We start from the raw sequence: 51,637 nt of genomic DNA, 5'->3' as shown, positions 1-51,637 counted from the left end.
AGTTACAAAGGTACGATAGAAAGTATTTTGCTCCCTTGATAGAAAGACAGACAAAAAGGGTTGATGAAAAGTCGATGGATATAAAACAGCGTCAAAATAATTTTAAAGAAGTAGAACTTTCTCTTTCCCAAAAGGAAGCAGTGGATGAAGCATTGCGATGTATGCGTTGTGATGTAAAACAATGAAAGGGGTGAAACAGCATGATAGAAAATATCACTTTACAGATAGATGGTGAAAGCATAACTGTGCCGGAACAAAGTACTGTATTGGAAGCTGCAAAAAAGGTGGGAAATAACATACCCACATTATGTCATATGGAAGAAACTGGGGGTATAGGAGCTTGTCGTATTTGTGTTGTAGAGATAGAAGGCGCCAAAACTTTAATGCCCGCTTGTATTACTAATGTATGTGAAGGAATGAAGGTAAAAACCGGAACTGCCAGAGTAAGAAATGCTAGGAGGACAATACTTGAGTTGATGCTTTCAAATCATGAAGGTGACTGTCTTACCTGTTCCAAGAGCGGAAAGTGTGAGCTGCAAAAATTGTGTGAAGAGATGGGTGTAGATAGGGACCGGTACAAGGGTGAAAAAAGCAAAAAAGTGTATGATGATAGCAGTCCTGCTATTATAAGGGATTCCGGGAAATGTATTTTATGCAGGAGATGTATAACCCAATGCAGCCAGGTACAGGGGGTGCATTCCATTACAATTCTCAAAAGGGGTTTTGATACAGTAGTTGCACCGGAAGGATTGCATAGCTTGATGGATGTATCATGTGTCCAGTGCGGACAGTGTACGCTGGCGTGTCCTACAGGAGCGATCACCGAAAAAAGTTATATAGACCAAGTCTGGGCAAATTTAGAGGATGCTGATAAACATGTGGTTGTGCAGATTGCTCCCGCTGTGCGAGTGGCATTGGGAGAGGAGTTTGGCATGCTGCCAGGCTCTATAGTGACCGGTAAAACTGTTTCTGCCCTTAAGAGGATGGGGTTTGATAGAGTATTCGATACCAACTTCAGCGCTGACTTGACTATAATGGAAGAAGGTCACGAGCTGATAGAAAGGATGGAGACAGATCAGCCTTTGCCCCTGATTACTTCCTGTAGCCCGGGCTGGATAAAGTATTTAGAACATTTCTATCCTCAAATGACATCCCATCTTTCAACATGTAAATCTCCACAGCAGATGTTCGGAACGATAATAAAGACTTATTATGCTCAAAAGTTCAACATCCCTCCTAAAGATATTTATACTGTTTCAATAATGCCATGTACTGCAAAGAAATATGAGTGTGAACGTCCGGAGATGAATTCCAGCGGGCATAAGGATGTAGATGCAGTGCTTACAACAAGGGAATTGGCCAAAATGATAAAAGAAGCCGGAATAGACTTCAGTAAGTTACAAGACCATTCTTTTGACCTTCCCTTCAGTCAAGGCACAGGCGCAGGTGCAATATTTGGAAGTTCGGGGGGTGTCATGGAGGCTGCTGTTAGAACTGCCTATGAATTGCTGACCGGGGAAAAGTTAAACAAACTAGATTTTGATCAAATAAGGGGCATGGAGGGGATAAAGCAAAGTACTATAAATATAGGTGAAAGGCAATTAAAGGTTGCGGTAATAAACGGACTGAGTAATGCAAAGAAGATATTGGAAGCGGTAAGCAAAGGAGAACAGTATCATTTTGTAGAGATAATGTGTTGTCCTGGAGGATGTTTAGGGGGCGGAGGGCAGCCTATCTCAAATGATAAAAATATAAAAGAAAAGAGAATGAGGGCAATTTATCAGATTGATAAAACATTGCCTATAAGGAAATCTCACGAAAATCCTGCCATAAAGGAGCTGTACAGCAACTATCTGGGCAGACCCCTGGGTGTAATGTCCCATAAGCTGCTGCATACCACTTACTGTCAAAGGAGCAGGTTTTAGAGAGGCTATAGCCTCTTTTTTTTAGAAATTTTTACAACTAGAAAATGAATATAATTTCAGCTATAATATATTATGTAAACCTATGGGATGGTGTAATGCTTTTTGACGTCGTAGAGAGGAGGTATTTGCTAAATGAATAAAAAAAAGAAGATTTTGCTCATGGTGGTGTTGGTTGTAGTAGTGGCGAGTATTATGTTTGTTTATAATATATATAATAATCAACATGAATATATAACATATAATGAATTTATCAGCCAGTTGGGCAAGCAAAAAATAGATAAAGTATATCTTTCAGAGGGCGATAAGATAAAGGTGCTAGATAAAGATGGGACTCTATTTATCACTGACAATCCTAGAAAGCAAGACTTTAAAGAAATGCTGCTTTTGAAAGGAGTGGCAGTACAGGAGAAGGGTTATGAGTTCCAAATTCAATCTATATTAGGAACTGTGTTTTTTATCGGTACGATTGTTTTTTTGATGTATTATCTTTCCAAAAGGTCAGGCGGGATGGCTTCTAACAATATTTTAAAGATGTCATCGGCAGAAAAGACAGTTCAGGACAATGTTCAGATAAAGTTTGAGGATGTTGCAGGAAATTATGAGGCAAAACAGAGCATCAGAGAGTTGATAGATTTTATCAAAAATCCTGATAAATATTCAGTGTATGGCGCCAGACTACCCAGAGGCATAATACTTTACGGGCCACCGGGCAATGGAAAGACTTTACTTGCCAAGGCCTTGGCCGGGGAAGCGGGAGTTCCCTTTTATGCAGTGTCGGGTTCTGATTTTGTGCAGGTATATGTAGGGGTAGGAGCAGCCAGAATAAGAAATCTTTTCAAAAAAGCGCGACAGGCTGGCAAATGTGTTATTTTCATAGACGAAATAGATGCATTAGGCAAAAAGAGGGGCAGCGGTACAGATGGTGCCGGTGACGAAAAGGACCAGACATTGAATGCATTGCTCACAGAAATGTCCGGTTTTAATGAAAACGAAGGAATAGTGGTTGTCGCCGCTACAAACCGTCTCGATACTTTGGATGAGGCTCTTTTAAGACCGGGAAGATTCGATAGGCATGTGGAAATAAGGCTACCTGATGTAAATGAGCGTCTTGAGGTGCTCAAACTACATTCAGCAAACAAGCCGTTATCGGATAAAGTGGATTTAAAGGAAATCGCCAAACAGACTGTGTATTTTAGCGGTGCACAACTGGAAAATATGTTGAATGAGGCTGCAATCGTAGCTGCTGAAAGAGAAAGCCATGAAATAGATATGGTTGATTTGGATAAGGCCTTTTATAAAGTGGTAGCGGGAGATGAAAAAAAGGACAGGAGTACGATAGATATGCAGGATAGAAAGATCACTGCTTATCACGAGGCCGGACATGCCCTTGTTACAAAGATTATTGCTCCTGACAATACAGTCTCTAAGATAACGATAATTCCCAGTACAAAAGGTGCAGGAGGATTCAGCATGAACATACCCCCGGACAGAATGTACAGCACTAAATCTGAGATGGAAAACAATATTAAAATATCTATCGCTGGAAGGGCTGCCGAAGAGATTGTATTTGGCGAGCAAAACATCACATCAGGGGCATACAATGATATTGAAAAAGCTACCGATATATTGATGAATATGGTGAAAAGATTTGGGATGTATCGGGATACAGGTCTTTTGAATTATGATATTATGTATAAGAATAGTCTGCATGTTAATATAGATGGGGATATAGTTAAATATTGTAAGGAAAGGATGCAAAGTTTTTATACTCAGGTAAAAGCCCTTTTGAATAAAAACATCCATGTTCTTGATAAAATCGCCGAAAAGCTATTGGCGAAGGAAACGATAAACGAAAAAGAATTAAATGAGATCTTAAGCCAAACAAAAAAGAGTGCTTGAGGAATATATACTATCTATTGTAGAACACAAGTCAAAGAAATTCATGCTGAAATATAAAAGTATATTTGACAATAAATTTTTTAAAAGTTATAATTTATAATACACAGATCCACAGAGTTATCTATATTATAATTAAGAGGATTGATAGGTGGAAAAATATACTTCTTTTCAAGGAAAGTATACTGTTATATAATAATAAATAAAAGATGAGTTTATCCTGGGATGTGCGAAATTCCTGCAAATTTCAACCGACATTGATAATATGGGAGCTCGGGTTTGTCTATGGATGTCCTGCCTTGAGAGAGGACGACAGAAGTAGGGAGCAGAGCACCCACCTGCGAGAGAAGCGGGTATGAAATATGCAGGATTCGGCATCGCGGGACAATTAAAAACCCTCATATTTAAATATGAGGGTTTTTATAATTCACTAAACTGTTATTTCAAGTTATAATATTATTGGATAGAATATTTTTGATTAAATAATGAAAATACGGGTGCTACTTATGGGTGAAATAAATATTAAATTGAATCAGTTGGTATCAGCGCTTTCTTTGTCATTAGACCTTGCTGAAAATAGGGTATATGAACATGGCAGAAGAACTGCTTACATTGTTTTAAATATTTTACAAGCTTTGGACTTAAAAGACAGTCTGAAAGCCAAGATATATTATTCTGCATTACTACATGATATTGGGATGGCAGGTGCTTTGTCCTATGTGCATATAAATAATTTCCATGACAACCCCAAGTTTTTAGAACTCCATTGTGAATTAGGTTATGAGATTGCAAAACAACTTCCATTTGACGAGGAATTTGGTCAGTATATTCTTTATCACCATGAAAGATGGGATGGAAAGGGAGCAGATAGGTTGCAAGGAGACCAAATCCCTATAGGATCCCAGCTGATATTTATTGCAGATAGATTTGACATTGCCTTTTGTACTGTTAAACAAATGAGTTTATTCCAAAAAAAGTTAAAACTAAAGGAGTGGCTGGACAGTAACAGGTCAAAGCTGTTCAATCCGGAATATGTTGATATTTTATTATACATAATGGAAAAGGATAGTTTTTGGTTGGATTTAAATTCACATGAGTTAAAGCATATACTTTACAATATAGAACCTGAACAGAATGCCATAATAAATATAGAGCAGTTAGAAAAGATTTCTAATGCCTTTGGTGTCATCGTTGACAATAAGAGCAATTTTACATTTCAGCATTCAGCAGAATTATCCCATATAAGTGGTAGAATAGCAAAACATATGGGATATAGCGATTTTACTGCTAAAAAGATAAAGATAGCTGCTAATTTACATGATTTAGGCAAATTGGCAATTCCAAATGATATACTGGATAAGAAGGGCAAATTGAACCAGGAGGAGTTTACCATCATAAAGTCTCATCCATACTATACAAAGCTTATATTGGATGAAATTGAGGGTATTGAAGATATATCGGAATGGGCTGCAAATCACCATGAAAAACTGAATGGCCAAGGCTATCCAAGAAGGTTGAACAATGAGAATTTAACGGATATGGATCAGATAATTGCGGTATCAGATATTTATCAAGCTCTTATTCAGAGAAGACCCTATAGAGACTCTTTTGACAAAGCAGAAGCATTAGATATAATTGAACATATGGTAAAAGATGGTCTTTTGAGTTCTAAAATATATAATGCTTTGAGAGAAGTTGTTTAAAATATATATAATGAGCACACACTAATTAAAAACTGGAGATGTGCTATGGAAAAGATATGTCCTATATGTAATGGTCTTTATGAGTTAGAAGAATACTGTCCTAAATGTGGAAATAAGATGAAGACTGCAGGTGCAATTCAAGATTTTTACGGACCATACAGCCCTTATATGGGAAAAGAGTTTTATCAGGATTTGCCCGATTATAGATGTATTCATTTGATACATTGTTCAAACTGTGGCTATGACAAGAGGATAGAAGTCAGCATGGTTGAAATGTAAATAAATTAAATATAGATAAGGGGGAACGTTATAATGGATTTTAAAAACTTTAATGAGTTAGAGGCTTTAAAGCTTGCAATAAATACTGAAAGGGGAGGAATTAAATTTTATCAGCAAGCTTTGGACAAAGTAAATGATGATAAAGCAAAGGAACTCCTAGAAAAGTTGATAGAAGAGGAGAAAAATCATGTTAGGATCTTTACAGATCTATATGAAAAGTTTTCAAATTTTGATGATAATTATTTATTTGATCCTGAATATGCTCCTTATTTTGAATCCCTTGCAAAAACTAATATATTTTTTGGACAAGGCTCTTTAGAGGATAAGCTCAAGAGCATAAATAATGTTATGGATGTATTTGCTATTTCGATACGGGCAGAAAAAGATTCCATATCCTTTTATGAGGAGATGGCTCATTATACTAAAGACAAAGATGCCAGACAAGCCTTTGAAGCCTTGGTAGCAGAAGAGAAAACACATATAAAAGATATAAAGAAGCTGATGGCTGATATAATAACCGGTTGACTAGTTCTTCCGGTTATTATGCTTTATCCAGGAGTATTGATATTATTTATAAATATGGATGAACAGATTTTATTATAGTTCCCAAATTTGATATAATATACCTATAAAGCAAATATATAGATAAAAACCCTGATTATGAATATTTTTACAAGTGGTGTGTAATGTAGTACTTTGCGTTGATGTTTGGTGTAAACGGAAAAATATGCGAAGGGATGAGAGGAGAATGAAGACGACAAAACAAGGGGTAGTAGAAATATTAACCTTTGGAGGCTTTGATATCCGATATAATGGCAGTTCTCTATTGGATGACATGGGCCGCTCATACAGGATTCTAGATTTATTGAAATATTTTGTTTCTTTTAAAGGTAGAAAATTATTGCCCGATACTATTATGAATGACCTTTGGGAGCAAGAAGATTTTAATGATCCTAAAAATGTTCTTAGGACGCATATTTTTAGACTTAGAAAAATGTTAGAGCATCTCCAACGCAAAACTGGAATATCGGAGGTTTTATTCGATATTTATTTTTCCAATGGATATTATATATTTAATGTAGGGAAAAAGTGCATAATAGACTATGAAATATTTGAAATGATTATTGATAAAGCGGATAAAAACCGTGAATCAGGTTATTTGGACGCAAAAGGATATAGACAGGCTATATTCTTGTATAGAGGAGAATATATGGAGGGGCGTAATTGTGGTGACTGGATTATACCTATAAGAAATCGATATAATTGAATATATATTAAGTCTATAATAAAATTTATAGAAAATTTAAAATCTTATAATAGAGATAATGATATTATAGAAATTTGCGAAGAAGTTCTGATGATTGAACCGTATGAGGAAGTATTGAATATTTTTTATATGGAAGCTCTATTGAAAACAGGTCAAACCAAACAAGCAATGAGCCATTATGAATATATTACATATAAGTTGTATAAAGAACTAGATATAAAACCTTCTCATTCCATGGAAAGGATATATAAAAAGATACAAACAGAAAATGAGGAAAAAGAAATCAGCGATTTGTTTTTTATTGAAAAAAGACTGGTGGAACAGCTGGAAGAATGGGAAGGAGCATTGTTTTGCGACATAGATTACTTTAAATTTCTGTATAATCTAGAAAGAAGAAGAGGCATACGGTACGGAGCCAATTCCTGTTTATGCTTAATAACAATTTCTTGTTCGGATAATATAGATCCACCCTCTGACAAGCTAAATTGGGCGATGGATAAATTAAAACAGGTATTGCTCTTTCGATTGAGAAAAGGAGATGTTTTTTCTTTTTGGAACCAAAGCCAAGTGATCGCTATTCTATCAGAGATTGAACGAGATAATTTAACCATGATAAGCAAAAGAATTGAGAAGAGCTTTAAAGATAAGGTAAAAGATCATTTGTTTGTTTTACAATTTAAATTTCGATCGATAATATCCACAAAAAAGTTTGCTTAAAATCCCGGTTTTACCGGGATTTTTTCTGTAATCAATTTGTAATTGGTTTAAAATTACAAATTGATTTTTTTTTAATTAGGTTGAAGTCTATTTGAGCGAGACTTGAAACGACAGAATGTTATCATCTAATCAAGCATGGCATATAGGGTAGAACGAGCAATTGACTGCATTTTTCAGGGCTTAAAAACACTAAATTTGAGGATGAATGGAGGTGATACCGTTTATGAGGAAAATAAAAGTATCGTTGGTCTATTTAATATTAACAGTTTTGATCGGATCGATAGGGTTTCCCATAGTTTCTTATGGTAGCGAATCAAGTCCGGAGTTATCATCAGAACAATTGTTGAGCCTAGAAACAACAGAACCGGATGGGCAGTTATCTCAAACGGAAGAGTTAGCTCAAAAGGACGATGATAAGCAGGAACAGCAATGTGAACAAGAACAAGAGCCCGAGCAACCAAATCCTTCTTTTAAGATAAATATTGTTGCAAAACAGGATTTATACCGTGCAGGGGATACAGCAAAATATTCAATAAAGATTATAAACGATGGGAATGTCGATCTAGAGGATGTAGTAATAAAGGACACGCTTATAGGCATGGAAAAGAAAATTGAGACATTGACTGTAGAAGCAGAGCACAAGTTTGAGATAGCATATAGCATACCGTCAATTTATCGAGGAAAATCTATTTCAAATAGAGTTTTAGCCAGTGGACGATATTTAGGACGAAGAGTAGATGGAAAAGACGAGGTTATAACCAAAGTATGTCCTAACTGGTTTATTGAAGAAGATGAATCAACAATTAACAGCAAAGGCCCGATAGCTACTGATAGCACGGAAGCAAATTCGGTTAAGACTAAAAGCGTTCAATTAGACAGTGTTCAATATCCAGATACAATCCAAGTGGACAAAGAAGCCCATGCTATACCGGGATGCAGAACCTATGAGGTAAATCTGAACATAACAGGGACCCCTCCTCCCAAACCTATTGATGTAATACTGGTTTTAGACAGATCAGGAAGCATGAATTCAGGCAGCCCTTCAGCCATGTATTATGCTAAACAGGCTGCCAGAAGTTTTGTACAAAAGGTGTTGGAAAATCCTAATAACAGGGTGGCGGTGGTGAGTTATGCTTATGAGGGGAAGTGGGCGTGGTGGCCTCCAGGTTTTGTAGGAGATTTAGGTAAAGATACTACAATTAATTGTGGTTTTGAAAACAATATAAATGATGTGGAGAATGCTATAGACAATATAGTCCCGGATGGCGGAACGAATACAGAGGCAGGTTTTGTACGGGCAAGGAATCTAATGACTGCTGATGGAAGGTCAGATGCAAATAAAGTTATAGTGATGTTGACTGACGGCGTTCCCACTTCAAGTATAGGCAATTACTATGGGCCTAATGAACCTGCCCAGCATAATGATCATACCGAGGCTGCTTATAAAGCAGGGCAGAGCTGTTTTGATATAGCTAGGGTGTTTACGGTAGGACTTTTAAACGAGGTTCCTCAGGTGAGTTTGGCAGTTGCTAGAGATACCCTTCGACGGGCACAAAACGCTGGTTATTATGAGACATTTTCTGCCGCCGACCTTTCTGATATATACGATGATATATCGGAACAGCTTGGTCATTCTGCTAAAGATGCAGTTGTGACAGATGTCATAAGTGAACATTTTGATTTAGTGCAGGACAGTTTTCAAACTGATCCGCAATCTGCAGTAGAGTATGACGAAAGCACACGCACCATTACATGGGCTCCGGGGACTATAATCAATGAGGCTAATTTAACTTATAGTATAAAGGCTAAAAGGACTTTTCCAGGTGGAGAAGATGTGCCTACCAATGATTGGGCAAGACTGAATTATACTGATGTGAATGACAACCAAGGGCAGACTAAGGATTTCCCAATACCTAAAGTGGATGTTCAGTCTCCTCTCAATGTAGATGCTGGGCCGGACAGAGAGATAATATGGGGAGATACTATCGGAATAGGAGATAACCTCCAGGTAACATGGGGATATCCTCCATACAATTACAAATGGACCTGTGATACCGACCCGGAATGGGAATCCACAGGACAAAATCCCTCAGTAAACCCGGATAAAGATACAACTTATACAATAACAGTTACAGATCAATACGGATGCACAAAGCAGGATACAGTTCTTGTTAAAGTGAAAAAAGGTAGCTTGACCATAACCAAAACTGTCCAAAATGAGAACACTGACAGGAAGTTTTCCATTTGGATTTACGGTCCTCAAGATAGAAAGTGGGCAGTGCTATTGCAAAATGGAGAAACGGCTACAATAAATAACCTGAAACCCGGCAGCTATACAATAAAAGAGGTTGTGCCTATGAATTTCCAAAAACTAGGTGAAGATCAGGATATAGTTGTTATAACCAGGGAGAATTTGGATGTAAGTATGACTATAACGAATAAGAAAGTCAATGATAAATGGTTCTATGACGAAGATGAAGTAATTAATAGATTCAATGTAAGGCTTTTAAATTGAGACACGGGGCGATGAAATGCTTGATAGATGCAAAAACAGAATATTTCCAGTAGTGAGTAAATTGGCGTTTCTAGCGCTTATAATTATTGGCTTGATAGTTGGTTTCTATCTGATAAAGGAATTTGATCCGAATAAAATCCTATCGTTAAATGACTATAGAATGTATGTGGTGAAAAGCGGGAGCATGAGCCCTACTATAAGGGTTGGAAGTCTTATCTTGGTTAAAGGCGTACACTATAACAACATTAAAGAGGGAGACATAATAACATATTCCGGAAAAAGTTCAGAGGCTGTAACTCACAGAGTGGTAGGGATTGAAAATCACACTGGGATAAGCTTTACAACAAAAGGAGATGCCAATGATACACCAGACCCTTTACAGGTAGAATCCAACCGATTGTTGGGTAAGGTAGTATTTTGTATACCCTACATAGGTAGAATTTTTGATTTTTTAAAAACCAAGATAGGTTTTGTCGCACTAACCATCATCATGCTTGCGATAATTGTATTGCCAGATTTATTTATAAAGTTTAGGAATATAAAAAAATAAGATTAAAGGAGATGTTTATATGAAAAAGAGAATAGTTTTGATAATTTCATTGGTTGCATTGGCATCCTTGTTGGTGATAGGAGGTACCATGGCGTGGTTCACCAATATCCCTGATCCAGTATTTAATAAATTTACCGCAGGTAGTGTCAAGGTGGAAGTAAATGAACACGATTTCCAGGATATAGAAAACTGGAATCCCGGTGATGTGACCGATAAAGAGGTGAGCGTTATAAGCAATGGTTCAAAAGCTACATATGTTAGGGTCGCCCTTACACCTACTTGGAGCAATGATGAATCAGTAGACAATGTTAAATTATACCTTAACACACAAGACTGGTTATTCTTTGATGAAGACCAAGATGGATTGCCTGACGATGGATATTACTATTATAAAGATATCTTAAATCAAGGTGATGAGACAAATAATCTTTTGACTAAGGTTGAGCTCATAGGGGATGCTACAGGCAATGATTATCAAGATGCTACCTTGACAATTAAGGTGGATGCCCAAGCTGTACAGGCGTCTAACGATGCATATAAGGATGTATGGGATTTAGAAGTTTTACCGACAGGTGTGGAACAATTTGGTACAGCCCATTAAACTCTGGATGTTACCCCTTTAATAAAGGAGGGGAAATATTATGATAAAAAGGGGTTTATGTTTAGGAGCAACTATATTTATATTGTCTTTTTTAATTGTACTGCTACCCATCAACTTTCAGAAAGCAAATGCATCAGATTTAGAGATTATAGGTAGTCAAGACGGTATTGCAGTAAAACCGCAAGGTGAGAAATTTTTCGATTTAAACAATTTAAATCCCGGGGACACCAAGACAGCTATGTTAAGCATAAAAAGTGTATATCGAGATCCATTTGATTTATATATGAGGGCAGAAAGAGTAGGGGAAGAACAGGAATATGATCTTTTTAATCAACTTAAACTTAAAGTGAATTATGATGGAACCTTAATTTTTGATGGCTCCATGACAGATTTTGCACGATCTAATATAAGTTTAGGTAGAATAAACAAAAATGACCACAAGCATCTTTTAGCTGAAGTATATCTGCCAGGCCGTGAAACAGGGAATGAGTTCCAAGGGAAAACCGTTGATGTAAGGTGGATATTCACCGCTCAATCCCTCACTTCTCCAGATGAAATAGTGGATATTGAAGATGAAGAAGTGCCTATTGGAGGAATAAAGTTTCCCGAAAGCCAGGAAGGAGCAGATAAAAAAGGTATCCCCAAAACAGGTGATAAAACATCTATATTAATATATGCAATGGGATTTATATTGGCTTTGATAGGAACCAAGATGGCAGTTAAAAGTAAAAACTAGCTGAGAGAGATATCCTCTCAGCTTTTTTATGTCTGTTCAATCTCCGATCAGGATCGGTTCATTGTCTGATGATGCTATATATGTTATAATGTCTCCGTGCTGGGAGGTGTTTGTGGTGGAATTTTCTAGATTTTTAAGACAAATAGAGTTTATAGCGGAAATCGATAAATTAAAAGAGATATACAGACAGAATGTTAAAATCAACAGTCTGGAGAGAGAAAATGATGCGGAGCATTCATGGCATATGGCGGTTATGGTTGTCCTGCTTAAGGAATATTTCATAGATCAGGATGTAGATATTTTAAAGGTTATAAAAATGGTATTGGTACATGATTTAGTAGAAATAGATGCAGGGGATACATTTTGTTATGACGAGAAAGGAAATCAGGACAAAGCTGAAAGAGAAAATAAAGCAGCACAAAGGATATTTAATATATTGCCTGAAGACCAAGCCGATGAGTTATGGAAGCTTTGGAGAGAATTTGAAGAGATGAAGACCCCTGAAGCACGTTTTGCAGCTTGTATGGATAGATTCCAGCCATTTATATTGAATTCCAGAACAGAAGGACATACTTGGCAAAAACCCGGGGTGAACAGTCGAAAGCTTTTGAAAAGAGTAGGGGTCTTGGAGCAAAATGCACCTGTGCTCTGGGAATATGTAAATTCAAGAATAGAAGAATTTATCGATAAAGGATATCTGAAAAGGTAGATATCCTTTATTTTGGTTTAGCGTTCTCTAAATAACTGTCAAGGTCAAGTTGATCATGCTCATTGAAGAATATCTTATAGCTCATATTTAAAAATATAATCACTGTGAGGGATACGCTGCCTAGTATGGTGAGCATAATGGCTATCTGGTATTTTATTGCGATTAGCGGAGATATCCCTGATAGAATTTGGCCTGTCATCATTCCCGGTAAGAATACTATTCCCATGCCCACCATTGAATTGATGGTGGGTAAAATGGCAGAATCGAATGAATTATTTATTATGTGTTTGGAAGCTGTTTTTGGGGTTGCACCCAGCATGAGTGCTGATTCTATCATATCTTTTTGATTTACCATCCCATCTATCAGTTTGTTTACTCCTAAGGATATTCCTGTCATGGAATTTCCAATCAACATCCCGGCTATTGGGATAAAGTACCTAGGCTCATACCAAGGGAGCAGGTTGATTACAACCAAAATAAAGTATATAAGGCTGATGAGTGTTCCTGAGACCATGGATAGGGCAATTATTTTTTTTATCTTTATAGACAGATTCAATTTTACTCTTTTGAATATGTTATATACTGCGAATGTTTCCATTACAGTTAGTAATAAGAGGGTGTATATGGGATGGCTATTTTGGAAAAAGTATGTAAGTATATAACCTGTCATGATCAATTGTAAAGTCATTCTAACCGATGAAATCAGGATTTCTTTTTCCCTAGGTATATGTCTTAACTTTACTATAATTATCAATAATATTAAAAATATATACGCGGCCATCATTTGCCAAAACGAAAGGTCGATAACATTATCCATTAGCAAGTTCTCCTTTACTCTGAAATTTTTCCTTTTTCAATGGGAATAGTGATATCTGCGTAAGCTTGTGATATATCGTTTGAATGTGTGACCATCACCAGAGTTTTATTATTTCTCTTTATAAAATCGATCATGTTGCCTATAACCATATGTTCTGTATTTTGATCCAGTGCTGACGAGGGCTCATCTAACAAAACCACATCAGGTTTCATCAATATGATTCTTCCAAGTGCTAGCCTTTGACTTTCCCCTCCTGATAATTTGTCTGCATCTTCATCTAAAGGTTTGTCCAACTCAACTGTTTTTAAGGCATAAAACAGTTGAGAATCATCCACCAGTGGTTTTTCAGAGAATTTTAATCCTATCATCAAATTATCTTTAATTGTGCCTGGAAAAATAATAGGGTTTTGTGGAAGCATAACTATTTGGCGTCTTAATTCTACGGAATTTATTTTGCTGATAGGACGATTTTTATAGTATATTTCCCCTTCTGTATAACTTATCATTTTATTGAGCAGCTTTAAAAGAGTGGTTTTCCCGCTTCCGCTTTTGCCTACTATGCATGTTATTTTGTTGGAAGGGATTGTCAACTGCTTGATGTCTAAAATTTCTTTGTATTTAACATTTTCTAATCTAAACAAAGAGTTTTCCCCTTTCAAATTACTTTTATTTATAAATTTGATCATCTATCAATCCAAATAAAAAATTCTAGTACAGCGTTTAGATAATATTTTCCCACCAATACTAGCTATTGTCAATCATATAAACAGTGATTTTTATAGGCAATTGATTTAGTTGACAATGATTGAGTATATTGACATAATCAATATATGTCAATATTAGCGACGTATATTAAGGAGGAGAAGCTGTATGTTAATTAGATTTATAAAGGATTTATGGGAAACTGCTAGAAATGTCGTTCCAATAATAGTAGTGCTTATAACTCTGCAGACTGTAGTGATGAGAAAGGAAATAAGTGATATAAAAGTATTCATTTTAGGTTGTATATTCAGTATTTTGGGCCTCCATTTATTTTTAAAAGGAGTAACAACAGCTCTCATTCCATTGGGAGAAGGAGTAGGAAGAGGTCTTATCCAACTGGAAAGAAAATATTTGATCGTTGTCTTTGCTTTTATGCTGGGATATGCATCTACACTTGTTGAACCTGCGTTAAAAGCGCTTGCGTTGGAAGTAGAAGAGATATCGATAGGTGCTATCCCTGAAAAAGTGCTTATCAACACAGTTGCTGTAGGATTTGGTATTGGATTATCCATAGGTATTGCTAAAATATTGAACAATATACCTACCAAGAAAATTTTAATTCCTCTTTTAGTCATAACTTTAATACTCACATATTTTGCGCCGGATGAATTTGTAGGAATAGCGTTTGATTCAGCCAGTGCTACCACAGGTCCTGTAAATATTCCTATAAACATGGCTCTTGCCATGGGGCTGGCAAAGATACTAGGGGAGGTAGATCCGCTGCTGAATGGGTTTGGCATTATAGGACTTACTTCCATGGGAACTGTTTTGACAGTACTTTCACTTGGGATATTTATGAGATAGGAGGGATTTTGTATGGATGTAAAAGCAATTTTTGTAATAGTAGAACGTGGAAAGGCAGATTTTATTGTTCAAAAAGCAAAAAAGGCAGGAGCTGATGGAGCCACAATAATGTATGGAAGAGGGACTGGGCATAAAGAATTCAAGAAATTTTTTGATTTACATATAGAGTCTTCAAAAGAGATAATACTCATATTAACGGAGGAGGAAAAACTTAAATCAATAGTTGATGCCATAATAAAAGCGGGGAGATTGGATAAGCCTGGAGCAGGCATAATTTTTACAATAGATATTGATAATTTATTTGGTCTTTACCATATCAAAGAGAACAAAAAGATATTTGATTTTTAAAAAGGTATAGCATCCTATATTTCTAATCCTAAATGAATAAAGGAATAAAATTTTATAAATTAAAATATAAGTTAAATAGACTAAAACATTTAATTAGATTGGAAAGATAAAGGAAGGACTGGAGATTATGGATGCTGTACCATATATATTGTTTTTGGCAGGATTGGTATTTATTATAAAGGGGGGAGACCTATTTGTAGATGCTGCTACATGGGTGGCACAGACTACCGGATTGCCTGAAGTATTTATCGGGGCAACAATTGTCAGTTTAGCTACCACCATCCCTGAAACAACAGTATCTATACTCTCTTCTATCAACAATCAGCCGTCAATGGCTATAGGAAATGCTATTGGCTCAATTATATGTAATACCGGTCTGATATTGGGATTGTATTGCTTAATAAAGCCGACCAGAATCAACACGAGGATTTTTTACTTTAAGGGATTACTTTTATTGTTCTATATGGTTGTAATCTGGTTTCTATCAAAGAATAAAGTGATAGGACCCCTTTCGGTTTCCATACTGATTTTATTGTTGTTCATATATATGATATTCAATTTAATGATAGCAGGATATAAAAAATCCCACAAAACAAGCGTAGCGCCTTCTATATTCATTAAGAGGTGTTACTTAACTTTTTTAATCCAATTTATATTTGGAGCAGTTTTAATATTATTGGGCAGCAACTTATTATTGAAATATGGGGTCGTAATTGCGAAAGAATGGGGAGTGCCTGAAGCCGTCATAAGCCTTACTTTGATATCGTTTGGTACTTCGCTGCCTGAACTTATAACCGCTATTTCTTCTCTTACAAAGGGGCATGTGTCTATAGGGATAGGCAATATTTTAGGTGCAAACATATTGAATGTCACCATGGTGATAGGTCTATCCGGTTGTTTTAGGGCATTATCAGTACCGGCTCAAACCTATTATTTAGATATCCCGGTTGCCTTTGCTTTAAATTTTATTCTTGTGGTACCTACTATATTTACAAAGAGGATAAACAGAATACAGTCGGCTTTATTGCTAACAGGTTATTTTGCATATATAATCATGCTCTTTTGTATATGGTAATTATATCAGCTTTATAATTCCCATCATTATTATAGTGATTCCGGAGATAAATTTGGATGCCTTTTCCGGAATTAAAGCACTTATTTTTTTGCCTAAATTTTCTCCTCCTTTGAGCATAATTATATTCACTGAAGATGTTAACAATAAAAACAGAAATAGATTGATTCCATATGCAGCAAGGGTAAACCCTATTGAGAATGCATCTACTGAAAGTGCAATTGCTAAAAGCAGTGCTTCATTGGCCTCTATTATACCTGAATTATCCAGATCCCCTGAAGAAGGATGGATGAATATATTTAAAATCTTTGATAAAAAATCAGTCTTTTTCATCTTGTTACCTTGTTTTTCATTATCCAATAATGCTTGAATTATAAATATACATCCTGTTAAAATCAACATTATAGATCCAAAGGTTTTAGCCATATTGACAGGGATATATTGTAGAATTATTTGTCCTGCCATCCAAGTGGCGGAAAGGGTTGCCCCTGAAATACTTATCATAATTATTACTGATATCAATGTAAGCTTTATTTTTTTCATACCATAGCTTATTCCTACCCATAGACTATCCAAGGTTATTGACAAAGCTAACAATAATGTTGTGGTCACGGGATTTCCCTCCTTTTAGTGCGTTGATATAAATATATGAAGTGAGGGTTGTATCGGTTAAAATATAGAGCAGTATATTTTAAATAAATTGTATTTCACAAGGGAGCAAGCATCCTTTATTATATATTCTGGTATAATATATAATGAAGGAACAGGTGTAATCTAATAGGAGGGAGTTTATAGTATGTTAAAGAATTATATGGAACATGTTGTGGATAGGTTGCTACCTGAAGTACTATATCAGCATGAAGATATATGTAGATGTGATAAATGCATAGAGGATATAAAAGCTATTACTTTAAATAATTTAAAGCCTATGTATATAGTTACTGATAAAGGTAGCGTATATTCTAAAGTCAATGAGCTGGAACTACAGTTTAGAGCGAATGTATTAAAAGAACTGGTAAAAGCAATCAAAATAGTATCCCAGAATCCTAAACACGAATAAAGAATCTGCAATAGTATATCAATCACAGATTCTTTATTCGTATAAAACAAACTGAAAAAGCAGCTAACCTAATTTAATATGATTTAATCAATTAGCTCTCTTAAATATAATTAAAACACAAACAGATTATGCTAATTTGTTTGTGTTTCTTGTTTATCTTGTGCCCTTTTTCACAAAGATGTAACAAATTTTTTCAAATTTCGATAAATAAAATAACTTTATATAAGATTTTTTAAAATTGGGTTTTATATACCGTTTGATACAGTGTTTTTTTCACCATATTGAATTCACTATCCTTCAGCCCAGAGGGATAAGACATCAATAGCAGAGGCACAGCCTGTTTATCCTGGGTGTATGCAGGTTGAAAATAAGCGTAATCATTTAAACAGAAACCTAATCTTTGATAGAATGAAATCCTTTTTTTAGATATGTTATCGGTGGGTCTTTCAACCTCAAGTATTATATTTTTGGAAACAGATTCTAGCAAATCTTTTAATACTTTGGTCCCATATCCTTTTCCTCTGCATTCTTTTTTTATTGCAAAGTGTTCAAAAAACAAAAAGTTAGGGAGGTCCCACATAGCGATAAAGCCTATCAAATCGTTATGTGAGTAGATAGATTTTAGATTATACATCGGGTTTTGTAATATGTTTTTTTGCAAATCCAGTGTTCGGCGTTCATCTTTAGGGAATGAATATTGATATATATCCCAGATTTCTTTAAAGTTTTCCATATCTTCCTCCTCCAAAATATCTGATAGGTGATAATCAAATCATTATTATATCATAAAGTACAATATAATTTTTTAATAAGATATACGTATTATCCTGTAACAATTGTTACTGAGTATTAGAAATAATTTTGTTATAATGAAGTCAACTATAAATGATGGGGGTGAAATTTGAATGAAGAGGAAAATTATCCATATAGATGAGGAAAAGTGCAACGGATGCGGTCTTTGTGCTCAAGCATGTCATGAAGGGGCTATTGAGATGGTGGATGGCAAGGCTAAATTAGTATCGGAAGAATATTGTGACGGGCTGGGTGATTGTTTACCCGAATGTCCCACAGGGGCGATACGAATAGTGGAGAGGGAAAGCAAACCTTATGATGAACAAGCAGTCAAAAAGAGATTGGAACAAAAAAAGCGAAAATCCGAATCGTTCTGTCAAGGAACATGTCCGGGCAGTATGACAAAAACTATAAAAAAGAAGACAGGGCAACAGGGGACAACTAGCGTATCTTCCGATAAAGCCGATGTTGCATCTGAATTAAATCAATGGCCTGTGCAGTTGAACTTGGTGAATACCGATGCCGCATATTTTGATGATGCTGATATATTGATAGCTGCAGACTGTACTGCATATGCATATGGAAATTTTCACAAGGATTTTATAAAGGGAAGGATAACATTGATAGGTTGTCCTAAATTAGATGATAACAACTATTACCAACAGAAGATAGCTGATATATTAAAAAAGCATAGGATAAAGAGCATTACCGTTGTGAGGATGACAGTACCTTGCTGCAACGGTATAGTTGCAGCAGTAAAAAGAGCTATGCTAGATGCTGAGTTGATAGTGCCCTATAGTGAAATTGTTATAGGAGTAGATGGCAGTATTCAGCCGTAAAAAATAATATTGTGCATTTTTGTAGTGCCTTTTGATATATTTTTATATATATGGGATTTATCAGCATAAAATTTAATTGCATCATTGGTTTGAAGTTTGATGGATTTATCTTCTATTGTTATTTCTAAACTGCCTTTGTATACCAGTACATATTCAAATACTTCATTTATATGGGATTCAGATTTGAGTATGCAGCCTGGGGAAAAATGAACATCGAATACTTCTATTTTTCTTTGTTCATCGAATGGAAATATAGTATAAACTTTATATTCTTGTTCATCTCCGATTATGGGGATGATATTTTTTTGTCTTACTACCTTGAAAGGTTTTTTTTCATGTTCAACTAAAGAGGAGAAGGAAATATTTAGCCCTTTTGCTATTTTCCATAAAGTAGTAACAGTAGGGTTGGATTCTGCCCTTTCAATTTGTCCCAGCATGCTCTTGCTCACTCCTGTGGCTTCAGAAAGTCCTGAAAGACTTAGCCCCTTTTGTTTTCTCAAAGTTAAAAGATTTTCAGCTATAGTTTTGTTCAAATCTTGCATATCAAGCCTCCTAAAAAAGACTGTGCAATATAGTGTACATATGGTACAATATATCAAACTATATTTATTATAACATTTTTCTAAACAGGAGGATAGGCAGGATAATGAAGATCAGTCTAATAAAGAAAGTGAATTCTTTTAATTCTATAATCAATAGAGAAAAATTTCATCATATAAGTCGAGGATTCAGGGCAGGTATACCTATAGCTATAGGATTTATTCCCATCGCCGCCACTTTTAGTCTTATTGTACAATCTTCTGGGTTACCTAATATAGTGGCAGTTCTCATGTCGTTATTTGTTTTTGCCGGTTCCAGTCAGTTTATAGCGGTAAATTTGATTTCTATGGGAGCCCATTTGTTAGAAATAGTGATGACTACTTTTATTGTAAATTTCAGACACTTTCTCATGTCTTCCGCCTTATCCCAAAGGTTTGATCGGGATGTCTCAAAAAGGATGCTAAGTCTGTTAGCTTTCGGAGTAACGGATGAAACCTTTGCTATTGCATCACTGGAACAGGGCAATATAAATCCTTGGTTTATGCTGGGATTGAACTTTGCTGCGTTTATCTCATGGAATTTTGGTACATGTGTAGGGATTTTTTTAGGTGATGCCCTTCCGGTGATATTAAAGGATAGTTTAGGTATTGCTTTATATGCCATGTATATAGCGCTGCTTGTACCTTCATTAAAAGATTCCAAGCCTGTCTGGTTTGTATCAATTATTTCCCTGGTCATTAATTCTGCATTGTATTGGATGCCCATGTTTTTGGGTGTATCCATGGGATGGAAGATAATAATTTCTACCGTAATATCGGCCCTGCTAGGTGCGGCAATTTTCACGGAAGAGGTGTGATATATGCAATATTTTATAATAATACTTTTGATGGCTTTGGTGACTTACATACCCAGACTAATCCCTTTAACTGTTTTGAGGAATAAAAAATTACCTCCCTTTTGGAATAGATTTTTAAGGCTGGTTCCATTTGCTATATTAAGTGCACTTATATTCCCGCAGGTGTTATATTCTACAAATAATGTTATTTCGGCATTAGTAGGGGTAATAATAGCTATAACATGTGCTTTTTTGCGAATGAATATTACTGTTGTGGTGTTTGCAGCTATATTAGGTGTATTCATATGCAATATTGTATAGATAAGGAATATTAAGCTTAAAATATTGTAAGATCATCATTTCTAATAGAAATGGAGGATTATGCAATGGATACTAGTTCTGTGTTAATCGCATTTGGATTGACTATTATTGCAGGATTGGCTACAGGGATAGGAAGTATACTGGCGTTTTTTACTAAAAGGACTAATACCAAATTTTTATCCATAGCATTGGGTTTTTCAGCCGGCGTAATGATTTATGTATCTTTTGTGGAGATATTTTTTAGTGCAAGGGAATCCCTTATACAGGAATTAGGATCAGTAAAAGGCTCATGGTTGACAGTCATATCTTTTTTTTGTGGCATATTATTGATAGCCATAATAGATAAATTAGTTCCATCTTTTGAGAACCCTCATTCTATGAAAAGTGTAGAAGATATGGATGAAATCCAGAGTGACGGAGAACTGATGAGAATGGGCATTATGTCAGCCATTGCTATAACTGTACATAACTTTCCGGAAGGCATTGCCACTTTTGCAGCTTCTGTCAAGGATGTAAATCTAGGACTTCCCATAGCGGCAGCCATTGCAATACACAATGTTCCCGAGGGAATAGCAGTTGCAATTCCCTTATATTATGCTACAGGTGATAGAAAAAAAGCGTTTGTGCTTTCTTTTCTGTCCGGATTGTCTGAACCTCTTGGAGCCTTAGTAGCTTATCTGTTTTTATATAGATTTTTTAATGATGTTGTTTTTGGAATAATATTCGGAATAGTTGCCGGGATAATGGTGTTTATTTCTTTTGATGAACTGCTTCCTGCGTCGGAAAAGTATGGAGAACATCATTTATCCATCTATGGTTTGATAGGCGGAATGGCATTTATGGCCATAAGCCTTTTGCTATTCACTTGATACAGCAGTAGATATACCTATGAGCAATATTAATAAATAAAAATATAAAGGATATATTTATCCACTTGACTATTCTTTTAAAAAAGGGTAAAATACGAATTAACATGTGAACAGATGATCAAATGAACATACAATACAAAAAGGGGGATATTCTCTTTGGAAATTGAAAGATGTAGCATCAATGTAATCCATCAGGATGTGGTAAATCAAGTAAAGAAAGCTATGCCGGATGAGGAAATATTATATGATATGGCAGATTTTTTTAAGGTATTCGGTGATACAACCAGGATCAAAATTTTATATGCCTTGTTCCAAGCTGAAATGTGTGTTTGTGATATGGCAGCGTTGCTTGGAGTGAGTCAGTCGGCGGTATCCCATCAGCTTCGCATATTAAAGCAGGCTAGGCTTGTAAAATATAGAAGGGAAGGCAAGGTAGTTTATTATTCTTTGGATGATGATCATATAAAACATATTTTTGACCAAGGCTTAAATCATATAAAAGAAAAATAGATTAGAAGGGGGATAATGTATTGGGGTCGATAAAGACTAGAGAGGCTGTAATAGACGGATTGACCTGTGTTAATTGTGCAGCTAAGATAGAATGTGAGATAAATAAAATAGATGGGGTCAAACATGCATCAGTCAACATGATGACAAACAAGTTGTATATAGAAGCCCAAGAAAAACAACCATTGGATGAGGTGTTTGATAAAGTAATTGGCGTAGTAAAGGATATAGAACCGGATGTTAAAATATTATATTCACAAAATGAAGCAGAACAGGAACGGCAAGATATAAAGAGAGAAATGTTGCTTTTTTTAGCAAGTAGTGTGATTTTTGTAGCAGGACTGATATTAAAAGTTGATGATATTATAAAATTTTTATTATTTTTTACAAGTTATATGTTGGCAGGATGGAAAGTATTAAAAAATGCAACTACCAACATAGTAAGGGGCAAGATATTTGATGAGAATTTTCTTATGGGCATAGCAACAATAGGTGCTTTTGCAGTGGGACAGTTTCCTGAAGGGGCGGCAGTAATGCTCTTTTATAGAACGGGTGAATTATTGCAGGATAAAGCGGTAGACCGATCCAGAAGATCTATAAAGGAGCTAATGAATATAAGACCGGATTATGCAAATCTTAAAATAGATGGTGGAATTAAAAAGGTGTCACCTGAACTAGCAAAGGTGGACGATTTGATTCTTGTAAAGCCCGGAGAAAAAATTCCTTTAGACGGCATAATAGAACAAGGCAGCTCAATGGTAGACACATCAGCACTTACCGGGGAATCAGTTCCTAGAAAGGTAGGAGTTGGTGGCCAGGTGCTAAGTGGATTTATCAATAAAAATGGTTTGCTCACGGTTAGAGTGACTAAAGAATTTGAAGAATCCACTGCCAGCAAGGTATTAAATCTGGTAGAAAAAGCGTCATCCAACAAGGCACCTACAGAAGATTTTATTACCAGATTTGCGCGATTCTATACTCCTGTTGTTGTAATTACAGCTTTATTTTTAGCAGTCATTCCTCCCCTCGTGATAAGGGATGCGGTTTTTTCAGACTGGATATATAGGGCATTAATTTTTCTGGTGATTTCATGCCCCTGTGCATTAGTGTTGTCAATACCTTTGGGATTCTTCGGAGGGATAGGTGCTGCATCTAAAGAAGGAGTGTTAGTAAAGGGCGGGAACTATCTGGAGGCCCTGAATAAGATTGATACTATAGTTTTTGACAAAACGGGTACGCTGACAAAAGGAGTATTTGATGTAGTCAGAATTGTTCCTGTAGAAGGAGTGAGTAGTGGGGAAATATTGAGATATGCAGCTATTGCTGAAAGTTATTCTAATCACCCCATAGCATCGTCTATTTTAAAAGAATATGGGCAGCAGATAGACAAATCTATCATCAAGAGCTTTCAAGAGATGGATGGTTACGGAGTTAAGGTTATTACGAAAGAGCACGTGATAGTGGCAGGAAATAAGAAGATGATGGAGAAAGAGCGCATATCCTATGAGATTGTATCAGCTTTAGGTACTGTTGTGTACATCTCGGTGGATAATAGATATATGGGATATATAGTTATTTCCGATGAAATAAAGGATGATTCTAGGGCTGCTATAAGGGAAATAAAATCAACAGGCATAAACAGAACGGTTATGCTTACCGGGGATTCTGAATCCATAGGAAAAAAGGTTGCAGTTGAATTGGGAATTGATGAGGTATATGCTGAAATGCTTCCTCACCAAAAAGTTGAAAAAATAGAGGAGATTTTTGAGGATAAGAACACAAAAGGGAAAATTGCCTTTGTAGGGGATGGGCTCAACGATGCACCTGTGCTGGCAAGGGCGGATATAGGCATTGCGATGGGGGCTTTAGGTTCGGATGCTGCAATAGAGGCTGCGGATATAGTAATAATGAACGATGAGCCATCCAAAATAATAAGTGCTATCAACATCTCTAAGAAGACCAAAAAGATTGTGTTGCAAAACATCGTATTCGCATTGGGCGTTAAAGTTATCGTTTTAATATTAGGTGCGGCAGGGATGGCTCAAATGTGGGAAGCGGTGTTTGCAGATGTTGGGGTATCATTGATAGCGGTGCTCAATTCTTTGAGAATATTAAAAAGTTAGATATATAATTAGTAATATTCCACTTCTACAATTTTGCCCATGGATTTTAGATATTTTACCAGTTCTTCTATCAACTTGAGTTTAACACTGAAATTTATGGGCAGATTGGGGTTTTGATGAGCCGGATTAACTGCTTTACCTACAAGTATTTTTAAATGGGTACAATCTTCCAATAAAATCGAAGAAAGCTGTGAGGCTCCATCATCCTGATTTAAAGATAGCAGTCCTTTATAGCTTTCTTTTTTCAAAGCACATCTTTTGATTTTTTCTACCGTTTTTGTCAGTGTAATAATTCCTTCGGTAACCAAGTCTATACCTTGGATATGAGCAGTAGGAGGAATATTTTTGTCAGGATAGTCTAAATTTAATACCATCTTTCTTCCTGTTTCTCTAGCTATCATATTAGCAGTGGTGCCTCCACATGCTATTTTTTTACCTTTATGGTTTATGAATTCATCAACCACTAATTTATCCATTTCAGGGTTTTGTGGTGGTCCTGTCAACATCACAACATGACATGGCTCTCTTAGCTTTACAGTGACTGCTGTTGTATCATCTCCCGGTTTATCCATATATAGACCGTTACAGGCAGTTATCAATAATTTGGATATACTTATGGCATTTTTTCCCTTTTTGCATATCTTTTCAAGATAGTTTTCCACATTCCTCCATTGCCATCCCAAGTTGAGTATTCCTCCTACACCTGCATGAATCACCCCATCGCTTACCATGACAAAACAATCATCTGCTTGTACATTAAAATGAGCCTCCTTAATGGTTTTTCCATTTAGTATTCTAGTATTTCTTTCTATAGAGTGGGATTTCCCATCTCTTATAAAAAATAAAGGTGGACTATCAAATTCAACCAGATATGCGGAAGCATCATTGAATATCTGTAGTATTGTGAAAGTTGAATATGCAAGCTTTCGTACCTTGCAGACCGGAAGTGTGTGGGTTATAGTATCAACTGCATCTTCTAGGGTACTCCCATCTCTTAACATTGTAGATATTATTGTACTTGTAAGGGTGGATAAAATATTTGCTTTTACCCCGCTTCCCAGTCCATCAGCAAGCACTATTATTACAGAATCTTTATTTCTTTGGATGGATACAGTATCACCACATAATTCTTCGTTATATTTATTTAAGGATTCATTATCTACTTCTACATACAGTTCCAACTTTATTCACCTTCTTTTTTTAATACAGAGTCTTTAAGTTTCGTGAGTGTAACCTTGGTTTCTGCAGTGGTCTCCCCCAGCAAACTGGCTATTTGCTGGGCAACTATCATCTGGTTATCGATCACTCTTTGTGCCATATCTATAGTTTCTTCCCTTAATTTATATATGTGCTGTTGTTGTTTTTCTTCTCTAGTAATATCTTTGATCAGAGCTATTACAATATTGTGTTCCTTTATATAGATATAAGACTGGGAAGTAGTTATATCATATTCGGGATATGTTACTTTTTTGTTGAAAATATTTTTGCCTGTATCGAGGGTTTCTCTAAAAAAGGTATCGTCAATAATTTCTATAATATTTTTACCTACTATATACTGTCTCTGCACATTAAACATCTGTTCAGCTGTACAGTTAAATTCTTGAACCTGCATATTTTGATCTACTGCGATTATGCCGTTGGGAGTAGAACGAATAATTATATTGGATATGGATTCCGCCCGTTCCCGCATATATGGCATACACATATATAATTCAGCCTTACCTTGATAAACTGCTATAGCCTTTTCTCTGCATGTGTTGTATCCGCAGGCTCCACAATTCAATTCATCAGTCGGATTTACTTTACCTATCATAGCAAGTATTTCCTTTATCTCATCCTCGCTAGGAACTTTATAATTGTTCGGTTTTGCAAAAAATATTTTTTTCAGGTTTAAGTTTTCTAAATCTAAATCCGTAAAATCGGATAATTGCCCATCAGCATAAGCATAACCCAATAACTTTTTTCTGACTTTGTGATAACGGGCTGTGTTTGCAGGGAGGGCAGGACCATTGAGACAGCCTCCAGCACATGCGTTTGCTTCAATAAACATGTTGTTCAATTCACCTTTTTCGATCAGCTCAAAAACCTCCATGCACTCTTCTATACCGCTTATTGAAAGTACATTAAAGTCAAAGGATTTTTCTGAGTTAAAAACAGTTTTAATTACACCACCTGGCACAGGATAAAATTTTGCATTGCCTGTATCATCATTCAGAAAATCTTTTTCAGGAAGATCATTCAAACTGATGTTTTCCTGATCAAACCATTCTTGCAACTCCTTAAAGGTAAGGACTGCGTCCACCAACTGGTCATTTTGAAATTCCTTTACTTCTTGTTTTTTCGCCACACAGGGGCCTATAAAAACAACCCTTATATTTTGTCCGTATTTTTGCTTGAGGAGTTTTGCATGGGCAAGCATGGGAGAAACAACAGGTGCCAGGCAATCTACTACATCAGGATAATATTGCTGTACAAGTGAATTTACTGTAGGGCATGCTGTGGTTATAAAACAACTTTGGTCGTTTTTATCAAACAATCTTTTATATTCTTTAGAAACCAACAGAGCTCCCAAAGAGGTTTCCTGTACTTTTTTTAGTCCCAGTGCATTCAGACCCGATATTATTTTACCAGGGTGATCCACATCAAAAGCCGCCATAAAAGAAGGCGCCAAGCTTACATAAATATCTTGTTTATTTTCTATCAATTCTTTAACTATTCCTACGTCGTTTCTTATGCTCTTGGCATTTTGTGGGCAGGATTTGAGACATATTCCACAAGAGATACAAGCGTCCTCAATAATTTCTGCTTGTTCATCTTTCATCCGTATAGCTTTGACAGGACATTCTCTGATACACCTATAACAATTTACACAGTTTGCCTTTTTATAATTAATCACGCTCATATTTAATCCTCCCAAGCACTTTTTCATTAAATATTTCTTTTGCATTGCTTGCTGTTAAATTATTAACATTTTCTCCTGCTATTATTGCTGCTACACCCTCTGTGCAATTCCCAAGACAAAATGATGCATTTAAACTGACAGCTTGTTCCAGGCCATTATCCTTTATAAGATGTTGGAAAATTTTTATTACTTCATAAGAGCCTTTCAAATGACATGAACTGCCTACACAAATATATATATCCAGCATAGTATATCCTCCAACATTGTTAAAATTTTAACACTAAATAAAGTATAACACTTCTTAAATTGCCAGTCAATCAAGATTAATAATAAAAAAATTGTTTGCCCAGAAGGGGTGTTTTATGGTATTATCCTTGCAGACAAGTTCTTGGTTACACTGTATCAGTTAAACAAAATTAGGCTGTGTTCAGGGGATATATGATGCCCGTAGTGCGATAGATTGCGGATACACTATCGGGATATTTTAAAAATATAGGAAATTATGGGAGAGGGAAAAATAAGGATGAATACAAACAAAGTAAAGTATATAGTAATTATAACAGCAATAATTTTAGTCTTATCTGCATGTTCATATTCTACTGTGCAAAGGGATATAGATGGAGATATATTAGTGCATTTTATAGATGTTGGGCAAGGGGATTCTATATTGATACAGACTAAAGCAGGAAAAACTATGCTGATAGACGCAGGAGACAACAATAAGGGAGAGCAAGTAGTAGATTATCTAAAAAATCTAGGTATTGATAAGATTAATTGCCTTGTGGGAACACATCCTCACAGCGACCACATAGGAGGGCTGGATGATGTGATACATGACTTTGAAATAGAAAGTTTCTATATGCCCAAGGTGGCGCATAACACAAAGACCTTTGAAGATGTGCTTAAAGCGGCAAAAAGCAGGGGTGTAAAGATAAAATCCGCTAAAGCGGGAATTGCTTTTGATTTGGATGATTCGGTCAGAGTGGAGATGCTCTCGCCGGTAAGCGAATCATATGATGATTTGAACAATTATTCCGCCGTCATAAAGGTGACCTATGAGGATAATAGATTTTTATTTATGGGTGATGCTGAAAACCAGGTGGAGAGAGAGCTGTTGGATAGGGGTTATGACCTAGAAGCAGATGTTTTAAAGGTGGGACATCATGGTAGCTCAAGTTCCAGCACACCGGAGTTTTTAAGTCAGATATCCCCCAAGTATGCTGTTATATGTTTGGGAGCAGATAACAAATATGGTCATCCTCATCAAGAAACTATAGAATCTTTGAAAGATATTGGCTGTGATATATATAGGACAGATGAACTAGGAGATATAATAGTGGCAGGAGATGGTCAACAATTATATTTTAGTCCATGATTTAAAAGTCAAAAGGAGGATATCTATGAAAATAATTATAGACAGGTTTGAGGGTAATTTTGCAGTAGTTGAAGTCGAGGGCAGCAATAATACCATTGATATTCCGTTGGAAGTAATTCCTGAAAAAGCACAGCCAGGAGATGTACTTTGCATAAAAATAGATAGAGAAGCAACGCAAAAAAGTAAAAATGAAATAGAAAAGTTGATGGATGACGTATGGGAGGATTGAAATTTTTATAACTCTATTATAAAGAAACGCCACTTTAATTTGCTGCAAACAAAGTGGCGTTTTTCTATTTATTCTGTTTTTTCCAATCCAAATCCTAATCCGCCGCAGTTGCAGAATATTATAACTAAAAGTAGGAAGAAAAATAATAAGCTGGAACCATCACCACCAAAACCGCAGCCGCCTTTTCCGCCAAAGCCCATGGATTCACCTCCCGACTATATATACTGATTTATATATTTTTTAGTTACTCTATATATATGTATATTGAAGTTGTTGTGTTACATTTAAATGAAATATTTGATAAACCTTTAAATAATAAAGAAAGGATAGATGAAAAGCATGACTCATCTATCCTTTCTAAAATGTACTGTCAGGTTACCTTAATAAGTCTTATTCTTCAAGTATTCCTCCAAATCCGCATCCGCAGAATAGGATTACAAGGAGAAGGAAGAAGAATAATAATTCACTGCCTTTGCCAGTTCCACAACCGTAACCCATAATTTCACCTCACCTTTAATTAATTATTACTTTATAATATATACTATGAACACCCCACAATTTTTGTGATAATAAATGTATCAATTTATTTTATGCATATTGTAAGCCAATTTAACCCCGGTGATTTCTGCCATATCTTTTGTTAGTGCAACCAAATCATTTTTATTTAGATTTGCTATTGAATTTTTACCTAAACATCTAAGGCCGATGTTTATTTCCTCTTTAAGGGCTTTTAGATAGTTGGCAGTACAGTTTGCAGCTTCTTCCACATCCAACAAGTTTTTGTGCTTACCCTCATAGAGATAAATATCTACCGGGCTGCTTCCGGCAGGAAGATTTGCCAGCTGGGTATATATCGAGGCTATAGTTAAGGGATATCCTATATAGAAGGCATCTGCCCCCATAGCCATTGCTTTAAGCATGTCACCACTATCCCTTATTCCTCCTGTTATTATTAGCGATACTTTGTCTCGAGCATTTTTCTGATTTAGATATTCATCTGCTCTTATCAATGCATGTAAAGTTGGAATACCGAAATTATTTATAGTTATTTCAGCACTGTTGGCTGTTTCTCCTTGTGCTCCATCTATTACTATTGCGTCAACTCCCGCATAAAGTAAAATATCTATATCAGCTTCGATATTGCCGGCCGCTATTTTAACGGCTATAGGTACACCTTCAGATATTTGTCTTAAATAATCCACTTTATTTTTTAAATCATCAGCTGTGTTTATATCAGGAAAACGGGCAGGCATTACTGCATCTTGTTCTTTATCAATTTTTATATGCTCCCTAAAGTCTTGATCTATCATTTGATAAGGAACCTTAAAACCATCACCAGCGCTAGCACCCTGCCCCATCTTTATTTCAATCATGTCTGCTTTCTTTAATTCTTCCTCACTGTTCCCCCATTGTGCACGATTATACTGCACAACGTATAGACAAGAAATTTCCCGTTCTTGTTGGATATAACCTGCTTCTCCTGAATTTGTAGCTGTTTGAATGGAAGCGGCTGCTTTTGCTAAAGCTATTTTAGCTTTCATGCTTATGGAAGCGCCATAAGCCATACCTGCAACCATAAAAGGAACAGGAAGTGTCATCGGTTTTTGGGCTTGGTTTCCTATCACAACTTGAGTGTCTATATCATTATTGTCTTCTAAAGGAAATAAGTTGGGGATTAGCATTAATTCTTGGAAGTCTTTGAAATCATTTGTTGAGCCTAGGGGTTGAGAGAGTGGTTTTCCTGTTTTCGCTCTTTCAGCTATTCCCATCAATTTAATAAAGCTGTAGTTATCCACCAACATAGGTGCTTTTACCATCTTCATATCTGTAAGCTTATCTAAAAGGTTATCAGTTATTCTGCTATAAAAATTTTGCATTAAAGACATTTTTATATCATCCTTTCCTTTTTAATATAGTATTTCGTAATTTTGGGGCAATTATATATGCATAATCAAAATAAAGCTTTAAAAATTTTATTTGGCAGCAAAAGTTTAATATAATCAATATATAGGATTATTTTAAAGAAGGAGGAAAGTTTTCAATGAAGGCACATATAAAAAATGTTGAACTGTTGCTTAAAAAAGGTGATATAACTTTAGAAGATACTGATGCTATAGTAAATGCAGCTAACTCTGGATTGCTAGGTGGTGGAGGAGTAGACGGTGCCATACATAGGGCAGGTGGTCCCCAGATTATGGAGGAGTGTAAAAAAATAAGGGAAACAAAAGGAGGATGCCCTACAGGACAAGCAGTGATAACCAATGCAGGGAAGCTTAAGTGCAAATTTGTGATACATACTGTAGGACCTATATGGGGAGGAGGGAATAAGGGGGAGGATACATTGTTAACAAATGCCTATAATAATTCGTTAAAGCTGGCAGATGAATATGATATAAAATCAATAGCATTTCCTTCTATAAGTACGGGTGTTTATCGATTTCCTATAAAACATGCAGCACAATTGGCTATCCAAACGGTGATGGATTATATAGAAAATCAGAACAGAGGATTGGAAACTATCAAATTTATTCTTTTTACAGAAAATGATTATAATATTTATAGAACTGTACTTGAAAGTAAAATTAAAAACATATGAACCGGGAGGACCATCCAAAGGGAATATATAATCCTTTTATACTAAAAAAAATGAGACCAAAGTATCAATTGCACTGCTCTGTTGTTATATTTATTGAAATAGAAGGCATAAGGTAGTATTATCTTCGTATATCTGTTTTTTTAATCATATACAAGGGGGCAATCTAGTGAAAGCTGAATTTATAAACCCATTTATCGAAGCCAGCACATCTGTATTGAAAAAAGTTTGCGGAGTTGATTCAGAGATTGGAAAGATATATCTTAAAAATTCACTTTATAGAGGCAACCAAATAATAATCATTATAGGCCTTACAGGCAAGTTGAACGGTCAGGTGCAGTTTAATATGGACAAAGAGACTGCAATGAAAATTGCTTCTTCAATGATGGGAGGTATGGAGGTAGAAACTTTGGACCAGATGGCGTTAAGCGCTATTTCTGAATTGGGAAATATGATAATGGGGAACACCAGTACTTTGCTTTATAACAGAGCTATCAATATAGACATAACACCTCCATCAATATTGACCGGTGATAGTATGGAGGTATCCAACAAAATTAATACGTTATGTATTCCTATAAAGCTTGGAGATATAGGTAATATAGAAATTGGAATTGCAGCAGAGGAGAAATAATAAAAAGGCTTTCCCTTAATTTTAAGAGAAAGCCTTTTTATTTGTTTAGAATTCACTATAATAGTATATATGGATTATAAATTATACTGTTATATATAGTGTGATATATTAAGCTATCTCCGTAGGTAGTGTATATATGTTCGGAAAGGTTTAGGTTAAACTATCTAATAGGGGTTTGCTGTATAGTTTATATAACTAAAGAGATAGGAGAGTATGGATTTGGTATATGGTACCGGTATAGATATAATTGAAATAGATAGGATAAAAGAAGCGATTGATAGAAATAGAAAAATTATATCGAGAGTTTTTACTCCTAGTGAGATACGATACTTTGAAGAGAGAAAATATAATATAGATACCATAGCAGGTTATTTTACAGCTAAAGAAGCGGTTTTGAAGGCAGTAGGAACAGGCCTTGCAGGCTTTAAATGGAAGGATATAGAGATATATAAAAATGGTGCAGGTAAACCTTGCATAAGGTTGTTCAATAACTTATATAAGTATTGTAAGGACAAAAAAATAGATGATATTTTAATATCTATTTCGCATAGCAGATATTATGCAGTTGCCCATGCGATTGCTATATACGAGGAGGGGTATAATGAGGGTGGTAACGCCACAGGAGATGTCGGAGATTGATGGGTATACTATAAGGGAGATAGGAATACCTGGAGTTGTATTGATGGAAAATGCAGCCTATCGTGTCACTGATCAAATAATCCGTCATTTAGGTAAACAAAATGGCAGAAATGTAGTCGTATTTGTCGGAACGGGTAATAATGGGGGTGACGGATTTGCAGTTGCCAGACAATTACATAATAAAAAGTTCAATGTGATTGTTTATATTGTAGGTGATGATTCTAAAATTAAGGGAGATGCGTTAGTAAATTATCATATAGTAAAAAAAATAGGAATATTAGTTGAAAAAATTAATACAAATATAACAGAGGATATAATAAAAAATATAATGCGTTCTCATGTAGTAGTAGATGCAATATTAGGAACTGGACTAAAAGGAGAAGTAAGAAGGAATATACAGCAAGTTATAGAGGCAATAAACAAATATAGCAAATATACTATTGCAGTAGATATACCCTCAGGAATTGATGGTGGAACGGGTAGAATATGCGGTACATCCATAAAGGCTGATATTACCGTAACATTCCAACTGCCTAAGATAGGACACCTGGTGTATCCGGGAAGAGACTATACAGGAGAATTGATTATTGCGGATATTGGGATACCACCCCAGGCATTTGAAAATGATGGCGCAAAGCGAGAAATGATAACAAAAGAACATATAAAAAGGTATTTTGGCAAGCGGAGTAATGATACTCACAAAGGAAGCTATGGAAGGGTGCTTGTGATCGGTGGTTCTACAGGAATGACAGGAGCACCGACTATGACAGCACAGGCTGCGTTGAGAAGCGGATGTGGACTGGTGAAAGTAGCGGTAGGGGAATCGTTAGTGGATATTTTGGAGAACAAGCTGACCGAAGGTATGACAGTCCCTCTTAAAGAGCAAAAAAGGGGTGTTCTTTCAATTGAATGCATAAGCCAGCTGAAACCTTTGATAGATCAAAGCGATGCAATTGTATTCGGTCCAGGTATCGGAACAAATGAGGTTAATTACAATATTATTGGTAAAATTATAAGATATTCGGATGTGCCTGTGATAATTGATGCTGATGGCCTTAATGTATTAGCAGGAAACTTGGATTGTTTGAAAAAGGCAAACTGCCCTTTAGTTATCACTCCTCATCCCGGGGAGATGGCAAGATTGAAAGGAGTATCTATCAAAGAGGTTCAAAGCCATAGGCTCAATATTGCAGAAGAGTTGTCCAAAACATATAATGTTATAACAATACTGAAAGGGGCCTCTACTGTAATTGCTTCTCCCGAAGGGAAGCTAGCTATAAATAATACAGGTAACCCTGGAATGTCAACTGCAGGGATGGGAGATGTGCTGGCCGGGATAATTGCATCTTTTATTGCGCAGGGGATACCATTGTATGATGCTTGTTACTCAGGGGTTTTTATACATGGAGTGTCCGGGGATCAAGCTTCAAAAGTTAAAGGAGAATTTGGACTCATTGCTAGTGATGTAATAGGTATGTTGCCTAAAGCAATTTTATGCATTAATGATTAAGGAGTGTGCTTACTGCTTGAACATTAAAAAGTATATTATTATAGTTACCGGTTTATTAATATTTGGGTTGACATCATGCAGTGAGCCTACGCCCCAGGAAATAATGTTGGATGTACAAAAGTATATAAATGATGTGGAAAATTATTATTGTGAAGTTGATGTAATATATAGGAGAAAAGTTAGCGTTGATAGATATAAGATGAAACAGTGGTACTATTTTCCTGATAAATACAGGATAGAAATAATACAGCCGGAAGTGCTTAAAGGTAAATTGACGATATGTGACGGAAACCGGATATTGATATATCATCCTTATATAGATGAAGAATATCTTATAGATTATCAAAGAGGGCATGAAAATGAGAGGCTTTTCTTAGGGAATTTTGCCCAGCATTTTATGGATACTGAACAAGTGGATATGGAGTTGACTGAGTCCAATCAGAGTGAGTACATGGTTTTACGATGTACCATACCGGGACAGGATAAAAACTTTAGCAGCCAGAGATTATGGTTTGATCTGCAAAAGGATGTGCCTAGCAAGTTAGAGATTATTGATAATGAAGATCAGCCTTCTATTACCATAATATATAATCAGATACAGGTAAATATAGAAATGAATGATGAGTTGTTTGATATTAATCATTATAAACTCCAATATGATGAGCCTGTTCAAAAAGATGATATCTCTGTGAGAGAAGCAGAAAGGATTGTCGGATTCGAGATTGCTATACCTAGGTATTTGCCCCAAGGATTTTATATGCAAAGTATTAATTGCATAGCTGGAGTAAATAATAGAAATATTGTCATAATAAATTATGGTAAGGATAGAAAAACATTGTTTAGCATAGTTCAATACAAACAAAATGTATTGCCTGCGATTGCAGTTGATGATGGAAGCAGGTGGGATGTTTTGCATAAGTGGAACTCCAACGGTGTTACAATTGAAGTTAAGTCGGAAAAAGAAATAAATGATTTATCTAAAATAGTTGAATCAATGCGATAAATAATTGACTAATATTTGAAGGATGATATATAATAAGATATATGTTTATATATCTTATTATATTAATGCACCTGATATTATCAATATAGGAGGTGCCGTAATTGGCAGAGTTGAAAAAGATATTAGTAAGTTTGCCTGACAGTTTGCTCAGGGAAGTAGATGAGATAGTAGCGATGGAAAAAAGAAACCGTAGTGAATTTGTGAGAGAAGCTATGAAATTGTATCTGCGTGAAAGGCGAAAGGTTCAGATAAGGGAAAAGATGAAAAAGGGTTACCAAGAGATGTCTAAGATAAATTCTGAATTAGCCGAATCAGATATGGGCATTGACGAAAAGCTATACGAAGCCTACGAAGCGCTATTAGCGGAGTGTGAGTAATATTATGTTAACTAGGAGAGGCGATATTTATTATGCTGATTTGAGCCCTGTTATTGGATCTGAACAAGGTGGGGTAAGGCCTGTGCTGGTTGTTCAGAATGATATTGGAAACAAGTATAGTCCTACCATAATAATTGCAGCTATTACTTCTCAAATAAATAAGGCCAAACTTCCTACCCATATTGAGATCAGTTCTGCAGAATACGGTCTTCCAAAGGACTCTGTTATATTGCTTGAGCAGATAAGGACTATAGATAAAAAGAGACTTAAAGAGAAAATAGGATATTTGAGTTCAGAGATGATGAAGAAAGTGGACGAAGCTATAAGAATAAGCTTTGGACTTATAGATATATGATAAAAGACAGTTTCCTGTCTTTTTTATTTTTAATATTTTTTTATGTTTATGGAATAAATAAGAACATAAGAAAAACATTTATTTAAATAGGGAGAAATACCATGAAAAGATATATAACGGATTATTTTAGACTGATAATAGGCACTATTATAACAGCTCTTTCCTTTAATTTATTTTTGATACCGAACAAAATAGCAGCAGGAGGCGTAGGTGGAATAGGTACTATAATCTATCATATATCCGGTTTTCCTGTAGGGGTTACCATGATTTTATTAAATATTCCTTTGTTTATCATAGGGATTAGAATATTAGGTAAACATTTCGGTATTAAAACTATCATTGCAACGTTACTTCTATCTATTTCAATAGATGTTTTAAAAGTCCCTCCTATTACCGATGATATTTTTCTTTCCTCAATATATGGAGGGATCTTTGTAGGATTAGGTTTGGGTCTGGTGTTTAGAAGCAATGCTACCACCGGAGGTACAGATCTTGCAGCAAGAATAATACATAGATTTGTTCCTTTTTTAAGTATTGGATGGATATTGTTTGTTATTGATTTTTGTATAGTTGTTGCAGCAGGGATAATATTTGATATTTATAGGGCTTTGTATGCCATCATATCCTTGTTTATAAGTACTAAAGCGATAGATTTGGTGTTGGAAGGCTTTAATGATGCAAAGGTATTTATAATAATTTCATCCCAAGGGCAGAAAATAGCTGAGAACATAATAACTAAACTGGATAGGGGAGTGACATCGTTAAAAGGCAAAGGCATGTTTACCGAGGAAGAAAAAGATGTTCTTTTATGTGTAGTAACCAGGATGGAAGTAGGTAAACTTCGTGATGCTATAAGTGAAATTGATGTGTCTGCTTTTGTAACAATCAGCGACGCCAAGGAGGTTATGGGAGAAGGATTTGATAATACTATTTTTTATTAAATTTTTGGTACAGATACAGAATAGGCAGACCGAAGATAGTCAGCACTACTGCTTCGCTGAACGCTATAGATAATGCTGTTCCCCAATACCCATATTTTATGGCTTCCTTAGGTAAAGTAAACAGGAGTATTAAAGGGACACCCATTGCATTGAGGAGTATTGGAGGTACCATCCCGACATATCTGTTCTTTACCTTTGAAGTTAAATATGCAGCTATCAAAGTGATAAGGCTTCCTCCAAATATATCCAGTGGCCCTAATCCACCAAATATGTTGGCCAACATACATCCTATGAAAACCCCGGGTATGGCTGCATTCTCTACCAAGGGAAGAAGAACCAATGCCTCAGATATTCTGAATTGGATGGGACCATATGAAAGTTCTCCTAGTAGAATTGTGAGCACCACATATATGGCTGCGATTATACCAGCTTTCACTATGTAATTAGTTTTCATAATAATCACCCCATAACTTAAAATAGATACATCTATATATTTTAAATTAAACATCAAATATATACAAGCAAAATCTAGAATTTAAACATTATATATCTAATCTTGCTTTACAAAACTATATGTTAACTGTATAATGATAATAATTTAATATTAGAAATCTTGTTTTGCAGGGGAACCGTTATGGTTGAGAAGGTTAAAACCTGACCCTTTGAACCTGATGTAGTTAATACTACCGTAGGGAAGCAAAGAATGTCGATTGCGGTGTCAGATATAAAATGCTTACCTTACGGGTAAGCATTTTTTATATCTAAAAATTAGAGAGGAAGATGGATTATGGATTACACAACTCAAATGGATGCTGCTCGAAAGGGTATAGCAACCAAAGAAATAAAAACGGTGTCTGAAAAGGAGAATATTGATGTACAACACTTGATAAAACTTGTAGCCCAGGGAAAGGTAGCTATACCTGCAAATAAAAACCATAAATCATTGAGCCCTGAAGGGGTGGGGCAAGGTTTAAAAACTAAAATAAATGTGAATCTAGGTGTTTCTAAAGATTGCTGCAGTGTTGAACAGGAATTAAAGAAAGCAGAAAAAGCTATTCAAATGCAGGCAGAGGCTATTATGGATTTAAGTTCTTATGGAAAGACTGAAGAATTTAGAAGGGGATTGATAGAGATGTCTTCTGCCATGATAGGGACTGTGCCGGTGTACGATGCGGTAGGTTTCTATGATAAGGACTTAAAGGATATAACTTCAGATGAATTTATAAGGGTTATTGAAAAACATGCCCAAGACGGGGTGGATTTTATGACCATTCATGCAGGAATAAATAAGGAGACAGCACAGATTTTCAAGAGAAATAAAAGACTTATGAATATTGTTTCAAGAGGTGGCTCCTTGATCTATAGCTGGATGGAGATCAATAATCGGGAAAATCCCTTTTATGAAAGATTCGATGAGATATTAGAGATATGTGCTGAATATGATGTTACTTTGAGCCTGGGGGATGCATGCAGGCCCGGCAGCATTGAAGATTCTACTGATGCAAGTCAGATTAAAGAGCTTATAGTTTTAGGTGAGCTTACCAGAAGGGCATGGAATAAAAATGTACAGATTATCATAGAAGGACCGGGGCATATGCGATTAAATGAAATAGCTGCCAATGTTTTACTGGAGAAAAAGCTGTGCGGAGGAGCTCCCTTTTATGTATTAGGTCCTATAGTTACAGATATAGCACCTGGATACGACCATATAACCAGTGCTATCGGCGGTGCTATTGCGGCAGCAAATGGAGCAGATTTTCTATGTTATGTAACTCCTGCGGAACATTTAAGGCTGCCTACCCTTGAGGATATGACGGAGGGAATAATTGCTACCAAGATCGCAGCACATTCTGGGGATTTAGCTAAAGGGATATACGGATCAGAAAAATGGGATTATCAAATGAGCAGGGCAAGACAGCATTTGGATTGGGATGCTATGTTCTCATTAGCCATTGATCCTGAAAAAGCCAGAAAATATAGGACTGAATCCTTACCCCAAGAAAAGGATTCCTGTACAATGTGCGGAAAAATGTGTGCGGTTAGAAACATGAATAAAGTGATTGGTGGTAAGGATGTTCAAATCAAATGAGTATGTGATGAGAAATATACAAAAGAGGGTGATGGTTTATGAAAAAAGTACTTACTATTGCAGGCTCGGATTCTAGCGGTGGAGCCGGGATCCAGGCTGACTTGAAAACCTTTTCAGCTCATGGAGTATTTGGAATGAGTGTGATAGTTGCGGTAACCGCTCAAAACACTCAAAAAGTAGTGGATGTGCAGGATATAAAGCCGGACATTATCGGAAAACAGATAGACGCTATTTTTCAAGACATTGAAGTTGATGGGGTAAAGATAGGTATGGTATCTCAAATAGACAGCATAAAAGTGATAGCAGATAGATTAAAAAGATACAAACCAAACAATATTGTTCTGGATCCTGTTATGGTGTCCAAGAGCGGATATTCACTGCTCAATCCTCAGGCTACAGATACTTTAATTAAGGAATTATTACCTTTAGCGTGGATTGTAACTCCCAACATTCCAGAGGCAGAGAAGATTATAGATAGAAAAATAAGCACATTGGAACAAATGGAAAGGGCAGCCAAGATCATTCGCCAAATGGGTCCGAAAAATGTACTGGTAAAGGGGGGACATTTATCAGGGGATTCTATAGATGTTTTGTACGATGGTGAAGATGTAATCTATTTAGAACAAAAAAGGGTTAAAACAAAAAATACACACGGCACAGGATGCACCCTTTCTTCAGCCATAGCAGCTAATTTGGCATTGGGAATGGATGTTATGACTGCCGTAAAGAGAGCTAAAGAGTATATCACTGTGGCTATAAAGCATTCTTTAGCAATAGGCAATGGGGCAGGACCTACCAATCATTTTTATGAGCTTTATACAAAAGCGGGTATTCCAACGGAATAAAAACAAAATTTAGAATAGAAGGTGTATTTTAAAATGAATATAAAAAATAAAATATGTAATTTGTTGCAAAATATAAAAGCAAAAAAACCTTTGGTACATCATATTACCAATTATGTCACAGTAAATGATTGTGCAAATGTAGCATTGGCGATAGGCGGTTCCCCTATAATGGCAGATGATATAGGAGAGGTGGAAGATATAGTTGGTCTATCCTCTGCCTTGGTGGTTAATATGGGGACCCTCAATGAGAGAACTATCAAATCTATGCTGACAGCTGGGAAAAAGGCGAATGCATTAGGTGTCCCCGTTATATTTGACCCTGTAGGTGCCGGAGCAAGTGATTTAAGAAACAGGACTGCCCAGATGATGATAAATGAGGTTGAGCTGGCGGTAATTCGGGGTAATATGTCGGAAATAAAATCAATAAGTGGATTAGAGTCAAAGACCAAAGGGGTGGATGTCTCTGAACGGGATATTGTTCAGGCTAAAGATTTAGAGCACGCAAGCAATATTGCGCGGAAACTATCAAATAACTTGAATTGTGTTGTTGCCATAACCGGAGCTACTGATATTATCTCTGATGGTAAAAAAGCGTTTTTTATAGACAATGGTCATCCTATGCTTTCCAGTATAACAGGCACAGGATGCATGTGCACCTCGCTCATAGGTGTATATTCTGCTGTAACCGATGATTATCTTTCTGCTGCTACTGCAGGGGTTTCTTCTATGGGGATAGCTGGAGAGATTGCCTATCACAAGTTAATAAAAAACGAAGAGGGTAGCGGGGGTTTTAGGATAAAGTTGATGGATAGCATATATAGACTTTCGGCAGATGATATAATGAAAAGAGGTAAGATAAATGAAGAATAAAAACAGAGTAGACTATAAACTTTATCTGGTCACTGATAGAAATTTACTAGACAATATCAGCCTAGAGCAAGCTGTGGAACAGGCTATATCAGGAGGGGCAACGCTGGTACAGTTGAGGGAAAAAGATATATCTACCATGGAGTTTTATCATGTTGCCATAAGGATAAAGCAGGTTACTGACAAATATGGTGTGCCTTTAATAATAAATGATAGGCTGGATATTGCATTAGCAGTGGATGCAGCAGGACTTCATGTGGGACAGAGTGATCTGCCGGTATCTATTGCCCGTTCTTTACTGGGACAAGACAAAATTTTGGGAGTATCGGCCACAACATTATCAGAGGCGTTAAAAGCCCAAAAAGAGGGTGCTGATTATATCGGTGCAGGTGCTGTGTTTGCTACCGGCACCAAAAAGGATGCAGGCTATGTGAGCAAGAATGAATTGAAGAATATATGCAGAAAGTTGGATATTCCAGTTGTTGCTATTGGAGGTATAAATGAGTATAATATAGTAGAACTGGATGGCAGCGGTATTCAAGGTGTTGCTGTTGTTTCTGCCATAATGGGGAAACAGGACATAAAAAAGGCAGCACAGCATATTAAGGACAAATTGATATTTATAGAATGAATTGGGAGATAGATTATGATCAAAGAGATTAAAGGGGCAATATTCGATCTTGACGGGACTATCATTGACTCTATGGGAGTATGGGAAAAAGTAGATTTTGATTTTTTAAATAAGAGGAATATTCCTGTGCCGGAGGATGTGAGCAGTATCATTAAAAATATGACTTTTCAAGAGACAGCTGTATATTTCAAACAAAGATTCCAATTACCTGATGATATACAGGATATAATGGACGAGTGGAATCAAATGGCCTATCATGAGTATGCTAACAATGTGAGACTTAAGCCGGGAGCAGGGGAATATCTTTCAATGTTAAAGTCAAAAGGTATTAAAGCTGGGTTGGCTACTAGCAATTGTATGGAGCTTATCCAACCGGTATTGAAAAACAATGATGTCCTTGAGTATTTTGATGTTATCTCTACCATTGATGAGGTGGATAGGGACAAAAATTTTCCGGATATATATATATTAACTGCTAGGCGGCTCCAGCTAAATCCAAAGCATTGTATTGTGTTTGAGGATATTCTTCCCGGAGTACTTAGCGCTAAAAAAGCCGGCATGAAGACAGTCGGAGTCTATGACAGGTATTCCCGACATGAAAAAAAGGATATAAAAAAACATGCGGATTATTTCATCTATGATTTTTGTCAATTATTAGATTAGGAGGGCTTCCTCTTTCAAATATACTCATAAAAATATCATAAAAGCAAAAACTATCATTGAGTAAAATATGAAGGAGGGATAAAAATGAGCCTTATGCCATGGAATCCTTTTAGAGACATGGATAATATCGGCAGAGAAATGAACAATTTATTTGATATACCGTCAAAACTGTTTGGGGGAATTTCTTCCCCTAGGGTGGATGTATATCAAACAGAGAATGATGTGATAATCAAGGCTGAAATACCTGGAGTTTCCAAGGAAGATTTAAACTTATATATTGATGAAAATTCGGTAAAATTTTCGGGACAGACCAAAAGAGAAAATGAGTTTAAGGATGAAAATGCATATAGGATGGAACGATATTACGGTAATTTTTCGAGGACGATACCCCTTCCTGTAGAGGTGAAATCAGAACAGGCCAAGGCTGAATATAAAGACGGCATCTTATCTATTACAGTTCCCAAGGTTGAACCTTCAAAAGCCAAAGCAAGAAAAATTGACATCCAATAAACGTGCCACGGGGACGTTTTAAACGTGCCACGGGGACGTTTCGTTTGACACATAACGGGTGGCATAGGGACGTCTCGTTTGACATAAAAGACACACGATGACATGCCGTGCCCCGTAGCGTGAACTTAAAAAGAAAAGGGACTGGTTGCTTTATTAGTCTGTAAAGCTAGAGGCAATAACCAGTCTCTTTCTTTATTATATTTATTTTGTTTTTAGAGTGTAATATTAGGTGTTAAAATGAGACTAATAAATGAAAGGGGGATTTAGGTGAAGCAAATAGAAAAGTTATATATAGAGTATAAACAAGATGTATATATCTATTTACTGCATCTTACAAATAATCCTATCCTTTCAGAGGATTTATTGCAGGAAACCTTTGTAAAGTGTATTTCGTCCATTGGTAACTTTAAAGGTAACTCTTCAGTTAAAACTTGGCTGTTTAGCATCGCACGGCATTTATGGTTGCAGTCTTTGAGGCGGAAGAAACCTGAGTTGGAGTATAATGATTTGTTGCAGCTGTACGTTCACGATTCTTTAGAGGATAGCGTCATTACAAAACTAAAAGTAGATAGAATTATTTTGCTATTATCGGAGAAAGATGAGTTAACTCAAAAGGTGATTCGCATGCGGGTAATAGGAGCAAGCTACAGTGAAATATCAGATAAAATAGGTATTTCGGAGAATTCTGCCAGAGTTATCAATTTTAGAACAAAAAGATGGCTAAAATCTGTATTAAAAAAGGAGGGGTTGATTTGAAGTGCTCTTGTGATGTAATATTGGACTTGATACCTCTTGTAAAGGATGGTGTAGCCAGCCAGGACAGCAGGGATTTGGTGCTGCATCATGTAGAGATCTGCCAAAGTTGTAAAGAGGAGTTTGAAAATTACAATCCAAATGCTCTGAATAAAATAGATGACCGAAAAATAATATCATCCATAAAAAAGAATATATTTATCATGGGACTGATTTTATTGGCTATTGGTTCTATGATAGGAGTGGCATTATCTAATTCATCTAGCATGTTTTATAATTTTATCATTATGCCTGTTATAGGTGTATTGGGATATTTGATATTGAAAACAAAATGGTATTTTGCGCTTGTTGGAATGTTTGGATTGTCTTATGTATGGCTTGTTACCAGCGGTATTGTGCAGGATGGTTTTGCAATAGAGGTATTTCATTATTCAATCTATTTAAGCGGCATTTATACTTTTGTGGTATTTCTTGGAGTAGTGATCGCTAAATTGTTGGGTTTTGCTTTTAATAAAAACAAAAAAATATTAAGAGCGGCTGCAGGTATAGTAGCTTTCTTACTGATCGGGATTATTTTGTTTGTTACTAACGCATTTGTAGGGAATCCAATCACTGCTAAGATAGCCGATAACGCAATCAAGAGATATGTTGAGAATGAATATCCGTTTTTGAATCTGGAAGTAGAGAAATCCAGATACAACTTCAAAAATATCTCATATGTAGCAAAAGCAAAGTCAAAAACTAATATAGACATTCACTTCAACATATATTATAGAGAAGGTAAGGTGCAAAGAGATGATTATGATAGCTATGTGTTAGGCATGTTCAATACATTGCAGAGACTATCGGAGGAATATTCTAATCTTGCGCGAGCGCTTATTGCAAATAAACTGGGTTTTAAAAACAACTCTACAATGGTCATGTATGATAAGGATGAATATGGGCATGCAGAAGAAATCTTAAAGCTGGGCATGCCCTTTGATAGATCACTACCCCTTAAATCAGAAGTTACAATACGTCTTGACTTACCTGATAATTCTATTGAAAGCATTGCTAAAATTTTGACCAATGCCCATAGAGTCTTTATCGATAATGGTTGCAACTTCAGCAAATACGGATTATATGCAGAAAATAACGATATGCTGATAATGGTGGATAATGTTACTCCCAGAGATATTGAAAGTGGTCAACTTATAAATTTGTTGGAACAGGCAAAAAATGAAGATAATATGGATGGGATCAGTGTTTATATTAAAGAGGGAAATAAATAAAGCGGTATAGCATAAATTTTATCCTGTACCTGGATATTATGGTATGGGATTTTTTTGTATGAGATAGATTAGAAAAGTATCCGATTAATTTAGATAAAAAATGAGAATGTGTAAATATATGGGTGACTTATAAGGGCATATATTATAAAATAATAAGATAGAAATAAATATCATATGGCGGGTGCTTTATTGTGTGGATTGCTAATATTTTAGGCGGATTTACAATGCTTTTCATCGGTTTGATAATCAGGATTACAAAGGCAAGCAGTCTCATTGCAGGATATAATACTATGTCGAAAGAAGAAAAGAAAAAATATGATGAACAAAAATTGACGAAATTTGTAGGCAATTTATTGATTGCCTCAGCAGTAATCCTTTTAATTGGTGGTAGTTTATCTTTGAATGAGGGCATAGCCCAATATGCCATAAGCATATCATGGTTATTATTTACATCGGTTATTATAGGGGGAGTAGTTTATATGAATACCGGAAATCGTTTTAAAAGATAAATATATAATTTTACTTGATTTTAAAAATTCAAGGTTAGGTACGGCTAAATAGATTTTAGGGAGGAATATAATGTGGAGAAAGCAGCAGTGATATACAGATCAAAATACGGTAGTACAAAAAAATATGCAGAATGGATAGCAAAGGAAATAGATTCTGATCTGTTTGAGTGTTCACAGATAAATGCACAAGCTCTATCATCATATAATACAATAATTTACGGAGGGGGTCTTTACGCCAGCGGGATTAATGGGATATCTTTTATTACAAAAAATTTCAAAAAAATAAGAGATAAAAATATCATTGTTTTTACAGTGGGACTTGCTTCTACTGATGATAAAAGCATTTTCCAACCAATTATTGAGAAAAACTTCACATCAGAGATGAGGAGCAATATGAAGTTCTTTCACTTACGAGGGGCAATTGATTACAAAAGATTAAACTTTATACATAAAATTATGATGGCAATGCTCAAGAAAATGATATCTAATAAAAATCCACAAGACTTATCGGATGATGACAAAATGATGTTAGATACATATGGAGATATAGTTGATTTCACTGATATAAAAACTATACAGCCATTAGTAGATTACGTGTCAAGGGGACGTTTCGCTCGACACAGATAGCGATAGATGTTAAATCAAAGTTAGGTGATAAAAATGCCTAGGCAAAGGAGAAAGAGAAGTAAAACCGGGATTTATCATGTTATGTTAAGGGGGATAGACAGATCTAAAATATTTGGAGACGATGAGGATAGAGAAAAATTTATACAAGCTGTTTTTAAGGCAAGACAAAAGAGCCAGTTTTTTATATATGCATACTGTTTAATGTCTAATCACGTACATCTATTAATAAAAGAGAGTGAAGAAATAGGTAAAATTATAAAGAGAATTGCAGTTAGCTATGTGCAATGGTATAACGATAAATATGCGAGAGAGGGGCACTTGTTTCAAAATAGATTTAGAAGTGAGCCTGTAGAAAACGAGCCCTATTTGATTGTAGTAACACGATATATACACCAAAATCCTATAAAAGCAAAGATAACGGATAAAATTGAAGAATATAGATGGAGCAGTTATTACCAATATATACAAAGATATAATGGAAAAAAAGTAGATATTGATACTGATATAGTGGTTGGTTATTTTGAACATAAAAATAGTTTTGAGAAATATATGAATGAGTTAAATGATGATAAGTGTCTCGAATATGAAGAAAAAGAAAAATATTCGGACTATGAATTAAAACGTAAGATAAAAACTAGATATAGAATAGATGCAATGAATAAAATGCCAAAAAGGCAGAGAGATAAATTAATTTATAATATCAAACAGTACACTGGAGCGAGTATAAGGCAACTGAGTAGAGTGTTAGGAATAGGGCGTGGAATTATTCAAAGGGCAGTGAGGAAAACGTGACGAACGAAACGTCCCCGTGACACACAAAAAACGTCCCCGTGACACAAAAAAGATCAAGAGAGAGGTTGGAACCGGGAGCATGTCAGCAAAAAGATTTAAAATGAGGTTGTTTAATAAAAGGTTTGGGATTTGTAGGCTAAATAATGATGAATTAATTCCTGATTGGATACAGAATTGCGATTTTTATTCTATAACAAAAACATGGGATGAACTATCAATTGTATGTCTACAAGACAATATTCCGAGGGATGTAAGGTGCGAAAGAGACTGGAGAGTGTTAAAGATTGAAGGGCCTTTGGAATTTTCATTGATTGGAGTCCTTTCGTCAATCAGTGCAATTCTGGCACAGGAAAAAATAAGCATATTTGTTGTTTCAACGTATGATACAGATTATATTTTGGTTAAAGACCATGAGGTGGAGAATGCTATAGATGCATTGACTGCTGAAAAATATGAGATTATAAATGCATAGAACTATTTTAAATAGCAGTTTGTTGACATAAGTATTGCAGCATACTAGCAGGGTCATCTATTGATGATGTTTTTGCTATTACTGTATTCAGCGTTTTTCTAGGTCTATATAGCAGTTCGCATGTGAATATTGGCATACAAGTGTTGAGTATACCAATATCGATATTGTTGGGCATTATAACCGGTATCATTATTGGAATTATATTGGTGAAAATTTTTAAAACATATCATATACGGGATACTAAAAAGGTTTTACTTATACTTGGTTTATCAGTTTTACTTACTGAGTTAGAAAATTTATTAAAAACAAAAATACAAATAGCATCTCTATTGGGAGTTATGACCATAGGTTTTATCATAGTAGAAAAAATGCCTAATGTAGGAGAACGATTAGCGGTAAAATTTAATAAAATATGGGTTTTTGCAGAGATATTACTATTTGTATTGGTAGGAGCCCAAGTAAATATCAAGGTAGCTATTAATGCAGGAGGAATGGGTATTATAATTATATTAATTGGGTTATTAGGAAGAAGTATAGGAGTTATTATTTCTGTATTGGGCACAGATTTAAATTGGAAGGAAAGATTATTTTGTGTTATTTCTTATATACCAAAGGCTACTGTGCAAGCGGCAATGGGAGCAGTTCCATTATCTCTAGGGGTAGAATCAGGAGACCTTATGTTAGCTGTTGCAGTATTATCAATATTGATTACAGCACCATTAGGGGCAATTGGAATTAATCTTTTTGCACAGAAATTGTTGTGTTCAGAATTAAAATCATGTAAAGATATGGATGATTTTTCACGAAATATAGTATAGAGCGGAAACATATAGAATTGGTATTGCAGCTACATTTTTTTATCCTAATATTTATCCCAATATTTTGGATATTATATATTATCGGATTGCTTGTGGTATCTATTATATTAACAGCTGCAGTAATGAATTTTATGAAGAAATGTGGAGAAAAATTATAGAAATTGACTTATGTAGTTGGGCTAATGTGATCTATCAAGAATAAGATGGAAAGGAGAAAGCTATTATGAGAAGTGAAAAAGAAAAGATGCTGGCAGGAGAATATTATAGCGCAGATGATGAAGAGTTGGTAAAAGAAAGAGAACGGGCAAGAGATTTAACTTTTGAACTCAATCAAACAAGACCCAGTGAAAAAGGGAAAAGACAGAAAATTTTAAAGCGATTGATTGTTTTTAAAGGTACTTTTCATGTTGAATCGCCATTTTATTGTGATTACGGATACAATATAGAAGTTGGGAAAAATTTTTATGCTAATTTTGGATGTGTTATACTTGATGTGAATAAAGTCAAGATTGGAGATAATGTGCTTTTAGCGCCCAATGTTCAAATATATACTGCTGCCCACCCTATTGATGCTACAGAAAGGATTGCTGGTAAGGAATTCGCCAAGCCAATTACTATAGGAGATAATGTCTGGATTGGTGGTGGGGCGATAATATGCCCAGGAGTGGGAATAGGTAGCAATGTAACCATCGGTGCAGGCAGTGTTGTAACTAAAAATATACCTGATAACGTAGTTGCTGCGGGAAATCCTTGTAAAATAATTAAAAAAATTTAATACTCTATTTTTATGTTAGATGGAGGTTATTTATGTGCACAAAAAAAGTGGTGAACTTATGAAAAATGGTTCTATCCGAAAGAGCAAATTCAAAGAGAATATATACATATTTAGGTGTCCTATATGTAAAGCAAAAATTGATATCCGGGATTTAAAAGATATGGTTTGTTTGAATGGGCATTGTTTTAACATAGCTAGAAAAGGGTATGTAAACTTTTTATCAAGACCTGTTAAAACAGAATATGATGAGGAAATGTTCCATTCTAGGAATACAGTGTGTGAAAGCGGTTTTTTCGATCCGATGCTGAATTGTATAAGCGATTTTATAATAGGTGTATCAGAGAAAGACAATGTTAAGGATATAAAAATATTAGATGCAGGGTGTGGACAAGGTTTTCATCTAGGACAAGTTGTAAGCAGATTATATAACAGGACTGATAGCAACGTATTAGGTGCAGGGATTGACATATCTAAAGAAGGGATATTGATGGCGTCTAAAAGCTATTTTGATATTATTTGGTGTGTAGGGGATTTGGCTAGAATTCCCTTTAGGAGCAGACAATTCAGCATTATTTTTAACATTCTTTCCCCTGCTAATTATGGAGAATTTGGTAGAGTCCTAAAGGACGATGGAATACTCATTAAAGTTGTTCCGGGGAGCAATTATCTAAAAGAATTAAGAGACGTATTTTATGATAAATTAAACAAAAATATATATTCAAATAAAAAAGTTATAAGACATTATAGCAAACATTTCAATATATTGGATGTTATACAAGTATCATATAACAAAAAGATAGACAAAAAAGACTTTACACACTTTATAAAGATGACTCCCTTATCGTGGTCAGCTACAGATTCAAAAATAGAACAGGCCTTGAATATGAAAATAAATGATATAACGGCTGATTTTACTGTTATTATAGGTAATAAAGGTTGAACCGGATCTATTTGAAAAACAGCGTAGCAGCTCTGTGCATGGTTTTAGAAATATTATCAGAAAATATATATAAATTTAAAAAAACACTTGCAATATTTATGTAAAGACTGTAAAATAAATGTATAAACGCGCATTCATAAAATATTCAACAGAACATTTCGGATATAGCAAGATACTACTTTCCATAGATTCAGATTGATCAAAACCGGTGATGGGACAAAATAATTGGGGTGGGGACCTTGAAAAAAAAGATAAATGCATCCGACATCGCTAAGATAGCAGGTGTTTCCAGAAGTACTGTATCAAGAGTAATTAATAATTATGGAAACGTTACAGAAGAAACTAGAAAAAAAGTGATAAAGGCAATCCAGGAATATAACTATGTGCCGCATTTCTCTGCTCAGATGTTGGCAGGAAAAACAAGCAAAATAATAGGATTGTTTATTGTGGATACAAAAAAACAAAGCAATAAAATGACAACCAGTTCCTACTTTTCTCCATTTTCTAATGGTGTTATTGATGAGGCTAGCAAAAAAGGTTATAAAGTATTGATTGCTATAATCAACAATCATGATGAGTTTAAAGGAGCTAGTGATCTTTTTGATAACGGAACAATTTCCGGGGGAATATTTATCGGAAGTAACAACAATGAAAAGAAAATCAAGGACATAATTCAGGATGGATACAAAGTAGTGGTGCTAGAGCAAGAGAACGGAATCAGCGAATTTACCAAAGCTATTGTAGTTAATAGCGACAGCTATGGCGGAGCTTATGATGCTACCAAGTATCTCATTCAATTAGGACATAGATCTATAGCCCATATCAGTGGGGATGAAAGGCAATGGACTGCCATATGCAAAATTCAGGGATATCGGAAGGCTTTAGAGGATGCAGGTATTTCTATACAAGAGAGCATGATAGTAAAAGGGAACTATACTGAAGAAAGTGGTTGTGAAGCCACCAAAAAATTATTAAAAAAAGCAAAGCCTACCGCTATTTTTATAGCAAATGATAGTATGGCTTTAGGTGTATATGAAGAAATTCGCAATGCCGGTTTTAAGATACCCGATGACATTTCTGTTATAGGTTTCGATGATATTGAAGTATCTAAATATCTTAACCCATCATTGACAACTGTGCGAGTGCCTTTATTGAAGATGGCATCTATTGCAACAAACAGTCTTATCAAAGCAGTTGATCAAGAAGTCAGTTATTACACATCTTACAATGTACCAGTAGAATTAATAGTTCGTCAATCTTGCAAAAGTTTACTTTAAAATTTAATTCCTAGGTCTTTGTTTTTTTAATTCTATGAACGCGCGTTTACAAATTCTCTTAAAATTTTCACATGAGCATATACGATTTTATGACAAAAATTTAGCATGAGGGTTTACCTTTAAAATAAATAAAAGGAGGAGTGTTTTTTATGAAGTCTTTCAAAAGGATTTTAGCTTCATTTATATGTTTGAGTCTGATGTTTGCATTGTTTACAGCTTGTGGCCAAACAGAAACTACCGATGATGCACAGCAAAGTGAAACAGACCAGCAAATAGATACGGACCAAGCGGAGCAGGAGACTGATCCAGATGAAAGCGACGGAAATAAAGAACTGACAGGTACACTTACTTTTTGGCACTTTAATTCAGATGAAGGTCCTGCATTAGCAAGGGCATTTGAGAAGGCCTATCCCGGCGTTACCGTAAAAGACCAAATTACGGCAGATACGGATGGAAACTATCAGACAAAAGTACAATCAGCTTCAAGGTCAGGAGATTTGCCGGATGTATATGCGGCAGAGAACGCTTTTGTAAAGCGATTTGTTGATATGCCAGGGGGATATCGACCGTTGGATTTTCCTGATGTGGATCAAGTAACATCTAAATTAGTGCCTTATACTTTAGAAATCGGCACCAATTTAAATGGGGAATTA

61 protein-coding genes, 1 other RNA gene, 1 pseudogene and 1 riboswitch are annotated in these 51,637 nt (G+C 35.6%); of the genes and pseudogenes, 51 read left to right on the top strand and 12 right to left on the bottom strand.

The features are described from left to right. The 14 genes from PHP06_01160 to PHP06_01095 all read left to right on the top strand — a co-directional run. Positions 1-185, top strand: a 185-nt coding sequence (locus PHP06_01160) for a hypothetical protein (protein MDD3839168.1), incomplete at its 5' end; no start/stop codon positions are given. A 15-nt stretch (positions 186-200) separates the two neighbouring features. Beyond that, positions 201-1,925 (top strand): NADH-dependent [FeFe] hydrogenase, group A6, encoded by a 1,725-nt coding sequence (locus tag PHP06_01155; protein MDD3839167.1) that lies wholly within the window; start codon positions 201-203, stop codon positions 1,923-1,925. Between the two features lie 132 nt (positions 1,926-2,057). Next, the gene (locus tag PHP06_01150; protein ID MDD3839166.1) at positions 2,058-3,824 is read left to right on the top strand and encodes an ATP-dependent metallopeptidase FtsH/Yme1/Tma family protein; all 1,767 of its coding nucleotides are present in this window, start codon (positions 2,058-2,060) and stop codon (positions 3,822-3,824) included. 211 nt (positions 3,825-4,035) lie between these two features. Next, positions 4,036-4,211, top strand: a non-coding RNA gene (ssrS, locus tag PHP06_01145) — 6S RNA. Positions 4,212-4,327: 116 nt separating this feature from the next. After that, positions 4,328-5,524: an HD domain-containing protein gene (locus PHP06_01140; protein ID MDD3839165.1), complete on the top strand. Its 1,197-nt coding sequence runs from the start codon at positions 4,328-4,330 to the stop codon at positions 5,522-5,524. A gap of 45 nt (positions 5,525-5,569) precedes the next feature. Beyond that, entirely contained in the window at positions 5,570-5,803 is a 234-nt protein-coding gene (locus tag PHP06_01135; protein ID MDD3839164.1) for a hypothetical protein, read from the top strand. 33 nt (positions 5,804-5,836) lie between these two features. Then, positions 5,837-6,328 carry a ferritin family protein gene (locus tag PHP06_01130; protein MDD3839163.1) on the top strand — a complete coding sequence of 164 codons (492 nt, stop codon included), beginning with the start codon at positions 5,837-5,839 and terminating at the stop codon, positions 6,326-6,328. A gap of 223 nt (positions 6,329-6,551) precedes the next feature. Beyond that, positions 6,552-7,070: a winged helix-turn-helix domain-containing protein gene (locus PHP06_01125; GenBank protein MDD3839162.1), complete on the top strand. Its 519-nt coding sequence runs from the start codon at positions 6,552-6,554 to the stop codon at positions 7,068-7,070. A 27-nt stretch (positions 7,071-7,097) separates the two neighbouring features. After that, the gene (locus PHP06_01120) at positions 7,098-7,787 is read left to right on the top strand and encodes a bacterial transcriptional activator domain-containing protein (GenBank protein ID MDD3839161.1); all 690 of its coding nucleotides are present in this window, start codon (positions 7,098-7,100) and stop codon (positions 7,785-7,787) included. Positions 7,788-8,010: 223 nt separating this feature from the next. Beyond that, complete coding sequence (locus tag PHP06_01115) at positions 8,011-10,302, top strand: VWA domain-containing protein (GenBank protein MDD3839160.1); 2,292 nt, start codon at positions 8,011-8,013, stop codon at positions 10,300-10,302. A gap of 16 nt (positions 10,303-10,318) precedes the next feature. Next, a complete protein-coding gene (locus tag PHP06_01110) occupies positions 10,319-10,852 on the top strand; it encodes a signal peptidase I (GenBank protein ID MDD3839159.1) in 534 nt (177 codons plus the stop codon). Positions 10,853-10,871: 19 nt separating this feature from the next. After that, positions 10,872-11,453: a TasA family protein gene (locus PHP06_01105; GenBank protein MDD3839158.1), complete on the top strand. Its 582-nt coding sequence runs from the start codon at positions 10,872-10,874 to the stop codon at positions 11,451-11,453. 40 nt (positions 11,454-11,493) lie between these two features. Then, entirely contained in the window at positions 11,494-12,189 is a 696-nt protein-coding gene (locus PHP06_01100) for an LPXTG cell wall anchor domain-containing protein (GenBank protein ID MDD3839157.1), read from the top strand. An 88-nt stretch (positions 12,190-12,277) separates the two neighbouring features. Beyond that, complete coding sequence (locus PHP06_01095; protein ID MDD3839156.1) at positions 12,278-12,898, top strand: HD domain-containing protein; 621 nt, start codon at positions 12,278-12,280, stop codon at positions 12,896-12,898. 7 nt (positions 12,899-12,905) lie between these two features. Here PHP06_01095 and fetB read toward each other — a convergent pair whose 3' ends face one another. Next, complete coding sequence (gene fetB / locus PHP06_01090; protein ID MDD3839155.1) at positions 12,906-13,715, bottom strand: iron export ABC transporter permease subunit FetB; 810 nt, start codon at positions 13,713-13,715, stop codon at positions 12,906-12,908. A gap of 14 nt (positions 13,716-13,729) precedes the next feature. Continuing rightward, positions 13,730-14,356, bottom strand: a complete 627-nt coding sequence (locus PHP06_01085) for an ABC transporter ATP-binding protein (protein MDD3839154.1) — start codon at positions 14,354-14,356, stop codon at positions 13,730-13,732. Between the two features lie 229 nt (positions 14,357-14,585). On the opposite strand from PHP06_01085, the gene PHP06_01080 reads away from it, so the two are divergent. The 3 genes from PHP06_01080 (at position 14,586) to PHP06_01070 (ending at position 16,704) form a co-directional block, all read left to right on the top strand. Then, positions 14,586-15,281 (top strand): DUF1538 domain-containing protein, encoded by a 696-nt coding sequence (locus PHP06_01080; GenBank protein ID MDD3839153.1) that lies wholly within the window; start codon positions 14,586-14,588, stop codon positions 15,279-15,281. Between the two features lie 12 nt (positions 15,282-15,293). Then, positions 15,294-15,629, top strand: a complete 336-nt coding sequence (locus PHP06_01075; protein ID MDD3839152.1) for a P-II family nitrogen regulator — start codon at positions 15,294-15,296, stop codon at positions 15,627-15,629. A gap of 127 nt (positions 15,630-15,756) precedes the next feature. Continuing rightward, positions 15,757-16,704: a sodium:calcium antiporter gene (locus tag PHP06_01070; protein ID MDD3839151.1), complete on the top strand. Its 948-nt coding sequence runs from the start codon at positions 15,757-15,759 to the stop codon at positions 16,702-16,704. Here PHP06_01070 and PHP06_01065 read toward each other — a convergent pair whose 3' ends face one another. Continuing rightward, on the bottom strand, positions 16,705-17,313 hold the full coding sequence (locus PHP06_01065; GenBank protein MDD3839150.1) for a manganese efflux pump: 609 nt from the start codon (positions 17,311-17,313) through the stop codon (positions 16,705-16,707). A 184-nt stretch (positions 17,314-17,497) separates the two neighbouring features. On the opposite strand from PHP06_01065, the gene PHP06_01060 reads away from it, so the two are divergent. Then, on the top strand, positions 17,498-17,761 hold the full coding sequence (locus PHP06_01060) for a late competence development ComFB family protein (GenBank protein MDD3839149.1): 264 nt from the start codon (positions 17,498-17,500) through the stop codon (positions 17,759-17,761). A gap of 232 nt (positions 17,762-17,993) precedes the next feature. Here the strand turns inward: PHP06_01060 and PHP06_01055 are convergent, their stop codons facing one another. Further along, positions 17,994-18,494, bottom strand: coding sequence for a GNAT family N-acetyltransferase (locus tag PHP06_01055; GenBank protein MDD3839148.1), 501 nt, complete (start codon positions 18,492-18,494; stop codon positions 17,994-17,996). Positions 18,495-18,666: 172 nt separating this feature from the next. On the opposite strand from PHP06_01055, the gene PHP06_01050 reads away from it, so the two are divergent. Continuing rightward, positions 18,667-19,392 carry a 4Fe-4S dicluster domain-containing protein gene (locus PHP06_01050; GenBank protein MDD3839147.1) on the top strand — a complete coding sequence of 242 codons (726 nt, stop codon included), beginning with the start codon at positions 18,667-18,669 and terminating at the stop codon, positions 19,390-19,392. Here PHP06_01050 and PHP06_01045 read toward each other — a convergent pair. After that, positions 19,383-19,934: an XRE family transcriptional regulator gene (locus tag PHP06_01045; GenBank protein MDD3839146.1), complete on the bottom strand. Its 552-nt coding sequence runs from the start codon at positions 19,932-19,934 to the stop codon at positions 19,383-19,385. The two genes, PHP06_01050 and PHP06_01045, sit on opposite strands and share 10 nt — an antisense overlap. Before the next feature lie 104 nt (positions 19,935-20,038). Between PHP06_01045 and PHP06_01040 the strand changes: the two genes are divergently transcribed. The 5 genes from PHP06_01040 to PHP06_01020 all read left to right on the top strand — a co-directional run bounded on the left by PHP06_01040 (position 20,039) and on the right by PHP06_01020 (position 24,587). Next, on the top strand, positions 20,039-20,788 hold the full coding sequence (locus tag PHP06_01040) for an AzlC family ABC transporter permease (protein MDD3839145.1): 750 nt from the start codon (positions 20,039-20,041) through the stop codon (positions 20,786-20,788). Positions 20,789-20,791: 3 nt separating this feature from the next. Continuing rightward, positions 20,792-21,088, top strand: coding sequence for an AzlD domain-containing protein (locus tag PHP06_01035; protein MDD3839144.1), 297 nt, complete (start codon positions 20,792-20,794; stop codon positions 21,086-21,088). Positions 21,089-21,153: 65 nt separating this feature from the next. Beyond that, positions 21,154-21,957, top strand: a complete 804-nt coding sequence (zupT, locus tag PHP06_01030; protein ID MDD3839143.1) for a zinc transporter ZupT — start codon at positions 21,154-21,156, stop codon at positions 21,955-21,957. A gap of 147 nt (positions 21,958-22,104) precedes the next feature. Next, positions 22,105-22,467, top strand: coding sequence for a metalloregulator ArsR/SmtB family transcription factor (locus PHP06_01025; GenBank protein ID MDD3839142.1), 363 nt, complete (start codon positions 22,105-22,107; stop codon positions 22,465-22,467). Positions 22,468-22,487: 20 nt separating this feature from the next. Further along, complete coding sequence (locus tag PHP06_01020; GenBank protein ID MDD3839141.1) at positions 22,488-24,587, top strand: heavy metal translocating P-type ATPase; 2,100 nt, start codon at positions 22,488-22,490, stop codon at positions 24,585-24,587. Between the two features lie 8 nt (positions 24,588-24,595). On the opposite strand, the gene PHP06_01015 is transcribed toward PHP06_01020, so the two are convergent. The 3 genes from PHP06_01015 to PHP06_01005 are packed head-to-tail and all read right to left on the bottom strand — an operon-like array spanning position 24,596 to position 27,736. Then, positions 24,596-25,768, bottom strand: coding sequence for a SpoIIE family protein phosphatase (locus PHP06_01015; GenBank protein ID MDD3839140.1), 1,173 nt, complete (start codon positions 25,766-25,768; stop codon positions 24,596-24,598). A 2-nt stretch (positions 25,769-25,770) separates the two neighbouring features. Beyond that, positions 25,771-27,489 carry a [Fe-Fe] hydrogenase large subunit C-terminal domain-containing protein gene (locus PHP06_01010; GenBank protein ID MDD3839139.1) on the bottom strand — a complete coding sequence of 573 codons (1,719 nt, stop codon included), beginning with the start codon at positions 27,487-27,489 and terminating at the stop codon, positions 25,771-25,773. Further along, positions 27,476-27,736: a (2Fe-2S) ferredoxin domain-containing protein gene (locus tag PHP06_01005; GenBank protein MDD3839138.1), complete on the bottom strand. Its 261-nt coding sequence runs from the start codon at positions 27,734-27,736 to the stop codon at positions 27,476-27,478. Before PHP06_01005 ends, PHP06_01010 begins: the two co-directional genes overlap by 14 nt. A gap of 276 nt (positions 27,737-28,012) precedes the next feature. Between PHP06_01005 and PHP06_01000 the strand changes: the two genes are divergently transcribed. Together PHP06_01000 and PHP06_00995 are read left to right on the top strand one after the other, a co-directional pair. Next, positions 28,013-28,864, top strand: a complete 852-nt coding sequence (locus tag PHP06_01000; GenBank protein MDD3839137.1) for an MBL fold metallo-hydrolase — start codon at positions 28,013-28,015, stop codon at positions 28,862-28,864. A 25-nt stretch (positions 28,865-28,889) separates the two neighbouring features. After that, positions 28,890-29,093 carry a DUF3006 domain-containing protein gene (locus PHP06_00995; GenBank protein ID MDD3839136.1) on the top strand — a complete coding sequence of 68 codons (204 nt, stop codon included), beginning with the start codon at positions 28,890-28,892 and terminating at the stop codon, positions 29,091-29,093. Positions 29,094-29,161: 68 nt separating this feature from the next. Here PHP06_00995 and PHP06_00990 read toward each other — a convergent pair whose 3' ends face one another. The 3 genes from PHP06_00990 to PHP06_00980 form a co-directional block, all read right to left on the bottom strand. Continuing rightward, positions 29,162-29,293 (bottom strand): sporulation protein YjcZ, encoded by a 132-nt coding sequence (locus PHP06_00990; GenBank protein ID MDD3839135.1) that lies wholly within the window; start codon positions 29,291-29,293, stop codon positions 29,162-29,164. Between the two features lie 190 nt (positions 29,294-29,483). Further along, positions 29,484-29,591, bottom strand: a complete 108-nt coding sequence (locus tag PHP06_00985; protein ID MDD3839134.1) for a sporulation protein YjcZ — start codon at positions 29,589-29,591, stop codon at positions 29,484-29,486. Between the two features lie 80 nt (positions 29,592-29,671). Then, positions 29,672-30,979 (bottom strand): FMN-binding glutamate synthase family protein, encoded by a 1,308-nt coding sequence (locus PHP06_00980; protein ID MDD3839133.1) that lies wholly within the window; start codon positions 30,977-30,979, stop codon positions 29,672-29,674. Positions 30,980-31,134: 155 nt separating this feature from the next. Between PHP06_00980 and PHP06_00975 the strand changes: the two genes are divergently transcribed. From PHP06_00975 to PHP06_00940, 8 genes are all read left to right on the top strand, one after another. Then, positions 31,135-31,689 (top strand): O-acetyl-ADP-ribose deacetylase, encoded by a 555-nt coding sequence (locus PHP06_00975; protein ID MDD3839132.1) that lies wholly within the window; start codon positions 31,135-31,137, stop codon positions 31,687-31,689. A 166-nt stretch (positions 31,690-31,855) separates the two neighbouring features. After that, positions 31,856-32,320 (top strand): chemotaxis protein CheX, encoded by a 465-nt coding sequence (locus PHP06_00970; protein ID MDD3839131.1) that lies wholly within the window; start codon positions 31,856-31,858, stop codon positions 32,318-32,320. Positions 32,321-32,533: 213 nt separating this feature from the next. Then, a complete protein-coding gene (gene acpS, locus PHP06_00965; GenBank protein MDD3839130.1) occupies positions 32,534-32,959 on the top strand; it encodes a holo-ACP synthase in 426 nt (141 codons plus the stop codon). Continuing rightward, positions 32,922-34,469, top strand: coding sequence for an NAD(P)H-hydrate dehydratase (locus tag PHP06_00960; protein ID MDD3839129.1), 1,548 nt, complete (start codon positions 32,922-32,924; stop codon positions 34,467-34,469). The genes acpS and PHP06_00960 overlap by 38 nt, the downstream gene beginning before the upstream one ends. 16 nt (positions 34,470-34,485) lie before the next feature. Further along, positions 34,486-35,472 (top strand): outer-membrane lipoprotein carrier protein LolA, encoded by a 987-nt coding sequence (locus PHP06_00955; GenBank protein ID MDD3839128.1) that lies wholly within the window; start codon positions 34,486-34,488, stop codon positions 35,470-35,472. Positions 35,473-35,573: 101 nt separating this feature from the next. Beyond that, positions 35,574-35,849 (top strand): ribbon-helix-helix protein, CopG family, encoded by a 276-nt coding sequence (locus PHP06_00950; GenBank protein MDD3839127.1) that lies wholly within the window; start codon positions 35,574-35,576, stop codon positions 35,847-35,849. A 4-nt stretch (positions 35,850-35,853) separates the two neighbouring features. Then, positions 35,854-36,204: a type II toxin-antitoxin system PemK/MazF family toxin gene (locus PHP06_00945; GenBank protein MDD3839126.1), complete on the top strand. Its 351-nt coding sequence runs from the start codon at positions 35,854-35,856 to the stop codon at positions 36,202-36,204. Positions 36,205-36,305: 101 nt separating this feature from the next. Then, positions 36,306-37,145 carry a YitT family protein gene (locus PHP06_00940; protein MDD3839125.1) on the top strand — a complete coding sequence of 280 codons (840 nt, stop codon included), beginning with the start codon at positions 36,306-36,308 and terminating at the stop codon, positions 37,143-37,145. On the opposite strand, the gene PHP06_00935 is transcribed toward PHP06_00940, so the two are convergent. Beyond that, complete coding sequence (locus PHP06_00935; GenBank protein MDD3839124.1) at positions 37,132-37,599, bottom strand: QueT transporter family protein; 468 nt, start codon at positions 37,597-37,599, stop codon at positions 37,132-37,134. The two genes, PHP06_00940 and PHP06_00935, sit on opposite strands and share 14 nt — an antisense overlap. 158 nt (positions 37,600-37,757) lie before the next feature. Further along, positions 37,758-37,858: riboswitch (TPP riboswitch) on the top strand. A gap of 74 nt (positions 37,859-37,932) precedes the next feature. On the opposite strand from PHP06_00935, the gene thiC reads away from it, so the two are divergent. The 17 genes and pseudogenes from thiC to PHP06_00850 all read left to right on the top strand — a co-directional run. Beyond that, the gene (gene thiC, locus PHP06_00930; GenBank protein MDD3839123.1) at positions 37,933-39,234 is read left to right on the top strand and encodes a phosphomethylpyrimidine synthase ThiC; all 1,302 of its coding nucleotides are present in this window, start codon (positions 37,933-37,935) and stop codon (positions 39,232-39,234) included. 38 nt (positions 39,235-39,272) lie between these two features. Next, positions 39,273-40,079, top strand: a complete 807-nt coding sequence (gene thiD, locus PHP06_00925; protein ID MDD3839122.1) for a bifunctional hydroxymethylpyrimidine kinase/phosphomethylpyrimidine kinase — start codon at positions 39,273-39,275, stop codon at positions 40,077-40,079. A gap of 33 nt (positions 40,080-40,112) precedes the next feature. Next, positions 40,113-40,949: a hydroxyethylthiazole kinase gene (gene thiM / locus PHP06_00920; protein MDD3839121.1), complete on the top strand. Its 837-nt coding sequence runs from the start codon at positions 40,113-40,115 to the stop codon at positions 40,947-40,949. Beyond that, on the top strand, positions 40,939-41,577 hold the full coding sequence (gene thiE / locus PHP06_00915; GenBank protein MDD3839120.1) for a thiamine phosphate synthase: 639 nt from the start codon (positions 40,939-40,941) through the stop codon (positions 41,575-41,577). Before thiM ends, thiE begins: the two co-directional genes overlap by 11 nt. A gap of 15 nt (positions 41,578-41,592) precedes the next feature. Continuing rightward, positions 41,593-42,240 (top strand): HAD family phosphatase, encoded by a 648-nt coding sequence (locus PHP06_00910; GenBank protein MDD3839119.1) that lies wholly within the window; start codon positions 41,593-41,595, stop codon positions 42,238-42,240. 84 nt (positions 42,241-42,324) lie between these two features. Further along, positions 42,325-42,750 carry an Hsp20/alpha crystallin family protein gene (locus PHP06_00905; protein ID MDD3839118.1) on the top strand — a complete coding sequence of 142 codons (426 nt, stop codon included), beginning with the start codon at positions 42,325-42,327 and terminating at the stop codon, positions 42,748-42,750. A 267-nt stretch (positions 42,751-43,017) separates the two neighbouring features. Then, a complete protein-coding gene (locus tag PHP06_00900; protein ID MDD3839117.1) occupies positions 43,018-43,506 on the top strand; it encodes an RNA polymerase sigma factor in 489 nt (162 codons plus the stop codon). After that, complete coding sequence (locus PHP06_00895; GenBank protein MDD3839116.1) at positions 43,503-44,774, top strand: hypothetical protein; 1,272 nt, start codon at positions 43,503-43,505, stop codon at positions 44,772-44,774. The genes PHP06_00900 and PHP06_00895 overlap by 4 nt, the downstream gene beginning before the upstream one ends. 191 nt (positions 44,775-44,965) lie before the next feature. Next, complete coding sequence (locus PHP06_00890; GenBank protein ID MDD3839115.1) at positions 44,966-45,283, top strand: DUF3784 domain-containing protein; 318 nt, start codon at positions 44,966-44,968, stop codon at positions 45,281-45,283. A gap of 72 nt (positions 45,284-45,355) precedes the next feature. Next, entirely contained in the window at positions 45,356-45,910 is a 555-nt protein-coding gene (locus PHP06_00885; protein ID MDD3839114.1) for a flavodoxin domain-containing protein, read from the top strand. Positions 45,911-45,943: 33 nt separating this feature from the next. Next, positions 45,944-46,702, top strand: coding sequence for a transposase (locus PHP06_00880; protein MDD3839113.1), 759 nt, complete (start codon positions 45,944-45,946; stop codon positions 46,700-46,702). Positions 46,703-46,781: 79 nt separating this feature from the next. Continuing rightward, the gene (locus tag PHP06_00875) at positions 46,782-47,174 is read left to right on the top strand and encodes an ACT domain-containing protein (GenBank protein MDD3839112.1); all 393 of its coding nucleotides are present in this window, start codon (positions 46,782-46,784) and stop codon (positions 47,172-47,174) included. Positions 47,175-47,215: 41 nt separating this feature from the next. Next, positions 47,216-47,992 (top strand): annotated as a pseudogene (locus PHP06_00870) (cation:proton antiporter). Positions 47,993-48,215: 223 nt separating this feature from the next. Beyond that, complete coding sequence (locus PHP06_00865) at positions 48,216-48,767, top strand: sugar O-acetyltransferase (GenBank protein ID MDD3839111.1); 552 nt, start codon at positions 48,216-48,218, stop codon at positions 48,765-48,767. Positions 48,768-48,801: 34 nt separating this feature from the next. Continuing rightward, complete coding sequence (locus PHP06_00860) at positions 48,802-49,707, top strand: methyltransferase domain-containing protein (GenBank protein ID MDD3839110.1); 906 nt, start codon at positions 48,802-48,804, stop codon at positions 49,705-49,707. A gap of 251 nt (positions 49,708-49,958) precedes the next feature. Next, positions 49,959-50,984: a LacI family DNA-binding transcriptional regulator gene (locus tag PHP06_00855; protein ID MDD3839109.1), complete on the top strand. Its 1,026-nt coding sequence runs from the start codon at positions 49,959-49,961 to the stop codon at positions 50,982-50,984. 149 nt (positions 50,985-51,133) lie between these two features. Further along, positions 51,134-51,637 (top strand): extracellular solute-binding protein (locus PHP06_00850; GenBank protein ID MDD3839108.1); only part of this gene is annotated, 504 nt, incomplete at its 3' end.

It is taken from the genome of Clostridia bacterium, from assembly GCA_028698525.1.
In the GTDB taxonomy this organism is placed as follows: domain Bacteria; phylum Bacillota; class Clostridia; order JAQVDB01; family JAQVDB01; genus JAQVDB01.
Note: the sequence above shows the minus strand (reverse complement) of the source record. Positions and strands in the feature narration are given on the sequence as shown.

Excerpts from the sequence above, each read along its gene's own strand:
- PHP06_01155 (MDD3839167.1), top strand. The coding sequence starts at position 201 with ATGATAGAAAATATCACTTTACAGATAGATGGTGAAAGCATAACTGTG.
- PHP06_01150 (MDD3839166.1), top strand. The coding sequence starts at position 2,058 with ATGAATAAAAAAAAGAAGATTTTGCTCATGGTGGTGTTGGTTGTAGTA.
- PHP06_01140 (MDD3839165.1), top strand. The coding sequence starts at position 4,328 with ATGGGTGAAATAAATATTAAATTGAATCAGTTGGTATCAGCGCTTTCT.
- PHP06_01135 (MDD3839164.1), top strand. The coding sequence starts at position 5,570 with ATGGAAAAGATATGTCCTATATGTAATGGTCTTTATGAGTTAGAAGAA.
- PHP06_01130 (MDD3839163.1), top strand. The coding sequence starts at position 5,837 with ATGGATTTTAAAAACTTTAATGAGTTAGAGGCTTTAAAGCTTGCAATA.
- PHP06_01125 (MDD3839162.1), top strand. The coding sequence starts at position 6,552 with ATGAAGACGACAAAACAAGGGGTAGTAGAAATATTAACCTTTGGAGGC.
- PHP06_01115 (MDD3839160.1), top strand. The coding sequence starts at position 8,011 with ATGAGGAAAATAAAAGTATCGTTGGTCTATTTAATATTAACAGTTTTG.
- PHP06_01110 (MDD3839159.1), top strand. The coding sequence starts at position 10,319 with ATGCTTGATAGATGCAAAAACAGAATATTTCCAGTAGTGAGTAAATTG.
- PHP06_01105 (MDD3839158.1), top strand. The coding sequence starts at position 10,872 with ATGAAAAAGAGAATAGTTTTGATAATTTCATTGGTTGCATTGGCATCC.
- PHP06_01100 (MDD3839157.1), top strand. The coding sequence starts at position 11,494 with ATGATAAAAAGGGGTTTATGTTTAGGAGCAACTATATTTATATTGTCT.
- PHP06_01095 (MDD3839156.1), top strand. The coding sequence starts at position 12,278 with ATGTCTCCGTGCTGGGAGGTGTTTGTGGTGGAATTTTCTAGATTTTTA.
- fetB (MDD3839155.1), bottom strand. The coding sequence starts at position 13,715 with ATGGATAATGTTATCGACCTTTCGTTTTGGCAAATGATGGCCGCGTAT.
- PHP06_01080 (MDD3839153.1), top strand. The coding sequence starts at position 14,586 with ATGTTAATTAGATTTATAAAGGATTTATGGGAAACTGCTAGAAATGTC.
- PHP06_01075 (MDD3839152.1), top strand. The coding sequence starts at position 15,294 with ATGGATGTAAAAGCAATTTTTGTAATAGTAGAACGTGGAAAGGCAGAT.
- PHP06_01070 (MDD3839151.1), top strand. The coding sequence starts at position 15,757 with ATGGATGCTGTACCATATATATTGTTTTTGGCAGGATTGGTATTTATT.
- PHP06_01060 (MDD3839149.1), top strand. The coding sequence starts at position 17,498 with ATGTTAAAGAATTATATGGAACATGTTGTGGATAGGTTGCTACCTGAA.
- PHP06_01055 (MDD3839148.1), bottom strand. The coding sequence starts at position 18,494 with ATGGAAAACTTTAAAGAAATCTGGGATATATATCAATATTCATTCCCT.
- PHP06_01050 (MDD3839147.1), top strand. The coding sequence starts at position 18,667 with ATGAAGAGGAAAATTATCCATATAGATGAGGAAAAGTGCAACGGATGC.
- PHP06_01045 (MDD3839146.1), bottom strand. The coding sequence starts at position 19,934 with ATGCAAGATTTGAACAAAACTATAGCTGAAAATCTTTTAACTTTGAGA.
- PHP06_01040 (MDD3839145.1), top strand. The coding sequence starts at position 20,039 with ATGAAGATCAGTCTAATAAAGAAAGTGAATTCTTTTAATTCTATAATC.
- PHP06_01035 (MDD3839144.1), top strand. The coding sequence starts at position 20,792 with ATGCAATATTTTATAATAATACTTTTGATGGCTTTGGTGACTTACATA.
- zupT (MDD3839143.1), top strand. The coding sequence starts at position 21,154 with ATGGATACTAGTTCTGTGTTAATCGCATTTGGATTGACTATTATTGCA.
- PHP06_01010 (MDD3839139.1), bottom strand. The coding sequence starts at position 27,489 with ATGAGCGTGATTAATTATAAAAAGGCAAACTGTGTAAATTGTTATAGG.
- PHP06_01005 (MDD3839138.1), bottom strand. The coding sequence starts at position 27,736 with ATGCTGGATATATATATTTGTGTAGGCAGTTCATGTCATTTGAAAGGC.
- PHP06_01000 (MDD3839137.1), top strand. The coding sequence starts at position 28,013 with ATGAATACAAACAAAGTAAAGTATATAGTAATTATAACAGCAATAATT.
- PHP06_00995 (MDD3839136.1), top strand. The coding sequence starts at position 28,890 with ATGAAAATAATTATAGACAGGTTTGAGGGTAATTTTGCAGTAGTTGAA.
- PHP06_00990 (MDD3839135.1), bottom strand. The coding sequence starts at position 29,293 with ATGGGCTTTGGCGGAAAAGGCGGCTGCGGTTTTGGTGGTGATGGTTCC.
- PHP06_00985 (MDD3839134.1), bottom strand. The coding sequence starts at position 29,591 with ATGGGTTACGGTTGTGGAACTGGCAAAGGCAGTGAATTATTATTCTTC.
- PHP06_00980 (MDD3839133.1), bottom strand. The coding sequence starts at position 30,979 with ATGTCTTTAATGCAAAATTTTTATAGCAGAATAACTGATAACCTTTTA.
- PHP06_00975 (MDD3839132.1), top strand. The coding sequence starts at position 31,135 with ATGAAGGCACATATAAAAAATGTTGAACTGTTGCTTAAAAAAGGTGAT.
- acpS (MDD3839130.1), top strand. The coding sequence starts at position 32,534 with ATGGATTTGGTATATGGTACCGGTATAGATATAATTGAAATAGATAGG.
- PHP06_00960 (MDD3839129.1), top strand. The coding sequence starts at position 32,922 with ATGAGGGTGGTAACGCCACAGGAGATGTCGGAGATTGATGGGTATACT.
- PHP06_00945 (MDD3839126.1), top strand. The coding sequence starts at position 35,854 with ATGTTAACTAGGAGAGGCGATATTTATTATGCTGATTTGAGCCCTGTT.
- PHP06_00940 (MDD3839125.1), top strand. The coding sequence starts at position 36,306 with ATGAAAAGATATATAACGGATTATTTTAGACTGATAATAGGCACTATT.
- PHP06_00935 (MDD3839124.1), bottom strand. The coding sequence starts at position 37,599 with ATGAAAACTAATTACATAGTGAAAGCTGGTATAATCGCAGCCATATAT.
- thiC (MDD3839123.1), top strand. The coding sequence starts at position 37,933 with ATGGATTACACAACTCAAATGGATGCTGCTCGAAAGGGTATAGCAACC.
- thiD (MDD3839122.1), top strand. The coding sequence starts at position 39,273 with ATGAAAAAAGTACTTACTATTGCAGGCTCGGATTCTAGCGGTGGAGCC.
- thiM (MDD3839121.1), top strand. The coding sequence starts at position 40,113 with ATGAATATAAAAAATAAAATATGTAATTTGTTGCAAAATATAAAAGCA.
- thiE (MDD3839120.1), top strand. The coding sequence starts at position 40,939 with ATGAAGAATAAAAACAGAGTAGACTATAAACTTTATCTGGTCACTGAT.
- PHP06_00910 (MDD3839119.1), top strand. The coding sequence starts at position 41,593 with ATGATCAAAGAGATTAAAGGGGCAATATTCGATCTTGACGGGACTATC.
- PHP06_00905 (MDD3839118.1), top strand. The coding sequence starts at position 42,325 with ATGAGCCTTATGCCATGGAATCCTTTTAGAGACATGGATAATATCGGC.
- PHP06_00880 (MDD3839113.1), top strand. The coding sequence starts at position 45,944 with ATGCCTAGGCAAAGGAGAAAGAGAAGTAAAACCGGGATTTATCATGTT.
- PHP06_00875 (MDD3839112.1), top strand. The coding sequence starts at position 46,782 with ATGTCAGCAAAAAGATTTAAAATGAGGTTGTTTAATAAAAGGTTTGGG.
- PHP06_00865 (MDD3839111.1), top strand. The coding sequence starts at position 48,216 with ATGAGAAGTGAAAAAGAAAAGATGCTGGCAGGAGAATATTATAGCGCA.